The following is a 53302-nucleotide window of genomic DNA, read 5'->3' as shown; positions in this document are numbered from 1 at the left end:
CCTGCACGCTCGGCTCGATGCTCGCGCTGCTGTTCTACCTGCACCTGCGCGGGGACATCACCGGGCTGCCCTTCGACGGGGCGGCCGCCGAACTGCTCGCCGCGGACCAGCCGATCCCGCTCGCCGCCGCTCTCACCCTCCTCGCGATCCTGCCGGTGGCCGCCTCCACGGCCCGGCGCGGCCGGCGCCCTCCGGCCTGCCGTGGGGCGTGGCGCTCCTGGCGGTCGGCCTCGCGGTGGAGACGTACGCGGGGCAGGGCGACGCGGACGGGACGATCCCCCTGCCCGCGCGGTTCGAGGGCAGCCCCGGCGGCGTGCTCGCCGGCTGGATCCTCACGGCCGTCGGCCTCGCAATGGCGGGCCCGGGCATCACCCACTGGTGCGGCCGCCTCCTCCAGGCGGTCCGCCCGGGCGCCGTCCGGCTGCTGGCGGGCCGCATCCTCATGGACGAGGCCCGCCGCATCGGACGCCCGCTCGGCGTGGTGTGCGCGGTCGCCTCGGGCGCGCTGGCGACGGCAACCCTGTACGAGACGGGGACCGGCGACTTCGGTCCGCTGTCGAGCCTGGGGGCGGCGCTGGTGACGGCCTGCACGACGGCGACGCTGCTGACCGCGGCGCTCGAATCGAAGCAGTACCGAACCCGCACCACCGAGGCCCTTCTCCGCCTCGGCGCCCCTCCCACGGTCCTGCGCACCGCGGCGCTGCTGCGCGCGGGAGTCCTGCTGGCGGTGTTCCTGCCCCTGACGTGGCTGGTGGGGGAGCTCGCGGCGGTCCCGCTCCGCTGACCGTCGCGGTGACCGCCCCTCGGGGCGGACGGCCGGGCACACGGGACCGGCGTCCGGTCCGGGCTCCGGGCGGCCGCCTATCGTGGGGCCATGGCCCGCACCCACGACCGCGAGATCCACACCCACCGGGAGTTCGCCGCGGCCGTCGCCCACGGCTCCCTCGTCGGCCACCGGATCCAGTCGCTCGACCTGACCGACGACACCGTCGCGCTGCTGTCCGCCCCGACCACCGGCGCCGTCTTCCTGGGCTGCGCGATGCGCCCGGAGGCCGCCGCCAAGGTCCGCGCCGACGGGGCCCTCGTCTTCCCGCCCGTCCCGGACGTGCCGTTCGACCCGTACCGGGCCGTGCTCTACTCCCCCGAGGAGCTCTTCGCCGGGGTAATGCGGGACGAGGGGTACGCGGCGACCCCCGACGCCCTCGCGTACGCCTGGTTCCAGCGGACGAAGGCCGACGGCGACATCTTCGCGTCGATGCTCCGGGCCATCCACGACGACGCGATCTCCGACGCTCTCGACGAACTCCTCGTCGGGCGCCGGATCGTCGGCGTCATGGGCGGCCACGCCATGGCCCGGGGCACGGACGCGTACGCCGGTGCGGCGCGGCTGGGCCGCTCGCTGGCCCGGACCGGTTTCACCGTGGCGACGGGCGGCGGCCCCGGCGCGATGGAGGCCGCGAATCTCGGTGCGTACACGGCGCCGCTCGCCGACGCCGCCCTCGACGAGGCGCTGGAGCTTCTCGCCAAGGCGCCGTCGTTCACCCCGTCCGTCACCGACTGGGCGCGGGCCGCGTTCGAGGTCCGGGGCCGGTGGCCCGGCGGCGGCGACTCGGTCGGCATCCCGACCTGGTTCTACGGCCACGAGCCTCCCAACGCCTTCGCCGGCCACATCGCGAAGTACTTCGCCAACGCCACCCGCGAGGACGGACTGCTCGCCCGCTGCAACGGCGGCGTCGTCTTCCTGCCCGGCGCCGCCGGGACGGTCCAGGAGATCTTCGACAACACCACCCCGAACTACTACGAGTCCCGCGGCGGGCCGACCCCCATGGTCCTGGTGAACCGCGCCCACTGGACCGACCGCCTGCCGGCGTGGCCCCTGCTGTCGGCCCTGGCGGTGGACCGTCCGATGGCGGCCCGCATCGCGCTGGTGGAGACGGTCGACGAGGCCCCCGAGGCGCTGCGACGGCTGGCGAACACGCCGTAGAGCACCCGGCGGGCCCCGACGGACGGCGCTCGGGCCTCGGCCGGCTACATCCGGCGGACGGCCTGTGCCTCCGCGCGCTCCACCGAGGTCCGGCCGTGGACATGCACGAGCGCCAGATGGAACAGGGCGGGGGCCAGCGGCGCCCAGCGGTGGATCCGGTCGGGCCGCAGCAGGTACCGGGCCACGTCGACGGAGCGGAAGGGGACGTACTCGATCGTCTGGTGCTCCCAGCGGTCGGCGACCCCTCTGCTCAGCCGCGCCTGGAGCTGATCGCCCGTCATGTCGCCCAGCCGCGCGTAGAAGTGGGCGCTCCAGTGGCGCTTGTCGACGTCGAGGACGAAGGCGAGCAGGGAGAGCGTGTACTCGTGCGGCTCCAGGGACAGCTCCTCGCGCATGCCGCGTCGGGCCACGGCGTGCAGATCGGGCGCGTTGCGGCCGGAGGAGTCGATGTGCCGGGAGAGCCCTTCGTTGACGGAGGAGTTCCATACGCCAGGTGCCATACGGACCCGGTTGCTCCGGCGGCTGACGACGAGCAGGTGGTCGGAGGTGACCACGGCGACGTTGACGGCGAAGCTGCACTGCAGGAACGCGGGTGCGGTCAGCGGGTCCTCGGGGTCGAGGTAGCGGGACCTGGGCGTGCTGCCGTCCGGCAGCCGGCGGTCCAGCTGCTGGGCGGCGAGGAAGGTGTAGTAGTCGGTGGGACGCAGCCGCAGATGGACCTCGGACTGCTCGTCGAGGGCGGTTCTGGACACGTCCAGGCTGTCGACGGCGTACCGCGGCCCGTTCCAGACCGGGGTCCGGTCGCCCGCCGCGCCCGCCCGGTTCTCCTCCGCCTCGATCTCGTCGCGCCAGCCCGCCATCTCCTCGGGCAGCGCGACCTCCCCGTCCAGAACCTGGATGTGGATCGATTCGGCGGCGATCGCGCGGTCCCCGTCCCCCTCGACGATCAGGGCGGAGGTGTGCAGCGGGCCGAGGGAGAAGGTCGTCCAGGCCAGGGACTGCCGCTCGCGGAAGGTGATGCTCCGGACGACCCCGGCCGAGCGGCGTCTGATCCTGAACCACACGTCCTGCGTCCACTGCTGGAACAGGGTGGCGAACACGACCCCGAGGATGGCGCCGACCACTCCGTTGCCCACGTCTATTCCGCTCACCCGCAGCAGCGTAGCCACATGATCACTTGTGTGTGAGCGGTGGAGGCAACTTCAAAGGGCGATCCCACGTCTGCCATGCGGAACGAACTTCGCGTACCGGAAGAGGAGCCCCCTCGTGCTCATAGGACTGCTGACCGCCGTCGCCGCCTCGATCTGTTACGGCACGGGCTCCGTCCTGCAGGCCGTCGGGTCCCGGAAGTCGGCACGCCGCGAGGCGGCCGCGGCCGGGCAGACCACCGAGCGGGGCGGACCGAGTCTGTCCTCCACCGCGAAGGCCGCGATGACCTGGCAGTTCGTCGTCGGCACGATTCTGGACTTCGTCGGCTTCGGCCTCGGGGCGCTCGCCGCCCGGATACTTCCGCTCTTCCTCTCCCAGACCGTGATCAGCGCCAACCTCGTCATCACGGCGGTCCTGAGCGTGAAGATGCTCGGGATCCGGCTGACCCGCGCGGAGTGGACCTCGATCGGCGTGGTCTGCTCGGCCCTGGTGCTCCTCGCGAGCGCGGCCGGGCCGGAGGGCAGTGGGCACACCCCGATCGCCACGCACTGGTGGCTGCTCGCGATCTCGCTGCTGCTGATGGTGGGCGGCACCGTTGTCGTACGGCTGCTGGGCGCCCGGGCGGCGATCCTGGCCGGTCTGCTGTCGGGTCTCGGTTTCGGCGCGCTCGGCGTCGGGGTCCGGGTGCTGAACGGCATCGACCCGTTCGACCTCGGCGAGCTGCTCGCGGACCCGGCGCTGTACGCGATCCTCGTGGCCGGGACCGGCGGGATGTATCTGCACACGGTCGCGCTGCAGATCGGGTCGGTCAACGGGGCGACGGCGGCGCTGGTGGTCGGCGAGACCGTGCTCCCCGGCATGATCGGCGTGTGGTGGCTGGGCGACGCGTCCCGTCCGGGCTTCGCCTGGCTCGCGGTGGCCGGTTTCGTCCTGGCGGTCGCCGGTGCGGTGGCGGTGGCGTGGTTCGGTGCGCCGGAGGGCGATCCGGGCGCGCAGACACCGGCGCCGGCGCCGGAACACGAGCCCGTGCGCCTTCCGTAGCGGCCGCGTCCCGCGCACGGCCGAGGGCCCCGCCGTCACTCCACCGTCATCGTCCCGGTCGCCGCGTCAGTCCCGCTCCCCCGCCAGGACCACGACCTCGGTGGACGCGAACGTCACACCCACCTCGTCACCCTCGTCCGGAGCCTGGCCGAGCGTGCACTCGGCCTCCAGGAGCGGGCCTTCGGCGGGCCGGAGGAGGACGGCGACGTGGCTGCCCCGGAACGTGCGGGCCTCCACGGTGCAGGGCAGCCCCTCCCGGGGGGCGCCGAGACGCACTCCGGCCGGGCGGACGAGGATCTTCCGCTCGCCCTGCGCCGACCCCTCGGAAACCGGGATCTTCCCCCAGACGGTGTCCGCGGCGCCGCCGCCGACCGTCGCCGGCACGACGTTGTCGAAGCCGAGGAAGCGCGCCACGAACTCCGACGCCGGCCGCTGCCACACCTCCAGCGGGGTCCCCGACTGGGCGATCCGGCCGTCCCGCATCACCACGACCCGGTCGGCGAGGGCGAACGCCTCGCCCTGGTCGTGGGTGACGGCCAGCACGGTCGTACCCAGACGTCCGAACAGCCGGCGCAGTTCGACCACCAGCCGCTCCCGCAGCCCACGGTCGAGCTGCCCGAGCGGCTCGTCCAGCATCAGCAGCCGGGGCCGCGGGGCGAGCGCCCGGGCCAGCGCCACGCGCTGCTGCTCGCCGCCGGAGAGGGAGGCGACGGCCCGTCGCCCGGCCCCCGGCAGCCCGACGAGGTCGAGCAGCTCCGCCACCCGCGCGGTCTGTTCGGCCCGGCCGACCCCGTGCATCCGCAGGCCGAAGGCGACGTTGCCGCCCACGTCCCGCTGGGGGAAGAGCTGATGGTCCTGGAACATCAGCCCGACCTCCCGTCGGTGCACGGGCACGCCGGTCCGGTCCGCGCCGCCGAGCAGCACCCGGCCGGCGTCCAGCACCTGCAGCCCGGCGACGGCCCGCAGCAGCGTGGACTTGCCGCTGCCGCTCGGCCCGAGCACGCACACGATCTCGTGCTCGGCGACCTCCAGGTCCACCGAGTCCAGGGCGGCGCGCTCACCGAACCGTACGGTCGCGTCCTTGAGCGTCAGCATCAGAACTCCCCTGAGGTCCGGTCGGTGCGGATCCGTTCGAGCAGCAGCAGGGCCACCGCGCACACCACCATCAGAATCGTCGAAAGGGCCATGGCCTGGCCGTAGTTGAGCTCGCCGGGCCGGCCGAGCAGGCGGGCCACGGCGACCGGTAGCGTCGGGTTGTCGGGCCGGGCGATGAAGACGGTCGCGCCGAACTCGCCCAGTGAGACGGCGAAGGCGAACCCGGCCGCGATGAGCAGCGCCCGTCGTACGAGCGGCAGATCGACCTCCCGCCAGGCCCGGAGCGGCGAGGCGCCGAGCACGGCCGCCGCCTCCCGCAGCCGTTCGTCGACCGCCCGGAGCACGGGCAGCATCGTGCGGACGACGAAGGGGACGCCGACCAGTGCCTGGGCCAGCGGGACGAGGATCCAGCTGGCCCGCAGGTCGAGCGGTGGCTCGTCCAGGGTGATGAGGAACCCGAAGCCGACGGTGACGGCGGAGACCCCGAGCGGCAGCATGAGCAGCGCGTCGAAGCCGCGCACCAGCCGCCCGGCCCGCCGGGTGAGGGCCGCGGCGGCCAGTCCGCCGATGCCGACGGCGAGGGCGGTGGCGACGAGGGCGTACCGGAGCGAGTTGCCGATCGTGTCGGCCAGGGGCACGAGGAAGGTACCGGAGGGGTCCACGGACCGCAGCGCCCGGTAGTAGTCGAGGCCGTATCCGTCCTGGGTGGCGAAGGACCGCTCGACGAGCACGCCGAGCGGCAGCACGATCAGCAGCGCGACGGAGACCAGGACGGCCCCGAACAGCGTCCACTGGCCGGCGCCTCGGGGGCGGTGCGCGGTCTGTTCGGGCGCGACGAGTTTCAGCGCGCTCTCGCGCCGGCGCACCGTCCGGGCGTGCACGGCGAGGATCGCGCCGACGGCGACGAACTGCACGAGGGTGAGGACGGCGGCCGTCGTCAGGTCGAAGCGGTCGACCGTCTGCCGGTAGATCTCCGTCTCCAGGGTGGAGTACGTCGGCCCGCCGAGGATCTGGACGACGGCGAAGGACCCGGCGGTGAAGAGGAAGACCATCAGCGCGGCGGCGGCGACGGCCGGGGCGAGCGCCGGCAGGGTCACGGTCCGCCAGGCGGTCCAGCGGGAGGCGCCGAGGACGCGGGCGGCCTCCTCCTGGCGCGGGTCGAGCTGGGCCCACAGTCCGCCGACCGTGCGGACGACGACGGCGTAGTTGAAGAAGACGTGGGCGAGGAGGATCGCCCAGACGGTGGTGTCGAGGCGGACGCCCCACAGGTCGTCGAGGAGCCCGCCGCGGCCGACGAGGGCCAGGAAGGCCGTGCCGACCATGACGGTCGGCATGACGAAGGGGACGGTGACGACGGCGCGCAGCAGCCCCTTGCCGGGGAATGCGAAGCGCGCGAAGACGTACGCGCCGGGGAGTGCGATCAGCAGTGTCAGCGCGGTGGAGGCGAGCGCCTGCCAGAGCGTGAACCAGAGGACGTCGAGGATCTCGGGCCGGCTCAGCGTCTCGGCGAACCGCCCGAACCGCCATGCGCCGTCCGTCCTCAGCCCGCGCTCGACGATCGAGACGACGGGCCAGGCGAAGAAGACGGCGAAGAACGCGACGGGCACGACCATCAGGCCGAGCCGCGCCGCGCCTCCGCGACGGTCCCGCACTACTTCAGGACGAGTGACGACCACTGCTGGATCCACTGGTCACGCTTCTCGGCGATCTTCGCGGGTGCCATGGTCTGCGGCTTGTCGATCACCACACCGTGCTGGGTGAAGAGCGCCGGAAGGGTGGCGTCCTCGGTCACCGGGTTGACGAACATCTGCAGCGGCATGTCGTCCTGGAACTTCTTGGAGATCAGGAAGTCGATCAGCAACTTGCCGCCCTCGGGGTTCTTCGCCCCGTTCAGCAGGCCCGCGAACTCGGTCTGCCGGAAGCAGGTGCCGGTGGAGACGCCCGTGGGGGCCTCCTTCGGCTGCGGCTCGGAGTAGAGGACCTCGACCGGGGGGCTGGAGGCGTACGACACGACCAGCGGCCGGTCCCCCTTGGCCTTCTTGCCGCCGGCGGAGCCGGAGAACTCCTGGTTGTAGGCGAGCTCCCAGCTGTCGACGGTCTTGACGCCGTTGGCCTTGAGCTTCTTCCAGTAGTCCTGCCAGCCGGCGTCGCCGTACCGCGCCGCCGTACCGAGCATGAAGCCGAGGCCCGGGGAGGACCGCTCGGGGTTCTCGACGACGAGCAGGTTCTTGTACTCCGGCTTCGCCAGGTCGTCGAAGCTCTGCGGCGGGGTGAGCTTCTTGTCGGCGAAGTACTTCTTGTCATAGTTGACGCAGATGTCGCCGGAGTCGATCGGGGTGACCCGGTGCTCCTTGTCGACCCGCAGCTCGGCGGGGATCCGGTCCAGGCCCTTCGCCTCGTACGGGACGAAGATCCCGTTGTCGAGGGCGCGGGAGAGCAGGGTGTTGTCGACGCCGAAGAAGACGTCGCCCTGCGGGGAGCCCTTGGTCAGGATCTCCTTGTTGACGGCCTCGCCCGCGTCACCGCTCTTGAGGACGTTCACCTTGAAACCGGTCTTCTGGGTGAACTCCGCCAGGACCTCCTTGGAGGCGTTGAACGAGTCGTGACTGACGAGGGTCACGGACTTGGGCGCACGGCTCTCCGCGCCCTTGTCACTCCCGCCGCAGGCGGCGAGCGTGGTGATGCCGAGCGCGGCGACGAGCGCGCACGCGGCCGTCTTCTGGGTGTTCACTGAATTCCTCCTGGGTGTGACCAGGAAGAGACGCGGCCCTGCCCACCCGAAGGTGGGCAGGGCGCAACAGCTCGAGTAGCGACCGAACTTCCTACCCAGAATGACCTGGGCGAGGTTCAGAGGGTCTGCGGTCCGATGACCGCACTCTCAGCGCTGTGGCGCTCCCCTGTCGGAATATGGAGATGTGTTCGAGCTCAGACTACAAGGTCAGCGCTCGGTGGCCGCCAGCTGTCCACAGGCACCGTCGATCTCCTGACCCCGGGTGTCGCGCACGGTGACGGGGACGCCGTGGGAGGCGATGGCCTCGACGAAGGCCTTCTCGTCCTCGGGGCGGGAGGCGGTCCACTTCGACCCGGGGGTCGGGTTCAGCGGGATCAGGTTCACATGCACCCTCTTCCCCTTGAGCAGCCGTCCGAGGAGGTCACCGCGCCACGCCTGGTCGTTGATGTCCCGGATGAGGGCGTACTCGATGGAGATCCGGCGGCCGGACTTCTCCGCGTACTCCCAGGCGGCGTCGAGGACCTCGCGGACCTTCCACCGGGTGTTGACGGGCACGAGGGTGTCGCGCAGTTCGTCGTCGGGCGCGTGCAGCGAGACGGCGAGACGGCACTTGAAGCCCTCGTCGGCGAAGCGGAGCATCGCGGGCACGAGGCCGACGGTGGAGACGGTGATCCCGCGCTGCGACAGGCCGAGGCCGTCGGGCTCGGGGTCGGTGAGCCGTCGGATGGCCCCGACCACGCGCTTGTAGTTGGCGAGCGGCTCACCCATGCCCATGAAGACGATGTTGCTGAGCCGCGCCGGCCCTCCGGGCACCTCGCCGTCGCGCAGGGCGCGCATGCCGTCGACGATCTGGTGCACGATCTCGGCCGTCGACAGGTTCCGGTCGAGCCCGGCCTGGCCGGTGGCGCAGAACGGGCAGTTCATCCCGCAGCCGGCCTGTGAGGAGATGCACATGGTGACCCGGTCCGGGTAGCGCATGAGCACGGACTCGACGAGCGTGCCGTCGTGCAGCCGCCACAGGGTCTTACGGGTGGTGTCGTCGTCGCACGAGATGTGGCGGACCACCGACATCAGGTCGGGCAGCAGCTCGCCCTGCAGCTTCTCGCGGGAGGCGGCGGGGATGTCGGTCCACTCGGCGGGGTCGTGGGCGTACCGCGCGAAGTAGTGCGTGGACAGCTGCTTGGCGCGGAACGGCTTCTCGCCGATCGCGGCGACGGCCTCCTTGCGCTCGGCGGGCGTGAGGTCGGCAAGGTGCCGCGGCGGCTTCTTGGCTCCGCGGGGCGCGACGAAAGTGAGTTCTCCGGGCTTGGGCATGGTGCTACCAGTGTCGCAGACGCGCGCGCGTGGCCGGGGGGCGAAGACGGCGGGGTGGCGTCGCGGGCCGTTGTGGGCCGTTGTGGGCCGCCCCCGGCCATTGGGGGACGGCCCACGAACGGCCCGCGGACGGCCCGGCGATTCGCCACCGTGACCTGGCTAATCGCTCGGGCCGGCGCACGCGGTCCGCGAGGCGCCGTGGGCGGCGCCGGAGATCCGCGGGGTCGACGATGCCGCGTCGTGAGCGCTGCTCCGGTGACGGATCAGCCCCATGCGGGGGCGGCGAACATGCTGGCCGCGTTGTATCCCGAGTGGGGGTAGGAGGCGCCCCAGCTCACCGCCTCGGGCTGGGTGCGGGGGAAGTCCGCCGCCACCAGCGTCGCCAGATCGAAGTAGGCCTCGCGGGTCCGTGGCTTCATCTGCTCCAGATCGACCTCCGAGCCCGTGGCGAGGTGCTCGTCGAACGGGATCATCACCACGCCCCGGCAGCGGGCGCGGAAGTGGTCCACGACGTCGTTCACCCGGACCATCTTGCTCTTGCCGCGGGCCTCGGAGATCACGGTGATGCTCCGCTGGACGAGGTCGTCGTAGTGGTGCGCGCTGAGCCAGTCCAGGGTCGTGCTGGCGCTGGTGGCACCGTCCACGCTGGGCGTGGCGACCACGATCAGCTGGTCCGCGAAGTCCAGGATGCCCCGCATGGCGCTGTGCAGCAGGCCGGTCCCGGAGTCGGTCAGGATGAGCGGGTAGTGCTGTCCGAGGCAGCCGACCACCTGTCGGTAGTCCTCGTCGTTGAACGCCGTGGAGAGCGCGGGGTCCGCCTCGTTGGCGAGGATCTCCAGTCCGCTCGGGGACTGGGAGGTGAAGCGCCGTACGGCCATGTAGTTGTCGATGTTCGGGATCTCGGCGACGAGGTCGCGGATGGTGGCGCCGGTCTCGCAGCGCACCCGCCGGCTGAGCGTCCCCGCGTCCGGATTGGCGTCGATCGCGACGACCCGGTCCTGGCGCTCGGTGGCGAGCGTCGCTCCCAGTGCGGTCGTGGTGGTCGTCTTGCCCACTCCGCCCTTGAGGCTGATGACGGCGATCTTGTGGCACTGCATCACCGGCGTGCGGAGGATGGCCAGCTTCTGCTGGCGCTCCCGTTCCGCGCTCCTGCCGCCGATGCGCAACCGGCTGAGGCCGCGGCGGTCGCCGGGCCGACTGCGCAGCAGACGGTCGGAGGAGAGCTCGACCGCGGCGCTGCGGCCCAGAGTCCCGCCACGGCCCCCTCGGTCCGCTCCCGCCCAGGGGGGCGGATTCTGGTGAGCCGGCGGGCCGTAGTACGGCGGCATTCCAGGAGCGCCGTACGGCGCCTGCCCCCGCGGGGCGTAGGGGGTGGACAGGGGCTGCAGCTCTGCACCGAGGCCGTGCATCGCGGGCACCGGGGCGTGGTACTCCGCCGGGCCGTGCGGCGGCGGGGTCTCGTCGGCGTACCGCGTGTCGGTCCCGGCTTCCGTCGGAACGGCGCCCTGGGGCTCGTCGGCGGCGCACGAGGCAGCCTGCGCCGGGTCGGGTCCGTCGGAGCCGTTTCGTCTCCTGTCGGGTGCTGGACCGTCGACGGAGGTGTCGCGATCGTTCGTCACGGTGAGTCCTTTCGAAGTGTTGAGGGTTCCGTCGGGCACCGGGTCGGCGGCGTGGCGACGGCGGTGCTCTCCGGCCGGCAGTGGGGTCTGCTTGCCGGGCCCATGACGTGAGGCTTCCGCGCGGCGGAGACCGCCGGAGGAGGCGGGAGCGACCGGCGGTTGCCCTGCGGCGGATCTCCTGACCGGAGGCTCGGACGAGCCGATGACCTGCCGGCGGTCGACACCACGCCCGGGGCGGGGTGCGTGGCCTGCCGCGGGATCGAGCGCGGGAGGCACGCCGTGCGAGGAGGGGAGGGCACGCAGTGCGCGACCGGACCGAGGCAGAACGGCCACCCCCGCGCGGTCCGTCATGGGCTCCACGAGGCGGAGCGGCCCGGGCGACGCGGTGAGAGGGCTCGGCGGGTCCGCGCGGACGAGTGTGCCGTCCTCGGCGAACGTCAGGCCGAAGGATATGAACTGGTCCACGGTCAGGACCTGCTTGTCCCCGCGCCGGACGGGCGGCGGCGGCTGCCAGGGCGGGGCCCCGCCGTCGCCGAGGCCGGCCGACGGCGCGTAGGTGGCGCGGTAGTGCCGAGTGGCTCGGAGGGTGTGCTCGACCTCGGGCGGGACCTCGAGTCGGCTGCGCACGCGAAACTGCCCGGCCTTCAGGTTCTCCGCTCGCTGCAACTGCACCTTCAGCGGACCTACGAACGAATACCGCTGCTGATCGGCGTATTCGCGGAGCTTTTGGACCAGCTCCTCACCGAGCATGAGCAGGCACGCGCTCTGCAGTTCGTGATCGCCGGGGCTGAGCTCGACGATGAAGCCGTTGGGCGCGATGGTGCAGTCGCGGTTCCAGATCCTGGCGTTGATGTCGCACTCACGCCTCAGAGCGCCGATGAACTCCATGGGCTGGACCGCGGATTTGAAGACCTTGGCGAAGGTGCCGTTGACCAATACCTCGAAGCACTGTTCGATCTTGTTCAGCGTCCCCACTGCATCCTCCGGGGTGTCAGATGAGGAAGGGATTGCGGACAGTAGTCATATATCCACAATGGGTGATCACGCGTGGCGTGTCGCGCTGATTCACCGGATCGGTCATCGCGGCGGGCGGTCCGGACGACTCCTGAAGGCCCCCTGAGGGGCCGGCGGTGTCGGCGTGAGCAGCGGTGACCTGGTCTTTTCGCCGGGTGTCTCCTCGCCGCGGCGGGAGTGCCGCCCTTGGGTCCATCCGGCGGACCAGGACCGGGCGAGACATTCGGGCCACGGCTGGGCCGGGCGGGACGTTCCGGGGCGGGCCTGGGCACGGCCCGGCGTTCCGGGCGCGGCCTGGGCCGGGCGGGGCGTCCGGGCGCGGCCTGGACCGGCCAGACGTCCTGGCACCTAGGCCGGCCGCTCACGGTCCGCGGCGCCGCCACGGCCCAGGAGGCCGGTGGGGGCGAGGGCATCCTCGTCGAGGCGGGAGAGGATGTGCCGGGCGCGGTGGGTGACCAGCCGCGGCAGCAGGGGGCGGGCCGCCCCGACGGCGCCGATCCAGGGCGGGAGGCCGATGAGGGGGCGGCGGCGCTCGATGCCGCGCGCCAGCCGCTCGCCGACCCCGTCGAGGGCGTACACCCGGGACATCGGCCAGGGCAGGTGGTGGCGCAGTTCGCGCATCACCCGGTGCTCCTCGGCCCCCCGGATCATCTCGGTGTCGTGCCAGGTGAGCCGTGCCACCCCGACCGCCACCCCGCGGTGGGCGACCTCCGCCCGCAGGGCGTACGCGAAGGCCTCCGCGCCGGCCTTGGACGCGGCGTACGCCGACATCATGGGTGACGGGGCGAAGCCCGCGAGCGAGGAGATCTGCAGGTAGTAGCCGTGGGTCGCCAGCAGCGCGGGCAGGAGGACGCGTGCGGTGACGGCGCTGCCCATCAGGTTGACCTCGACGATCCGCCGCCAGACGGCGGGGTCCATCCGGTCGAACGGGCCGCCGGCGACGATCCCCGCGTTGGCCACGACCACCGACACCGGCCCCAGCCTCGCTCCGATCTCGCGGGCCACGGCCGTCATCCGCCGCTCGTCGGTCACGTCGGCCGGCCAGGGGTGGGCCGCGCCCCCGGCCGCCCGGCAGCCGGCGGCCACCCGGGCGAGTTCGGCCTCCTCGTGGCCCACGACGGCGACCCGCGCTCCGCGGCGGGCGAGGGCCAGGGCGACCTGCTCCCCCACGCCGCGGGCGGCGCCCGTGACGACCGCCGTACGGCCGTGCAGTGGTGAAGCACCGGTCATGGGTCCACGGTAGGCAGAGGGGCGGATGGATCGCGCGGAAGCGGGAATCCGCACGCCTGACGACCCGTAGGACCCGACCTCTCCACCGACCGCACACAGCGCGCACATCTCAATCAGCAGCCAGGGCGCCCCGGAGAACCGGGCGGCCACTCCTGCGAAGCCACTGAAGGCAAGAACCCATAAGCCACACCCGGCCCTCCCGGGCCGACTAACAACTTACGGAGGACCCATGGCCGTACGACACCAGCTGATCCGCCGGAGCCCCGAGGCCGTCTGGGCCGTCCTCGCGGATCCTTCCCGCTACAGCGACTGGGTGGTGGGCACCTCGGACACGCAGCCGCTGGACGACGACTGGCCCCGGGTGGGGGCCCGGCTGCGGTACACGGTCCGGATCGGCCCGTGGTCGGGCAGCGGCGAGACGATCGTGCGCCGCTGCGCGCCGGGCGCCGAGCTGGAGCTGGAGGCCGCCGCCCGCGGCATCGGCACCGCCCGCATCGCGCTCGAGGTGCGCCCGTGGGGCGAGGAGACCCTGGTCATCTGTGACGAGCATCCGCTGCGGGGCCTGGGCGGCCGGTGGCACAACACCCTGTCCGACGCGGCGATCCAGCTGCGGCACCGGGGCATGCTCCCCCGTCTGGCCCAGGTCGTCGAGGACCGGCCCGACGAGGCCCGGACGGGCGGAACTCCGGCGGCCCGGGCGGTGTGACCGGTGCCCGACGCCGTGGTGATCGGAGCCGGTCCCAACGGCCTGGTCGCCGCCAACCTCCTCGCGGACGCCGGGTGGAGCGTCGAGGTGCTGGAGGAACAGCCCGGACCGGGCGGGGCGGTGCGCAGCGACCGGGGCGTCCACCCCGACTACATCAGTGACCTCTTCAGCGCCTTCTACCCCCTGGCCGCCGCCTCCCCCGTGCTCGCCCGCCTCGATCTGGGCCGCCACGGCCTGCGCTGGAGCCACGCCCCCCGGGTTCTGGCGCATCCCCTGCCGGACGGCCGCTGCGCGGTCCTCGCGCGGGACACCGACGTCACCGCGGCGGGACTCGACGCCTTCGCCGCGGGCGACGGACAGGCCTGGCAGGGGATGTGCGCCCTGTGGGAGCGGCTCGGCCCGGACATCCTGCGGTCACTGTTCACCCCCTTCCCGCCCGTCCTGCCGGCGCTGCGTCTGGCCACGCGCCTGCGTCCGTCCGCCGCGCTGCGGCTGGCGAGGAATCTGTCGCTGCCGGTGCGCCGCCTGGGCGAGGAGGAGTTCCGCGGGGAGGGGGGACGTCTGCTGCTGGCGGGCAACGCCCTCCACGCCGACCTGGCCCCCGAGGCGGCGGGCAGCGGAGGCTTCGGCTGGCTGATGTCGATGCTCGGCCAGAGCCACGGATTCCCGGTGCCGGTGGGCGGCGCCGGAGCGCTCACCGACGCCCTGGTACGCCGTCTGGCCGCGCGCGGTGGCGCGGTGCGGTGCGGGGAACGGGTCGTGACGGTGGTCGTACGGAAGGGCAGGGCGGTGGCGGTCCGTACGGTGGGCGGGGAGGAGGTGCCCGCACGCCGGGCGGTCCTCGCCGATGTGTCGGCGCCGGCACTCTACGGCCGACTGGTCGCTCCGGAGCACCTGCCCGACCGGCTGCTGCGCGACATACGGCGCTTCCAGTGGGACTTCGCCACGTTCAAGGTCGACTGGGCGCTCGACTCCCCCGTGCCGTGGACAGCCGATGCCGCGGCCCTCGCCGGCACCGTCCACCTGGCCGACGGAGTGGACGGGCTGACCCGCTTCGCCGCGCAGATCGCCATGGAGTACGTCCCCGAGGAGCCGTTCGCCCTCTTCGGCCAGATGACCACCTCGGATCCCCTGCGGTCACCGGCCGGGACCGAGTCGGCATGGGCGTACACGCACCTGCCCCAGAACATCCGCGGCGACGCGGGACCCGACGGCATCACGGGCGTCTGGGACGCCCGGGAACGGGACGCGATGGCGTACCGCGTCGAAGCGCAGGTGGAGCGGTACGCGCCCGGCTTCCGCGACCGCATCCTGGCCCGGCGGATCCTCGCCCCGCCGACGCTGCAGGCGATGGACGCGAATCTGCGGCATGGTGCCATCAACGGCGGTACGGCCTCGCTGCACCAGCAGCTGGTGTTCCGCCCCACCCCTGGCACCGGCCGCCCGGAGACCCCGGTCAGGGGCCTGTACCTGGCGTCGGCCTCGGCGCACCCGGGCGGCGGGGTGCACGGCGCGCCCGGCGCCAACGCGGCCCGGGCGGCTCTGCGCGGCCGCCTGCTCCGACGGAGATGACCGCAGGCCCCCGGAAGACGACGAAGGGCTCGCCGTCCGAGGACGGCGAGCCCTTCCGTACACCACCGCGGCGGCGGATCAGGTCGTACCGGCGAAGATCCGCGACGGATCAGGTCGTACCGACGAAGATCACGAGCAGCAGCCAGACCACCGGAGCGGTCGGCAGCAGCGAGTCCAGCCGGTCCATGATGCCGCCGTGCCCGGGCAGCAGCGTGCCCATGTCCTTGATGCCGAGATCCCGCTTGATCATCGATTCGCCGAGGTCGCCGAGCGTCGCAGTCGCCGCCACCGCGAGCCCGAGGAGCAGGCCCTGCCACCACGCGCCGCCGTCGATCAGGAACTCCATGCACAGCGCGCCCGCCGCCATCGCGAACGTCACCGCTCCCAGGAGACCCTCGCGGGTCTTCCCGGGGCTGATCCGCGGCGCCAGCTTGTGCTTGCCGAACCGCCAGCCGATCGCGTACGCGCCGGTGTCGCTGACCACGGTCAGCACCAGGAACGTCAGCACCCGCTGCGGACCGTCGTCCGCGGTGAGCATCAGCGCCACGAACGTCGCCAGGAACGGCACGTAGAACGCGGCGAAGACGCCCGCCGTGACGTCCTTCAGATAGCCCTCGGGAGGCTCGGTCATGCGCCACACCAGGACGGCGAGGGCGGTGAGGGCCATGGCGACCCAGGCGCCCTCCGCGCCGCGGACGTATCCGGCGACGACCATCGCGGCGCCGCCCACGGCGAGCGGGACGAGAGGTGCCTTGATGCCCTTGCGTTCCTGGAGACGGGAGGTGAGCTCCCACAGCCCGACCACGACGGCGACCGCTATGACGCCGACGAAGGCGGGCTTCCAGATGAACAGCGACGCGATGATGACGGCGCCGAGCCCGACCCCGACCCCTATGGCCGCACCCAGGTTGCGGCCCGCGCTCTTCTTCTGCGGAGGCTGCGGAGCCTCGGCAGGACGGGACGGGGTGGGCATGGGCTCCTGCGGATGCTCGTTCGGCGTCTCGTCACGGAACAGGGGACCGCTCGACGAAGCGGCCCCCCGGTCGTGATCGTCCTGGTGGTCGCCGGCGGGGACGTCGGGAACGATGGGCATGGGCCGAGTCTGCGCCGCCCGCAGCCCATCGTATGCGGGACCCGCCGGGGCAGGCCCCTGGTCGGGCCCCCAGTAGCCGGAACCGGCCGGGGCCCCCCAGGAAGAGTCGTTCATCAGACCTCGAGCAGCTCGGCTTCCTTGTGCTTGAGCAGCTCGTCCACCTGCGCGACGTACTTCGCGGTGGTGTCGTCGAGCTCCTTCTCGCCGCGACGGCCCTCGTCCTCGCCGACCTCGCCGTCCTTGATCAGCTTGTCGATGGTCTCCTTCGCCTTGCGGCGGACGGAGCGGATCGAGATCTTCGAGTCCTCGGCCTTGCCCTTGGCGACCTTGATGTACTCCCGGCGGCGCTCCTCGGTGAGCTCGGGGAACACCACACGGATGATGTTGCCGTCGTTGCTCGGGTTGACGCCGAGGTCCGAGTCGCGGATCGCCTGCTCGATGTTGCGCAGCGCGCTCTTGTCGAACGGGGTCACCACCGCCATGCGCGGCTCGGGCACCGAGAACGACGCCAGCTGATTGATCGGCGTGATGGCACCGTAGTAGTCGGCCACGATCTTGTTGAACATCGCCGGGTGCGCACGGCCGGTGCGGATCGCGGCGAAGTCCTCCTTGGCGACCACGACGGCCTTCTCCATCTTCTCCTCGGCCTCGAGGAGGGTCTCTTCGATCACCACTTGCTCCTGCGTGTCGTCGCGTCTTGTCCTGCACGGTGTACGACCGGCAGGGCTCTGTCCATCCCCTCGCGGGGAGGTACCCGGTTTCAGGCTCAGGCCCGGGTGCCCTGGTCGCTCACGAGAGTGCCGATCTTCTCACCCTTCACCGCGCGCGCGATATTGCCTTCGGCGAGCAGTTCGAAGACGAGGATCGGAAGGTTGTTGTCCCGGCACAGGGTGATGGCGGTGGCGTCGGCGACCTTGAGGTCGCGGGAGAGCACCTCGCCGTATTCCAGTGCGTCGAACTTGACCGCGTCGGGATTGGTCTTCGGGTCGGAGTCGTAGACCCCGTCCACGCCGTTCTTGCCCATGAGCAGGGCCTCGGCGTCGATCTCCAGGGCCCGCTGGGCGGCCGTGGTGTCGGTGGAGAAGTACGGCATGCCCATACCGGCACCGAAGATGACCACGCGGCCCTTCTCCAGGTGGCGCACGGCGCGCAGCGGGATGTACGGCTCCGCGACCTGGCCCATGGTGATGGCGGTCTGGACTCGGGAGTCGATGCCTTCCTTCTCCAGGAAGTCCTGGAGGGCGAGGCAGTTCATCACGGTGCCGAGCATGCCCATGTAGTCGGAGCGCGCCCGGTCCATGCCGCGCACCTGCAGCTCGGCGCCGCGGAAGAAGTTGCCGCCGCCGATCACGACCGCGATCTCCGCTCCGTCGCGGACGACGGCGGCGATCTCGCGCGCGATTTTGTGCACGACGTCGGGGTCGACGCCGAGTGCGCCGCCGCCGGCGAATGCCTCACCGGACAGCTTCAGCATGAAGCGGCCGGCCTTTTTGCCGTGGATGTCGTCGCCCTGTGCGGCGCCCTGGTTCATGGAGATCTCCTCGTGCACATACGACGAAGGCCATTGCCGATGGGTCCTTGCGGTTTCCCCTACGGCAATGGCCTCCTCGTCAGATCTGCGGTCGTCCTGCGCCGAGCGCGGACAACTGCTTCAGACCCTACCGGGGTCCGGTGTCCGTCGCGTACGGACTCAGATGCCGACCTTGATGCGCGTGAAGCGCTTCAGGGTGACACCGGCCTCGTCCAGGATCTGCTGGACCGACTTCTTGTTGTCGAGCGCGTACGGCTGGCCAAGGAGCGTGGCGTCCTTGAAGAAGCCGTTGACGCGACCCTCGACGATCTTCGGGAGCGCGGCCTCGGGCTTGCCCTCGGCGCGGGTGGTCTCCTCGGCGACGCGACGCTCGGTCTCGACGACCTCGGCCGGAACGTCCTCACGGGTGAGGTACTTCGGCGCGAAGGCGGCGATGTGCTGCGCGACACCCTTGGCGATCGCCGCGATGTCGTCGGTCGCCTTGTCGAACTCGACGAGAACACCGATCTGCGGGGGCAGGTCGGGCATGGTGCGGTGCATGTAGGCCGTGACGTAGCCGTCGGCGTACTGCGCGAAGCGGTCGAGGACGATCTTCTCGCCGAGGTTGGCGTTGGCCTCGTCGACGTACGCCTGGACCGTCTTGCCGGGCTCGATCTCGGACGCGAGCAGCGCCTCGAGGTCGGCCGGGGAGGTGGCGGCGACGTGGGCGGCGAGCGCGTTGGCGACGGCCTGGAACTTGTCACCCTTGGCGACGAAGTCCGTCTCGCACTTCAGCTCGACGAGGACACCGGAGGTGTTGTCGTCGGCGATGACGGAGACGACGGCGCCGTTCTCGGCAGAGCGGCCCTCGCGCTTGGCGACGCCCTTCTGGCCCTTGATGCGCAGGGCCTCGACGGCCTTGTCGACGTTGCCGTCGGCCTCGTCCAGAGCCTTCTTGCAGTCCATCATGCCGGCGCCGGTGAGCTCACGGAGCTTCTTGACGTCAGCGGCGGTGTAGTTCGCCATGAGTCTGAGTTTCTCTCTCGAAGTCTGAAAGATCTACGGGTGGACGGCGGGGGCTTCGTGGGCCCCCGCCGTCGTCATCCGAACCATCCGAAACAGCCTGGCCGGTGAAGGCCGGGCCGTGGATCAGGCCTGCTCGGCCTCGGCGGCCGGAGCCTCGGCCTCAGCGGCCGGGGCCTCGGCGGCGGGCGCCTCGGTCTCGGCGGCGGGCGCCTCAGCGGCGGCCTCGGCCGGCTTCTCGGCCTCGACGGTCTCGTCGGCCTTCTTCTCGCCCTCGAGCAGGTCGCGCTCCCACTCGGCGAGCGGCTCGCCCGCGGCCTTCTCGCCCGGCTTCGAGTCGCCGGTCGCGGCGCCGGAGCGGGCGATGAGACCCTCGGCGACGGCGTCGGCGATCACGCGGGTGAGCAGGGTGACGGAGCGGATCGCGTCGTCGTTGCCCGGGATCTTGTAGTCGACCTCGTCGGGGTCGCAGTTGGTGTCGAGGATCGCGACGACCGGGATGTGGAGCTTGCGCGCCTCACCGACGGCGATGTGCTCCTTCTTGGTGTCGACGATCCAGACGGCGCTCGGCACCTTCTGCATCTCGCGGATACCACCGAGGGTCTTCTCCAGCTTGGCCTTCTCGCGGGAGAGGACCAGGAGCTCCTTCTTGGTGAGACCCGAGGCGGCGACGTCCTCGAAGTCGATCTGCTCGAGCTCCTTGAGGCGCTGCAGACGCTTGTAGACGGTGGAGAAGTTGGTGAGCATGCCACCGAGCCAACGCTGGTTGACGTACGGCATGCCGACACGCGTCGCCTGCTCGGCGATGGCCTCCTGGGCCTGCTTCTTCGTACCGACGAACATGATGGAGCCGCCGTGCGCGACGGTCTCCTTGACGAACTCGTAGGCGCGGTCGATGTACGACAGCGACTGGAGCAGGTCGATGATGTAGATGCCGTTGCGCTCGGTGAAGATGAAGCGCTTCATCTTCGGGTTCCAGCGACGGGTCTGGTGACCGAAGTGGACGCCGCTCTCCAGCAGCTCCCGCATCGTGACGACGGCCATGGCCGTATCTCCTTGGTTTTCTCGGTTATGTCCTGACGCCCCGACGCGCCGTGCCACGAGGGACCGAAAAGGCGCTGCCACGACCTGTGAGGGTGGTGGCGGGGCGTGCGAAGTCGACCCGGTGACCCGGATCGCCATAGGAAGTGTACGGGACCCGGGGGGCACCGGGTGACGGCGCTGTCCACAACCGGCCGGTAGTCCACAGATCTCGACCACCACCCGCACGAACCGGTCGTCCACGGCAGCGTGAGCCCCATGAACCTCACGACTCTGCTGCTCGCCCTCACCCTGGTGTGGCCCGTGGGCCCACCGCGCCCGGACATCCTCCGCGGCTGGGAACCACCCGCCGGGCCGTACGCACCCGGCCACCGCGGTATCGACCTCGCGGCGCCCCCGGGCACCCCGGTCCACGCCACGGCGTCCGGCGTGGTCACCTTCGCGGGCCCCGTGGGCGGCCGGGGCGTCCTCACGATCACCCTGCCGGGGACGGGCAGCCCGCCCCTGCGCACCACCTACTCCCCCGTGACACCCCAGGTCCCGGCCGGCACCGCGGTCACCCGCGGCCAACAGGTCGCCACCGTCCCGCCCCCGGCCGCGCCCCGGCCCGGCACCGACCCGCACTGCGCGAGGTCCTGCCTCCACTGGGGCCTCCTGAGAGGCGACACCTACCTCGACCCGCTGCTCCTCCTCCACCGGGGCCCCTCCCGCCTCCTCCCGGTGACGGGCGTGCCCTAGCGGCGACCCGACGAACGGAGGGCGGGGAGGTGGGGGCGGAGGGTGGGAGGGCGGGGGCGGGGAGGGTGGGGGGGATCAGCCCCGGACGCCCCTGAGCGCCATGGAGACCGCGGCCTCGGCGATCCGGTCCGGCTCCTCCGCCGCTCCGAGCTCGATCCGGCGCACAGCCGCGTCCACGACGCCCTGGACGAGCATCGCGCCGAGGCGGGGCTCGCTCTGGCCGAGTTCGGCGAGGGCGTCGACGATCATGGCGACGAGGCCGCCGTGCGCGGCGCGGATCTTCTCGCGGGCGCCGTCGTCCAGTTCGCTCGCCGAGATGGCGACGACGGCCCGGTGCCGGCGGTCGCCCACCAGCTCCAGCTGCTTGCGGACGTACGCCTCGACCTTGCCCTCGGCGTCGTCAGCCCGGGCCATCGCCGACTCGACCTCCGCCGCCCAGACGGGGAAGTCGACGGCGCACAGCTCCTCGACCACGGCCGCTCGGGAGCGGAAGTACTCGTACACCGAGGAGCGGGCCAGGCCCGTTCGCTCGGCGAGGGCGGGGAAGGTCAGCGCCTCCGTACCGCCTTCGGACAGCAGGGATCGCGCGGCGTCCAGCAGGGCGCCGCGCTGCATCGTCCGGTGCTCGGCCACGGAGGCCGCTCGAATCCTGGGCACGGCTCCACTGTACGACCGGCCTCGCGGCGTCAGCGTCCTACATCGGCCAGCTTGGCCCGCAGCTGGAGGACCGATTTGGTGTGGATCTGGCTGACGCGGCTCTCGGTGACGCCGAGGACGTGGCCGATCTCGGCGAGGGTGAGTCCCTCGTAGTAGTAGAGCGTGACGACGGTCTTCTCGCGTTCGGGGAGTGTGTTGATGGCCCGGGCGAGAAGCCGCCGCAGTTCGCGGCCCTCGGCGACCTCGACCGGGTTGTCGGCGGCGGTGTCCTCCAGGGTGTCCATGAGCGAGAGCCGGTCGCCGCCCTCGCCGCCGACGTGGAGCAGCTCTTCGAGTGCGACGACGTTCGCCAGTGACAACTGGCTGAAAACGGCGTGCAGTTCCTCCAGCGCGATGCCCATCTCGGCGGCGACCTCGCTCTCCGAGGGGGTCCGCCGCAGCTGCGCTTCGAGGGTGGCGTAGGCCCGCTCGACGTTGCGTGCCTTCTGGCGCACGGAGCGGGGGATCCAGTCGAGGGCACGGAGTTCGTCGATCATGGCGCCGCGGATGCGGGTGATGGCGTACGTCTCGAACTTGATCGACCGCTCGACGTCGAATTTCTCGATGGCGTCGATCAGTCCGAAGACGCCGGAGGAGACGAAGTCGGCCTGTTCCACATTGGAGGGCAGTCCCACGCTGACGCGGCCGGCGACGTACTTGACGAGGGGCGAGTAGTGGAGGATCAACTGCTCCCGCAGCCGCTCGTCGCCCGTCGCCTTGTACGACCGCCACAGCTCGTCGAGCGATGTCGGTGCGGGCGGTCGCACGGTGCCCCGGGCTGCTGGGGGCACCGCAGCGCGGTCAGACCCGGAGGTGTGCTGGGGCATGCGTTGCCTTGAGCCGTTCTGCTGTGGAGTGTGTCGGGATACGTGTCCTGCGGGGAGTTCTGGTGAGCGTAGCGTGACTGGACCGTCGCGGTGCGCGAACCTCTGCGGATCGCGCCGGTACGGGTGGGTGCCCTCGGGCACACCTTCGAACCCGTGCCGTGACGCGTGGCCCCTCGGGTGCGGTCGAGAACACTCGATCGTTCATCGGCCTCACCTTTTCACCCGAATGCTGCAGGTCAAGAACCGCCTCGCCGCGCGTTCGACCCATCGGTGGGGGTGTTCGTCAACCGCCAGTGGTCCCCTTGCCGTTCGACGAACCCGAGGGAGTGGAGTTCGTACAGCCGGGCGAGGGTGTCGTCGGGGCTCGTTCCGGCGCGCTGCGCGAGGGTGCGTACGGAGGTGGGGTGGCCGGCGGGCAGGGCTTCGAGGATGTGGGCGGCGGCCGGGTCGAGGAGGTCCCTGGGCAGGACGGGTCCGCGGCGGGGTGGGGCGAGCTGGCCCATGTCGCCGATGAGTTCGACGACTTCCGCGGCGTCGGTGACGAGGGTGGCCTCGCCGCGCAGGAGTTCGTGGACGCCTGCCGAGAGGCCGCTGGTGACGGCGCCGGGGACGCCCATGGTGTGGCGGCCGAGGCGTTGGGCGCCGCGGGCGGTGACGAGAGAGCCGCTGCGGTATTCGGCCTCGATGACGACGGTGCCTCGGGTGAGGGCGGCGATGACGCGGTTGCGGAGGATGAACCGGCTGGGTGTGGGGTGCGTGCCGGGCGGCAGCTCTCCGACGAGGAGGCCTTGTTCCGCGATGCGGCCGATGAGTTCGGTGTGGCCGCGGGGGTAGGGGGTGTCGACGCCGCAGGCGAGGACGGCGACCGTGGCGCCCTGGGCGGCGAGTGCGCCGCGGTGAGCGGCGCCGTCGATGCCGAAGGCGGCGCCGGAGACGACGACCCAGCCGCGTTCGGCGAGTCCGGAGGCGAGGGTGGTGGCCATGTGGGCGCCGTAGGGGGTGCAGGCGCGGGCGCCGACGAGGGCGACGGAGCGCAGGGCCCAGGTGCGCAGGTCGGCCCGGCCGCGGATCCAGAGGCCGATGGGGCGGGCGTCGCCGAGGTCGTCGAGTTGCCGGGGCCATTCGGTGTCGCCGGGTACGACGAGGCGGCCGCCGAGCCGGTCGATGGTGTCGAGGTCGCGCAGGGGGTCGGCGTCCGTGGCACGCCGTCGCCAGCCGTCGACCCGTTTCGCCCCGGTGCCGGGGAACGGTTCGGTGTCCGGGGGGCGCGGGTCGTGGAGGCGTTGGAGGAAGCCGGTGGCTCCGTACCGGCGGAGCCAGCGGCCGGCGTGTTCGTCGCCCGGTTCGACGATGCGGGTCAGTGCGGCGCGGGCGATGCGTTCGTCCTGGGCTGTCATGTCCGCTCCCCCGCTGCTACGGGTACGCCGCGGGTGATGCCGGTGCGCAGTTCGAGGGCGAGGTCGACGTCGTGGGCGTCGGGGCGGTCGTGTCCGGCAAGGTCGGCGATGGTCCAGGCGACGCGGAGGACCCGGTCGAGGCCGCGTGCGGTGAGCAGTCCTCGTTCGATGTCGCGTTCGGCGGCGGCGAGGGCTCCTGGGCCGACGAGGTAGCGGGTGCGCAGTTCGTGTCCGGGGATTTCGCTGTTGACGGTCCAGGGGGTGCCGGTGAGGCGGGCGGCGGTGCGTGCTCGTGCTTCGCGGACGCGGTCGGCGACGGTGGCGGTGGTTTCGCCGCGGCCGCCCTGGCCGAGGAGGTCGGAGCGGGTGACGGGTTCGGCTTCGACGCGCAGGTCGATGCGGTCGAGGAGGGGTCCGGAGAGTCGTGCCTGGTAGCGGCGGATGAGGGAGGCGGGGCATTCGCATCCGGCGCCGTGGAGGGTGTGTCGTCCGCAGGGGCAGGGGTTGGCGGCGAGGGCGAGGAGGAAGCGGGCGGGGAGGCGGACGACTCCGGCGGCGCGGGCGACGACGACGTGTCCTGATTCGAGGGGTTGGCGCAGGGCGTCCAGGGCTTTGCCCGAGAATTCGGGGGCTTCGTCGAGGAAGAGGACGCCGCGGTGGGCGAGGGAGACGGCGCCGGGGCGTGGGAGTCCGTTGCCGCCGCCGACGAGGGATTGCATGGTGGCGGAGTGGTGGGGGGCGCAGTAGGGGGCGCGGCGGACGAGGGGTTCGCCGGGCGGGAGGATGCCGGCGACGGAGTGGACGGCGGTGACTTCGAGGGACTCCTTGCGGGTGAGTGGGGGGAGGATGCCGGGGAGTCGTTCGGCGAGCATGGTCTTTCCGGCTCCGGGTGGTCCGGAGAGGAGGAGGTGGTGGCTGCCGGCGGCGGCGACTTCGAGGGCTCTGCGGGCGCCGTGTTGTCCGGCGACGTCGGCGAGGTCGGGTCCGTCGAGGGGGTCGGCGGCGAGTCCGGTGCCGACGCCGGCTCCGGGGACGAGGAGTCCGGCGAGCATGGCGTCGGGGCGGCCTTCTTCGGCGGGTTCCTCCTGGGGGACGGGTTCGTCGGTGAGGACGGCGATGAGCTGGCGCAGGCTGCGGACGCCGAGGACGGAGATTCCGGGGACGAGGGCGGCCTCGCCGGCGGTCTGTTCGGGGACGACGACCTGTTGGTAGCCGGCTTCGGCGGCGGCGAGGACGGCGGGCAGGACGCCGCGGACGGGCCGTACGCGGCCGTCGAGGCCGAGTTCTCCGATGAGGACGAGGTCGGCGATGACCCTGGGGTCGATCCGTTCGGCGGCGCCGAGGACGGCCGCGGCGACGGCGAGGTCGAATCCGGATCCGCCTTTGGGGACGGAGGCGGGGCTGAGTCCGACGGTGAGTTTCTTCTGGGGCCATTCGGCGTCGGAGTTGACGATGGCTGCCCTGACGCGGTCGCGGCTCTCGCTGAGGCTCTTGTCGGGGAGGCCGACGAGGGTGAAGGCGGCGACTCCGGGTTCGAGGTCGGCCTGGACCTCGACGACGACTCCTTCGACTCCGACGAGGGCGACGGAGCAGGTGCGGGCGAATCCCATCAGGCCACCCCTTGGGCGTGGGTGACGACGGGTGCGCCGCGGCGGGGCAGGAGGATGCCGATCAGGTCGATGCGGACGCCGCCGGGGGGTGGTGGTCCGCCGTGGCGGTCGAGCCAGCAGGCCGCGAGCCGTTTGAGCCGGTCGGCCTTGGTGGGGGTGACGGCGGCCATGGGGTGTTGGAAGGCGCCTTCGCGGCGGGTCTTCACTTCGCAGATGACGAGGGTGTCGCCGTCGCGGGCGACGATGTCGATCTCTCCTGCGCGTCCGCAGCGCCAGTTCCGTGCGAGGACGGTCATCCCGGTCGCGGTGAGCCGGCGGACGGCCAGCCCTTCTCCGTAGGTGCCGAGGGCGTTCTTCGCCAGGGCGGGCTGTCGTGGTGCGTCGTGCTGGGGCTTCGTGGTCATCGGTACCACCTCCGGCACCGACTGTGACGCCTTGCGACGCTCCGCGTCGGGCGCTGTGGACGGATGGGGTGCTGTGGAGAAGCGCCTCACCCGTCCGGGTGGTTTCAGCTGCCGGGAAGCTCCAGGTCGCTCTTGTTGAGCTCTTCGATGTTCACGTCCTTGAAGGTGAGGACGCGTACCTGCTTGACGAACCTCGCCGGCCGGTACATGTCCCAGACCCAGGCGTCGGCCATGGAGACCTCGAAGAAGACCTCGCCCTGGACCGAGTGCACCTGCATCTCGTAGTCGTTGGTGAGGTAGAAGCGCCGCTCGGTTTCGATCACGTATTTGAACAGCCCGACGACGTCGCGGTACTCCCGGTAGAGCTTCAGCTCCATCTCGGTCTCGTACTTCTCGAGGTCCTCGGCGCTCATGGCATGTTCCCCTTCAGCCGTGCGTCCCCCCATTGTGCGCCAGTCGCTCGCACCCCTAGGCGATTTCCGGGGCGAGAACCACCGGTGCACTCGGAGGTCCCTCGTCGAGCAGCCTGTGCAGCAGCTCGGCGAGTCTGGTCGGGTACACCGTCTCACGGGCCGCCGACAGTTCGGCGGAGGTCCACCACCTCAGCCCCGCGACGCTGCGTGCCTCCAGCTCGGTGAGGCCGGCGGGAGCGGTCTCGGTGCGGGTGGTTCGTGCCAGGTAGTACCACTCGTCCTGGTCCCAGCGCCGTCCGTCGAAGGGGAAGGAGCAGATTCGCTGCCAGAGGACCGGGCCGAGTTCTACGTCGGTGATCCCGGTCTCCTCCGCCAGTTCGCGCAGCGCGGCCTGTTCGCGGGTCTCGTCGCCCTCCAGGCCGCCGCCGGGGGTGAACCACCAGGTCTGGTCCGGGTCGTCGGGCTCGTACCCGTGCAGGAGGAGGATGCGGTCGTCGGGGTCGAGGAGGATGACCCGTGCCACGCGCCGTAGCTCGGTCTTCTGGTCCGTCACGCGTTCACCGGCTTCCCGCGGGATCGGGACCGTCCGGTCAGGAGCCGTGCGACCGGTCCTTGGGCGGCTCCCGCCAGGATCAGTACACACCCGGCCACGACGGCGTAGAAGAGGGGCTCCACGGGCCCGGGGCGTGAGGTGCCGCCCGGCAGTGCCGTGAAGCCCGCCGGGCGCTCGACGACGTGGTTGTCGGGCCAGGCGACGGCGTCGACGCGGGCGGTGACCGCGGAGCGGGGGACGGAGCCCTGGCCGGCTTCCTGGAGGTGGACGCGGGAGTCCAGGGAGTTGTGTCGCTCGTCGCCGAGGAGGAAGAGGTTCCCGTCCGGCACGGTGGCGGAGAACTCCTGTCCGGAGGCCGGGGCGCCGGGCCGCAGATACGGTTCCTCGACGGGCTTGCCGTTGAGGGTGAGCCGCCCGTCGGCGTCGCAGCAGGCGACCTTGTCGCCTCCGACGCCGACGACGCGCTTGACCATGGGCACGTCGCCCCAGAGCGGGTCGTTGAAGACGACGATGTCGCCGCGGCGCACCTCGTCGCCGTCGATCCGCTGGGCGAGGACCCGGGAGCCGACGTCGAGGGTGGGGGTCATCGAGTCGCTGGGCACGGTGTAGGGCTGGTAGAGCACGGCTCCCCAGGCGAATCCGCCGAGGAAGAGCACACAGCCGACGGCCACGACCAGCCCCGACAGCACGCTGCCGAGGCGGCCGCGGCCGCCGTCCGTTCGTATGGTTCCGCTCATCCCAGCGCTCCCCACCTCGGAGGTCGGTTCGACGATCTGGGACGGCACCCTACCCGCGCCTTGCTACTGGGCGGTATGCCGAGAGGTGAGCCTCTTCCTTCGCCACAGGACGAGCGGCAGGGCGCCGGCCAGTCCTGCCGCACCCGGGGCGACGGTCATCGCCTGGCTGAGGCCGGGCTGGTCGAAGACGTCCGGGACGGGGAGCGTCGCCCAGCGGGTCACGGGCCAGGCCACCACGATCGCGCGTCCGACGACGCCGTCGTTGGAGACGGTGCCGCCTCCGGCGAGGTTCTGGTGGTAGCGGGAGTCCAGCGAGTTCTGCCGGTTGTCGCCCATCACCCAGATGCTGCCCTCGGGGATGGTGATCGGCCCGAACGGCTTGTCGCCGCAGGGAGTGGAGCCGGGGTAGATGTACGCGGTCTCGTCGAGCGGCTTGCCGTTGAGCACGACTTTGCCGCCCTCCTTGCAGGAGACCGTGTCGCCGCCGACGGCGATGACCCGCTTGATCAGGTCCTTCTCCTCGGCCGACGGCATCAGGCCGATGAAGCTGAGGAACTTCTGCACCACGTTCGGGTCGGGGGTGGGCTCGCCCTCCAGCCAGCCGCCCGGGTCGTGGAAGACGACGACCTCGCCGCGCTCGGGCTCGGAGCCGAACCAGGGGGTCAGCTTGTCCACCAGAACCCGGTCGCCACGCTGCAGTGTGTTCATCATCGAGTCCGAGGGGATCGAGAACGCCTGCACCAGGAAGGTCTTGATCAGCAGCGCGAGCAGCAGCGCGATACCGATCAGCAGTGGCAGTTCCTTCCAGAAGGAGCGGGGCTTCTTCGCGTCCTTGCCGCTCTGCCCGGTCTCGCCCTCGGCGTCCGCGGGGTCGGCGTCCTGCCGGCCGGGGGAGTCATCCCTCATGGCCACCGACGACTCGCCGTGCTGGTCGGGCCTCTCCTCGGGCTCGTCGTGTCCGGATCGTGCGCCGACGGCCACATCCCCCACATCCACTCCTCAGTCCGTGCATATGCCTGCCCCAGAACAGGGACAGGCCCATCACTCCCATAACGAGCGGGAGTTCCGCAGGGGTCGGGAGCCAGGGCAATCCGTTCAGATTCCGCGAGGACACACTATGCGACGCGCCGAGAGCGGACGCAGCGCCCGAACGGCCGTCCGGTACGGACGTGTACGTCTCACGTTCCTCCAGGCGGCGCCAGTGGCCCACGGGCCACCCGATGAAGACGGCGCGGCCCACGACCTCCTCCTCGGAGACCGTTCCCCGGTCCTTCTCGTCGAGGTGGAAGCGGGAGTCGGCGGAGTCCGAGCGGTGGTCGCCCATCACGAAGATCCGGCCCGGGGGCACCTTCACCTCGAACTTGATCTTCGAGGGCTCGTTCCCCGGGTGCAGATACGGTTCGTCGAGGGGGACGCCGTTGACGGTGATCCGTCCCTTCGCGTCGCAGCACCTGACCGTGTCGCCACCGACCGCGACGACCCGCTTGATCAGGTCGCGCTCATCGGCCGAGGGCAGCAGTCCGATGAAGGTCAGGGCCTGCTTGACCTGCTTGACGCCGACGGGATCGTCGGCGGGGGGCGCGGTGTCCTTCTGGAGCCAGTTTCCGGGGTCCTTGAAGACGACGACGTCGCCGCGCTGCGGCTCGGCGCCGAACCAGGGCGTCAGCTTGTCGACCAGGACCCGGTCGTCGATCCGGATCGTCTGCTCCATGGAGCCGGACGGGATGACGAACGCCTGGACGAGGAAGGTCTTCAGGACCAGCGCGATCAGCACGGCGACGGTGATCAGGAGCGGGATCTCCTTGACCGCGGAGCGCTGCCGTCGGCGTTTGACCTTGCGGGCGAGCCTGCGCCGTTCCGCCCGGCCGGGCAGCGGCCGGGCGCCGTCCGTGGGCCGGGAGCCGGTGGGGAGCCGTGTGTCGCCGCGCTGTCCGGCCGGTTTGCCGCGGTTACCCATGGCGCCCCGCCGCGGGAGCGGGTACGGCGTCGAAGGCACCGGTCGCCGGTACGACGGACCAGCGGCCGAAGGGCCAGGCGATCCAGTCGGCCCGTCCGACGACCTGCTCGACGGGCACCATGCCGCCGCCCGGCTGCCCCAGGTGGTCACGGGAGTCGCTGGACTGGCTGCGGTGGTCGCCCATCACCCAGAGGGTGCCCTGCGGTACGACGATGTCGAAAGGCACCTTCGAGGCCGCGTCGCCGAGCAGGACGTACCGCTCCTCGACGGGCACACCGTTGACGGTGAGCCGGCCGTTCCCGTCGCAGCAGACGACGCGGTCGCCTCCCACGCCCACCACGCGCTTCACGAAGTCGGTCTCGGCCGGCTCGGCGAGGCCGAGGGAGGCGGCGGCGCCGCGCAGCAGACCGGTGACCGGGTTCTGCTCGGCGGGCTCCTGGAGAAACGATCCGGTGCCGTCGAAGACGACCACGTCACCGCGGCGCGGCTGATCGCCGAAGCGGTACGCCAGCTTGTTGACGAGGATCCGGTCGCCGACCTGGAGCGTGGGCTCCATGGAGCCGCTGGGGATCAGGAACGGCTGCATCACGAAGTGGCTCAGGAGCAGCAGGAAGACGACGCAGACGCCCCCGACGGCGCCTGTACGGCGCCAGGACCACACGGCGGCGGCTTCGTGCCGGTCGTCCTCGGGCTCCGTCGAAGGGCCCGCGTCAGGGCCGGAAACGCGCGCGGAGCGCGACCGCTCCTCCGTCTCGGAGGAGCGGTCGCGCTCCGTGTGCTGTGCTTCGGTGTCCATCGGGGGCTGAGCCTATCCGGCCGCCCTGTGACTCATGGAGTGGAAGCCCCGCGCGAACGGTGAGCCGAAGCTCAGTTGTCGCGCTTCTCCTTGATCTTGGCAGCCTTGCCGCGCAGCTCACGCAGGTAGTAGAGCTTGGCGCGACGGACGTCACCGCGGCTGACGAGCTCGATCTTCTCGAAGATCGGGCTGTTCACCGGGAAGGTGCGCTCGACGCCGACGGAGAACGAGACCTTGCGGACCGTGAAGGTCTCGCTGACGCCCGAGCCCTGGCGGCGGATGACGACGCCCTTGAACTGCTGGATACGGGAGCGGTTGCCCTCGATGACGCGCACGTGGACGTTCACGGTGTCGCCGGGACGGAAGGCGGGGAGGTCGGTGCGGATCGAACCCGCGGTGACCGAGTCGAGCAGGGAGGCCATGGTGGTCTCTTTCCTCGCTGATGCCACAGGTCATCAGCGGAACGTTCGAAGAGGAGATGGGGCGCGGTCCGCACCGGGCGCGCGTCGTCCCCCTGTGGCAGGGGCGCACGCCGTACGGACAGCAGCCGCCTATTCTTCCATGGCGTCGGGCCTGCGCCAAAATCGGCCGCCGGGCTCCGGGGCCCAGCCCAGCAGGGAGAGCGTCTCCCGGTCCTTCTTGTCGAAGAGGGAGGGGTCGCAGCGTTCGATCAGCTCCGGCCGGTTCTGCGCCGTACGCCGGAAGGCCTCGTCGCGCCGCCAGCGGGCGATCTTCCCGTGGTGTCCGCTGAGGAGTACGTCGGGAATGGCGCGCCCACGCCACTGGGGGGGCTTGGTGTAGACGGGCCCCTCCAGGAGGTTGGCCATGGCCCCCGGCGCGAAGGAGTCGTCGCGGTGGGACTCGGCGTTGCCGAGGACGCCGGGCAGCAGCCGGGCCACCGCCTCGGTGATCACGAGCACGGCGGCCTCGCCGCCGGCCAGGACGTAGTCGCCGATGGAGACCTCGAAGACCGGCATCCGGGTCGCGTACTCGTCCATGACCCGGCGGTCGATGCCCTCGTAGCGGGCGGGGGCGAAGATCAGCCAGGGCCGCTCGGAGAGCTCGACGGCGAGTTCCTGGGTGAAGGGGCGCCCACTGGGGGTGGGGACGACGAGGACGGGGCCGTGTGCGCCCGCTTCGAAGCCGTCGGCGAGGGTCTGGTCGAGGGCCTCGCCCCAGGGCTCGGTCTTCATGACCATGCCGGGGCCGCCGCCGTAAGGGGTGTCGTCGACCGTGTTGTGCCGGTCGTAGGTCCACTCGCGCAGGTCGTGGACGTGGACGTGGAGCTGTCCCCGCGCGCGTGCCTTGCCGACCAGGGAGACGTTCAGCGGTTCCAGGTACTCGGGGAAGATCGTGACGACGTCGAGCCGCATCAGGACGCGTCCTCGCCCTCGGCCGCCTTGGTGTCCTGGATGCCCTTGGCGGCCCCGGTGCCCTTGGCGGCCTCTGCGTCCTCCGTGTCTTCGGCGTCCCGGGCGGAGGCGATCTCGGCGCGGTCGTCGATGAGACCGGGCGGCGGGTCGATGACGGCCCGCTGCTGCTCCAGGTCGATGTCGGTGACGATCTCCTCGACGAACGGGATCATCAGTTCGGTGCCGTCGGGCCGCTCGACGATGAAGAGGTCCTGGGACGGCAGGTGGGAGATCTCGGTGATGCGGCCGACCTCGGTGCCGTCGGTGAGTACGACGTCCAGGTCCATGAGCTGGTGGTCGTAGTACTCGTCGTCCTCGTCCGGCGTCTCGTCGGGGTCGACGTCGGCGATGAGGAGGGTGTTGCGCAGGGCCTCGGCGCCGTTGCGGTCCCGTACGCCCTCGAAGCGGAGCAGCAGCCGGCCGCTGTGCACGCGTCCGGTCTCGATGGTCAGGGGGCCGACGGAGGCCGGGTCGGTGGCCAGGACGGCTCCGGGGCCGAGCCTCAGTTCGGGCTCGTCCGTACGCACCTCGACGGTGACTTCGCCCTTGATGCCGTGGGCGCGGCCGATCCGCGCGACTACCAGCTGCACGACTTACACACTCTCCTGTCGGACGACGACGGGCCGGGGCGGGCGCTATGCCCTCCCCGGCCCGTTGCCGGCGCATCTAAGGTGAAACAGTCAACTTCTTCAGCGGACCTGGTCCACGTCGACGAGGTCGACCCGGATGCCACGGCCGCCGATGGCGCCCACGACGGTACGCAGCGCACGCGCGGTGCGGCCGTTGCGGCCGATCACCTTGCCGAGGTCGTCGGGGTGCACCCGGACCTCCAGCACGCGGCCACGGCGCAGGTTGCGCGAGGCGACCTGCACATCATCGGGGTTGTCGACGATGCCCTTCACGAGGTGCTCGAGAGCCTCCTCGAGCATGCTCAGGCCTCGGTCGACTCGGTGGACGCGGCCTCGGCCTCGTCCGCCTTCTTGTCGGCCTTCTTCGCCTTCGGGGTGATGGCCTCACCCTTGGCGTCGTCGCCCTCGAGCGTCTTGGCGAACACGTCGAACGAAGCGCGCTTGTCTTCCTTCGTCTCCGGCTGCAGCAGCGGCGCCGGGGCCGGCAGGCCCTTGTGCTTCTGCCAGTCGCCGGTGAGCTTCAGGATGGCGAGAACCGGCTCGGTCGGCTGCGCGCCGACGGACAGCCAGTACTGCGCACGCTCCGAGTCGACCTCGATCTTCGACGGGTTGTACGTCGGGTGGTACAGACCGATCTCCTCGATCGCACGACCGTCCCGGCGGGTGCGGGAGTCGGCGACGACGATGCGGTAGTGCGGCTGGCGAATCTTGCCGAGGCGCTTGAGCTTGATCTTGACTGCCACTGGAGTGGTGTCTCCTGGTCTTGACGTGGTTGGGCACATGAGATGCCACGTGGGGTTGCGGTACTCGGGTGCCCGATGGACGCGTCAGCCGGAGGAGAGAGGGGTCCTGTGCGGCTGTCGAGTACAGCTAGCCATTGTGCCACACGCCCGTGGCGCCCCGGACCCGGTGGGGTCCGGGGTCAGCTCGCCGCACCGACCGTTTCGGGGATGCGGAACGGCTTGCCGCAGCCGCCGCAGACGATGGGCGCCTGGGCGAGGACCGAGGGGACGACGCGGACGTTGCGGCCGCAGTCGCAGACGGCCTTCACCCGCACGCCGCCGCCGGAGGAGCCGTGACGGGCGGCCGGCCCCCGGAAGGAGCGCTTGGTGTCCGCGGCCGTCGCGACGGTGTGCGCCCTGAGGGCCCGCTGGAGCCGCTCGATCGTGGGGCGGTACCGCCGCCTCGCCTCGGGGTTGAGCGTGACCAGGGAGAAGCCGCTGCTGGCGTGCGGCTCCTCGGGGTGGTCCAGCCCCATCTCCTCGGCGATCGCGAGGAATCTGCGGTTGTGATAGCGACCGGCGCGCGAGGTGTCACGGACTCCTCGGGCGGCGGCGATGCCGTGGACTGCCTCATGGAGCAGTCGCTCGAAGGAGAGCTCGGCGCCGCAGGCGGACGAGGACTCTCCGATCAGGGACTCGGGCGCGGCAAGATCCGGCAGTTCGGGGTGGTGCCGCTGAATGTCGGCCCACGCCTGTGCCAGCTCTGCGGCGAGAACAGGTGGTGTCGTGCTCACGTCGCGTACAACGAGCCGGGACGCTCGCGGGTTCCATTACGGGGCATCCCAAATATTTTGCACGTACCCGTCAGTTGCCCTTGATGCGTCCTGAGGAGGGCCAGTGCGCCGATGTGCGGAGAAGGCTCGCAGCTCACGGCAAGGTGGTGCGTAGCGGCGCATACGCCCCGGCGCGTAGAAGTGGCGTACGCGCCCGAAAGGTCGTCGCAGGGACAGTACCGGGTCTCGGTGCAAGGCGGCGCACCGGCCCGGTCCGTACGGGATGCGTCCCCGACGTGCGGCTGGGGGCGACCCGAGGCGCGGATGGGGGGCGACCCGAGGTGCGGCCTCCGGCGCGGGCCGGGAGGCGATCGGGGGTGCGGTCGGGGAAGTGGCCGGGACTCGTTCGGCGTGAGCACTGGACGCGGGCACGGATGCGCAGTTCCCTGACATACGGGGGGGGGATGCGGACGCGCACGGACACGGGGGCCGTCGACAGGCTACTGATTGGGGCGCATTCCATGACATCTACGCTCGTCCGGCACGACCCCGCACGCGACTGGGCGGAGATCCAGGAGCGGATGCTCGTGCCGCTCTACGAGGCGGTGTACGACCGTCTCGACGTGGGGCCCCGCACCCGGGTCCTCGGGCTCGGCTGCGGGTCGGGCCTCGCGCTGCTGATGGCGGCCTCGCGGGGCGCGCGGGTGACCGGCGTGGACGGGGACCACGCGCGCGTGGAGCTGGCCAGGGAGCGGCTGCCGGAGGGCGAGGGACACAGCGTCGTGGCGGGCGCGCCGGCGGACGTCGGGGGCTCCGCGCACGACGTGGTCACGGCGTTCCACACCTCGGCGGGACTGGGGCCGGAGCTGGCGGCCGTCACCCGTACGGCCGCATCGGGCACGGCGATCGTGCTCGCCGGCTGGGGGCCGCCGGAGCGGTGCGCGACGGCGTCGGTGCTGCGGGTCGCGGCGCGGCTGACGGGCTGGCGGCCCGCGCCCCGCGACGCGCTGGAGGACGTGATGGCGTACGCCGGTCTGAGGCCGGACGGCTCGGGCCGGGTGTCCTGCCCGTTCGGGTACGCGGACCCGGACAGCGCGGTGCGGGGGCTGCTGTCGACGGGTGACTTCGACGCGGCGATCCGGGCGACGGACGTGTCCCAGGTGGAGAAGGAGATCATGGAGGCGCTGGATCCGTACGTCCGTAGGGACGGCACGGTGTGGATGCCGAACGTCTTCCGCTATCTGATCGCCCGCGTGCCCTGACGGGCGGCGCCCCGGCGCGCACGGCCGGCGCCGGCGCGTAGGGCAGCGTCCCGGCTCGCACGGGCGGTCGTCGCGGCTCGCACGGCGGCGCCGCGGCGGCCAGGGACTTTCCGGACACGCTCCGGGGCCCTAGCTAGGCGTCCTTCGTCAACCGGGTGATGCCCGCGGCGCGGTAGGCCGCGTCCTCCTCCAGGGTCTCGTTCGCGAGCAGGGCCGCGGCCAGTGCGTCGAGCCGATCGCGGTTCTCACCGAGCAGGCGGACGGCGCTCTCGTAGCACTCGTCCACGATCCGGCGCATCTCCTCGGCGACCGTGTCGAGGGTCGCCGGGGCCGCGGAGAGCCCGTAGGCCTGCTGGGCGTCGCTCGGGATGGCCGTGAGGCGGCCGACCCGTTCGCTCATGCCCCAGCGTCCGGCCATGCCGCGGGCGATGTTGGTGACCTGTTCCAGGTCGCTCTCGGAGCCGGTGGTGACGACGCCGAAGACGACCTGTTCGGCGGCCATGCCGCCGAGCGCGCCGATGATCCGGCCGCGCAGGTACTCCTCCGTGTACGCGTACTTGTCGGCGTCCGGCGTCGACAGTGTGACGCCCAGCGCGCGGCCGCGCGGCACGATGGTGATCTTGCGGACCGGGTCGGCGCCGGGCTGGAGCATGCCGAGCAGGGCGTGGCCGCTCTCGTGGTAGGCGGTGCGACGGCGTTCCTCGTCCGGCATGACCAGCGGCCGTTCCGCGCCGAGCTGGACCTTCTCCAGGGCGTCGGAGAGGTCGGACCGGGTCACCGTCTTCTGCTGCCGCTTGACGGCGAGGAGCGCGGCCTCGTTGGCGAGGTTGGCGAGTTCGGCGCCGGTCATGCCGGGGGTCGTGCGGGCCACCTGGGCCAGGTCGACGTCCTGGGCGAGTGGGATGTCGCGGGTGTGGATCCTGAGGATGGCCTCGCGGCCTCCGCGGTCGGGCGGGTTCACGTGCACGATCCGGTCGAAGCGGCCGGGGCGGGTCAGCGCGGGGTCGAGGACGTCGGCGCGGTTGGTGGCGGCGAGGACGATGACGCCCTCGGAGCCGGTGAAGCCGTCCATCTCGGTGAGGATCTGGTTGAGCGTCTGCTCGCGTTCGTCGTGGCCGCCCATACCGGATCCGCCGGCGCGGGCCCGGCCGATGGTGTCGATCTCGTCGATGAAGATGATCGCGGGGGCGACCTTGCGGGCCTCGGCGAACAGCTCCCGTACGCGCGAGGCGCCGACGCCCACGATCATCTCGATGAACTCCGAGGCCGAGGCGGAGAAGAACGGCACACCGGCCTCGCCCGCCACGGCCCGCGCGAGGAGGGTCTTGCCGGTTCCGGGCGGGCCGGCGAGGAGGACGCCGCGGGGCATCTTGGCGCCCATCTCGCGGTAGGCGGCGGGGTTCTTGAGGAAGTCGACGACGTCGTTGAGCTCGCCCTCGACCTCGTCGATGCCGGCCACGTCCTCGAAGGTGGTGCGGGTGGCGCCCGCCTGCAGCTCGACCGGCTTGGGCGGGGCCCTGCGGCCGAGCATGCCGCCCGCGCCGCCCATCCCGGATCTCATCCGGCGGGCGATGAACACCCACAGCAGGACGAGCAGCAGCATGGGCGCGAGGGAGATCAGCAGGTTGGAGAGGAAGCTGCGCTCCTGGACGACGGGTTCGGCGGTGACGGTGACCTTCTGCCGGGTCAGTTCGTCCCAGAGCTTGTCGTCGGCGAAGGCGGGCCGCTGGGTGAGGAACTTGGTGTAGTCGCCTTTGCCGTCGGGGACGGGCTGCTTGTTCTTCAACTGCCCCTGGATGGCGTCGCCCTTGGAGTAGATCTTGGTGACGTTGCCCGCGGTGACCTGTTTGCTGAATTCGGTGTACGAGATCGTGGGTTCGTCGCCCCTGTTGAAGAAGGACAGGACGAGGTTGGCGAGGAGATAGACCACCAGCGCGGTGAGGATGAGGCCGCCCCACCCGCCCGGCATCTTCCGCTTCGACGGCGGGGGCGGCGGGGCCCCTTCCGAGCGCCACGGCTGGTCGGTCCGGTCGCGCGGGGGTACGGGGTTGGCCACGCTGCTCTCCTCAAGCCGACGTCAGCCCCATGATGCGAGAACGGGACGAACCCGGCATCGCGGGGGTGGCACGGGGAGGAAACGGGCGTGGCACGGGGATGAGAAAGGGCCCGGAGCGGTTTCGGACCGCCGGGCCCCTTCTCGTCGAACCGTGGGCGTGTCAGCCCATGAACTTCTTGAACTCGTCGGGCAGCTCGAAGTCCTGCGGGGTCTGGCCCGCCGCCGGGAGCCCGAACGCGCCGCCCTGCTGCGCCTGCTCGCGGCGCGCGGCGGCCGCCTCCTCCTCCGCCTTGCGCTTCATCGGGTTGCCGCTCTTGCGCTTGCCCTTGGCCTGCTTGATCTGCTTCTTCTGGCGGCCGGGGCCGCCGCCCATGCCCGGCATGCCGGGCATGCCCGGCATGCCGCCGCCCTGGGCCATGCGGGACATCATCTTGCGGGCCTCGAAGAACCGCTCGACCAGGCCCTTGACCGCGCTGACCTCCACGCCGGAGCCCTTGGCGATACGGGCGCGGCGCGAGCCGTTGATGAGGGTCGGGTCCTGGCGCTCGGCCGGGGTCATCGACTTGATGATGGCGGCCGTGCGGTCGACGTCCCGCTCGTCGATGTTGTTGATCTGCTCCTTCATCTGCGCCATGCCGGGGAGCATGCCGAGGAGCTTGGAGATGGAGCCCATCTTGCGGACCTGCTCCATCTGGGCGAGGAAGTCGTCGAGCGTGAATTCCTGGCCCTTCTTGGACGCCAGCTTGGAGGCCATCTTGGCGGCCTCTTCCTGGCTGAAGGTCTGCTCGGCCTTCTCGATGAGCGAGAGCATGTCGCCCATGCCGAGGATGCGGGACGCCATGCGGTCCGGGTGGAACGCGTCGAAGTCGTCCAGCTTCTCGCCGTTGGAGGCGAACATGATCTGGCGGCCGGTGACGTGCGCGATGGAGAGCGCGGCACCACCGCGGGCGTCGCCGTCGAGCTTGGAGAGCACGACGCCGTCGAAGCCGACGCCGTCGCGGAAGGCCTCGGCGGTGTTGACCGCGTCCTGACCGATCATGGCGTCGACGACGAAGAGGACCTCGTCGGGGCTGACGGCGTCGCGGATGTCCGCGGCCTGCTGCATCAGCTCCTGGTCGATGCCGAGGCGGCCGGCGGTGTCGACGATGACGAGGTCGTACTGCTTGGTGCGCGCGTACTCGATCGAGTCCTTGGCGACCTGGACCGGGTCACCGACGCCGTTGCCCGGCTGCGGACCGTAGAAAGCCACGCCGGCGCGCTCGGCGACGACGCCGAGCTGGGTGACGGCGTTGGGGCGCTGGAGGTCGCAGGCGACGAGCAGCGGGGAGTGGCCCTGGCTCTTGAGCCAGAGGCCGAGCTTTCCGGCGAGGGTGGTCTTACCGGCGCCCTGGAGACCGGCGAGCATGATCACGGTCGGCGCGGTCTTGGCGAACCGCAGGCGCCGGGTCTCGCCGCCGAGGATGCCGACGAGCTCCTCGTTGACGATCTTGATGACCTGCTGGGCGGGGTTCAGCGCCTGGGAGACCTCGGCGCCGGTGGCCCGCTCCTTTACCTGTCGGATGAACGCCCGGACGACGGGCAGGGCGACGTCCGCCTCGAGGAGAGCGATACGGATCTCGCGCGCGGTGGCGTCGATGTCCGCCTCGGACAGGCGGCCCTTGCCCCGGAGATTCTTGAATGTCGCTGCAAGGCGGTCGGAGAGGGTATCGAACACGGTGGTCGCGGATCCTCGGTGTCGGGGGCGGGCGGACGAATTGCCCTCCAGGGTATCTGGCCGCTCGAAGTGCGTGTCCCCGCCTGCCGAAACCAGCGGACGGGGGGCACGAGACCCCCGCGTGTGTGGGGAGCAGACTTCGGCACCGGCGGCCCGGTCCTTGGCCTGAGGTTCACCTCCCGCTCGCGCGGGGAGCACGCCGTGCTCAACGAGCGGCGCGGATCCACGTCACAGTCCTCACCGCAGCGCGCTCTCCAGGGCCTTCGCCAGGTCGGCCGCCTCCTCGTCGGCGAGGAGGGAGCCGTCGGGGCGGGTCACGTACAGCGTGTCCACGGCGTTCGCGCCCAGCGTGGAGACGTGGGCGCTTCTGACGCGGACGGTCGCGCCCTCCAGGGCGCGGCCGATGCGGTGGAGCAGGCCGGGGGCGTCCTGGGCGCGGACCTCGATGACGGTGGCGAGGCGGGAGTCGGCGGCGGCGACCGTGACGCGGGGCGGTGGGGCGGTGACGCCGCGGCGCCGGGGGTAGGCGGCCTCGCGTTCGGCCAGGCGGGCGGGGATGTCCAGGGTGCCGTCCAGGGCCCTGACGAGGTCGGCACGGAGCCGGGCGGCCTGCGGCAGGGAGCCGTACTCGGCCGCGACGCGCCAGTTCAGGACGAGGACCGCGCCCGGGCCGAGCTCGGTGGGAAGTTCGACGGCGCGCAGGTCCGCGGCCCGTACGGTCAGGCGGTGCAGGGCGAGGACTCCGGCCGCGGCCGGCAGGACGCCGGACTGGTCGGGCAGGGCGATGAGGAGTTCGACGCCGACCGGTTCGGGTTCCTCGGACTCCCCCGGGGTCTCCGGCTGGGTGCGCAGGGCGAGGACGGGCTCGCCGGTCCGCAGCGCCTCGATCGCGAGGCGTTCCTGTTCCGCGTTGGGCGCGGCCGGTTCCGGTTCGGCCGCCGGCTCGCCCGCGAGGACGGCGCCGACCCGTTTCACCAGGTCGGCGACGAGCGAGGCGCGCCAGGAGGACCAGGCGGCGGGTCCGGTGGCCAGCGCGTCGGCCTCGGTGAGGGCGTGCAGCAGTTCGAGGGCGCCCGGTGTTCCGACGGCCGCCGCCACGGCCTGGACGGTCGCGGGGTCGTCCAGGTCGCGCCGGGTCGCGGTCTCGACGAGCAGCAGGTGGTGGCGGACGACGGTGGCGATGACGGCCACGTCGGCGCGGTCGAAGCCGATCCGGACCGCGAGGTCGCGGGCGATGGTCTCGCCGGCCACCGAGTGGTCGCCCGGCCAGCCCTTGCCGATGTCGTGGAGCAGGGCGGCGACGAGCAGCAGGTCGGGCCGGCCGACGCGGCGGGTCAGCGAGGAGGCGCGGACGGCGGTCTCGACGAGGTGGCGGTCGACGGTCCAGGTGTGGACGGGGTTGCGCTGGGGCCGGCAGCGCACCCGCTCCCAGTCGGGCAGGAGCCGGGTGATGAGCCCTTCGGCCTCCAGCGCCTCCCAGACGGGAACGGTGGCCTCCCCCGCGCCGAGCAGGGTGACCAGTTCCTCGCGCGCCTCGGCCGGCCAGGGCACCGGCAGCGGTTTGGCGGCGGCCGCGAGCCGGCGTACGGCGTGCAGGGAGATGGGCAGCCCGGACTGGGCGGCGGCCGCGGCGGCCCGCAGGGGCAGGACGGAGTCGCGTTCCGGCCTGGCGCCGCGGGCGAGGACGACCTCGCCGTCCATCTCGACGACGCCCTCGGCCAGGGGGGTGCGCTCGATCGGCGGTTTCCCGCCGCCGGACCGGCCGCCGAGGAGGGCGCGCAGCCGGGGCCGGGCGGAGCGTGCCTTGAGGACCCGGTTGACCTCGCGCCAGGTGACGTCGGTGGCGTACGAGATGATCCGCGCGGCCTCGTACACCTCGCGCAGCAGGGTGTCGGCGTCGAGGAGGCCCAGTTCCTGGGCGACCGCGTCCTGTTCCTGGAGCGCGAGGCGGTCGGTGGCCCGTCCCGTCGCCAGGTGCAGCGCGTCGCGGGCGTCGAGGAGACGGCGGCGGGCGGCGTCGAGGCCTTCCCTGGGCGCGTCGGCGAGCCAGGAGGCGGCGACGGCGCGCAGGACCTGGGCGTCGCGGAGTCCGCCGCGGGCCTCCTTGAGGTCGGGTTCGAGAAGGAACTGCAGCTCGCCCATGCGTTCGGCCCGGTCGCGGCAGAGCTCGTGGAGTTCGGGGAGCCGCTTGGGCGCCTGGTTGCGCCAGTCGGCGAGGACGGCGGTGCGCAGGCCGGCGACGAGTCCGTGGTCGCCCGCGACGGGCCGGGCGTCGAGGAGTCCGAGCTGGACCTTCAGGTCCTCCCCGGCGGTCTTCCGGGCCTCGGCGGGGGTGCGGACGGAGTGGTCGAGGGCGAGGCCGAGGTCCCATACCGGGTACCAGATGCGGTCGGCGAGGGTGGCGATCTCGCCCGCGTCGGCGGTTCCGTCGTGCAGGAGCAGCAGATCGAGGTCGCTGCGGGGGGAGAGTTCGCCGCGCCCGTAGCCGCCGACGGCGACGAGCGCCACCCCTCGTGGCGGCCGGGCGGCGGCGAACAGGCCGGTCAGCCAGTCGTCGGTGAGCCGGGCCAGTGCGGCACGGCGCGGCGGCCCGGACTGCTCCTTCTCCCCCAGAAGGCGCAGCCGGGCCGCCGCGTAGCCGCTGGGTCCGGAGTCTTCCGCTTGCGTACTCACATCGACGCTCGTCACCCAGCAGCTCCCTATCCGCGTTGCCTACAGTGCGTCCGGACCGCGTTCGCCGGTGCGGACGCGGACGGCGGTCTCGACCGGCACGCTCCACACCTTGCCGTCACCGATCTTGCCGGTTCGGGCGGCCTTGACCACGACGTCGATGAGCTGTTCGGCGTCGTCGTCCTCGACCAGGACCTCGATCCGGATCTTGGGCACCAGGTCGACGGTGTACTCGGCACCGCGGTAGACCTCGGTGTGGCCGCGCTGGCGGCCGTATCCGCTGGCCTCGGTGACCGTGAGCCCCTGGACTCCGAAGGCCTGGAGGGCCTCCTTGATCTCGTCCAGCCGGTGCGGCTTCACGACTGCGGTGATGAGCTTCATGCGTCCACCTTCTTGGTCTCCGTAACTGCGGGGGCGGGCGCGGCGGTGGAGCGCGAGGAGGCGCCGCCGCCGGCTCCGCTGAAGTCGTAGGCGGTCTCGGCGTGCTCGACCTGGTCGATACCGGAGACCTCGTCGTCCTCGCTGACCCGCATGCCCATCGTCTTGTCGATGATCAGCGCGAGGATCGCGGACGCGACAAGAGAGTAGGCGAGGACGGCGAAGACGCCGACGGCCTGCTTGCCGAGCTGGTCGAGGCCGCCGCCGTAGAAGAGGCCCTTGGCGTCGGACTGGACTCCGCCGGTGGCGAAGAAGCCGACCAGGAGGGAGCCGATGACACCGCCGACGAGGTGGACGCCGATGACGTCGAGGGAGTCGTCGTAGCCGAACTTGTACTTCAGGCCGACGGCCATGGCGCAGACGAGGCCGGCGATGGCGCCGACGGCGATCGCGCCGAGCGGGCTGACGGAGCCGCCGGCCGGGGTGATGGCGACCAGACCGGCGACCGCGCCGGAGGCGGCGCCGAGGGTGGTGAAGGAGCCGTGGCGGATCTTCTCGTACGCGAGCCAGGCGAGCATGGCGGCGGCGGTGGCGACCTGGGTGTTGACGAACATCACGGCGCCGACGCCGTCGTCGTTGCCGAGCCAGGAGCCGGCGTTGAAGCCGAACCAGCCGAACCAGAGCAGACCGGCGCCGAGCATGACCAGCGGGAGGCTGTGCGGGCGCATCGGGTCCTTCTTGAAGCCGACGCGCTTGCCGATGACGAGGATCACGCCGAGGGCCGCGGCACCGGCGTTGATGTGGACCGCCGTACCGCCGGCGAAGTCGATGACGCCCATCTCGAAGAGCCAGCCGCCGGAGCCCCAGACCCAGTGGGCGACGGGGAAGTAGACGACGGTGACCCACAGGGCGATGAACAGGGCCCAGGCGGTGAACTTCACGCGGTCGGCGAGGGCGCCGCTGATCAGGGCCGGGGTGAGGATCGCGAACATCAGCTGGAAGACGGCGAAGACGTACACCGGGATGGTGTAGCCGTCCCACAGCTCGGTGACGCCGATGCCGCTGAGGCCGACGTACTGGGAGGACCAGCCGATGATCGATCCGGAGTCGGTGCCGAAGGCGAGGCTGAAGCCGTAGAGCACCCAGAGGATCGTGACGATCCCGAGGCTGATGAAGCTCATCATCAGCATGTTGAGGGTGGACTTGACGCGGACCATGCCTCCGTAGAAGAAGGCGAGGGCCGGGGTCATCAGCATGACCAGGGCGGAGCAGATGAGCATGAACCCGGTGTTGGCAGCGGACAGCTCGGGGGCTGCTGCCAGGGTCGTGATGGCTGGTGCCATCGGCGTCTCCTCGTCGTCGGTACGGCCTGTGCGGAGGCGGGCCGGAGAGCGGCTCGGCCGTGAGGGTTGGCCGGTTATGCGCCAGAGGTTGGCGCAGCGCGGTTTCCGTCGATGCCGCACGATGTTTCGCCGCAGTGACGAAGGGGTGGGACGTGTTACGCGACTGTGAACGGCTGTGTCACGGGAAGGTAACGCGCGTACCCTGCCCGCTGGACGTGGACCGGCCGCGGCAGTCGTCCCTGTGTCCTGGCGGCGGGGGAGCCGAGTCGGGCAGTGGGGGACGTCTGTCGCGGCCGGAGTGTGGCGGGTTCCGCGCGGTCAGACCGCTTCGGCGGTCTCGGGCAGCAGGGCGGTGAGCCGGTCGGTGAGCTGGACGACCTCGGCGACGTCACGGAAATCGCGGGCCGCCGTGTCGACGGTCTTGCGCAGCCGGTTGTTGACCCGCTCGGAGCGGACGCGCTTGGCGACGCCGAGCGCCTTCTCGACGAGGACCGCGGACTGCTCGGGCTCGCGCTTGAGCAGGTGCACGGTGGCCATGCCGATGAGATTGAGTGCGTACGAACGCTGGTGCTCGGCATCGGCCGCGAAGAGCTCGACGGCCCGTTCCATGATGGGCTCGGCGAGGGAGGCGTAGGTCGGGGAGCGTCCGGCGACATAGGCGAGGTCGCGGTAGGAGTGGGAGTTCTCGCCGTTGAGCTCGGCCTCGGAGAAGAAGCGGATCCAGTCGGGCTCGGGCTCGCCGTCGAGGCCGACGTCGGCGAAGGTGTCCTCGGCCATCCGGACGGCGCGCTTGCACTTGCTGGGCTGGCCCATGTTGGCGTAGGCGCGGGCCTCCATCGCATACAGCATCGCCTGGGTGCGCGAGGTGGCGCAGTCGCGGCTGCCGTACTGGGCGAGGTGGATGAGTTCGAGGGCGTCGTCGGGCCGGCCGAGATGGATCATCTGCCGGCTCATGGAGGAGAGGATGTACGAGCCGAGCGGCTTGTCGCCCGCTTCCTTGGCGGCGTGCAGGGCGAGGACGAAGTACTTCTGGGCGGTGGGCTGCAGACCCACGTCGTAGCTCATCCACCCGGCCAGTTCGGCCAGTTCGGCGGCGCAGGTGAAGAGGCGTTGGGCGGTGGCGGCCGGCTGCGGTTCCTGGAGGAGGTCGGTGACCTCGTGGAGCTGGCCGACGACGGCCTTGCGGCGCAGTCCGCCGCCGCACTGGGCGTCCCACTGGCGGAACATCGCCGTGGTGGATTCGAGGAGGTCCAGTTCGCCCGGGGAGAGGCGGCCGGGGCGGCGGGTGTCGAGGACCGGTTCGGGTCGGCCGGGTTCGGCGGCCGGGGTGGGCACGAGCCAGCGCTGCATGGGCTCGATGAGGGCGGGCCCGGCGGCGAGCGACAGGGCGGAGCCGAGGAAGCCGCGGCGGGCGAGCATCAGGTCGCTGCGGGAGAACTCGCTGAGCAGGGTGACGGTCTGGGGGCCCGCCCAGGGCAGGTCGACGCCGGAGACGGACGGAGCCTGGTGGGCGGTGCGCAGGCCGAGGTCCTCGATGGCGACGACCGAGCCGAACCGTTCGGAGAACAGTTCGGAGAGGATCCGGGGGATGGGTTCGCGGGGCTGTTCGCCGTCCAGCCAGCGCCGGACGCGCGAGGTGTCGGTGCTGATGTGGTGCGCGCCCATCTGGCGCGCCCTGCGGTTCACTTGGCGCGCCAGCTCGCCCTTCGACCAGCCGCTGCGCACGAACCACGAGCTCAGCTGCTCGTTGGGGCGCTTGCCGGCAGTCGTACCGTCTGCGCCGTTGCCGCCCACAGGAACGCCCCCATCCACATCAATGCCTTCGTCGCGTGAACCTCTAACAGAATGCCGTGTGTCGCGGCCCCCCGTCCGGAGGTTGCACCCCTTCGAACTGGAAAGCGGGTTGCCTCCGGCATACCCACATGCGCAATGCAGTCCGAGGTTCGTGCACCGAGAGTAATCCTACGATCACCCGTCCCGCGAGGGCGTTTCAAGAATCGCCACCATTCGCCACCCCTTCGAATGAACCCGCCTGCCGCTTCACAGGATTCACTTGACATGCGACGAACCGGAGTCGGCGGAGTGTTGCGCCAGGAGGCGTGCGCGACGGACCGCACCACCGCGCTCGCGACCGCACGCCACCCGTGGCGACGGAACGTGACGGTGGAGCTCCGGGTCGTAACCACCGGCGCGTCCGACCCGTTGGAGGGGGCATGGGCTTCACGATCGGCGGCATTCGTGAGCTGCGGTCCGGCTCACGACGCCGCGTCCGCACCTCGGAGTGCACAGCGGTGGCCGAGTACACAGGGCTGTGGGGCTGGGACGTGGTCCCGGGAGCCCGCGCCGTCTCCGGCCAGTGTTCCTGCGGGGATCGGGGCTGTACGGCTCCGGGGGCGCATCCGCTCTCGTTCGCCGAGGAGGTCCCGGCGGGTGCGGGCCTGGACGACGCGACCAAGGCGTGGGCGCGGTATCCGGGGGCGGCGCTGCTGCTCCCCGTCGGCCGGGCCTTCGACGTGATCGAGGTCGCCGAGCGGGCGGGGCGACGGGCGCTGGTCCGCCTGGAGCGGATGGGGCTGCCGCTGGGTCCGGTGTGCGTGACGCCGACGGGGCGGGCCCGGTTCTTCGTGGCGCCGGGCGCGGCGGCGGAGCTGCCTCGGCTGCTGTACCGGATGGGCTGGGACGACGCCTGCCTCGATCTGCGGGGGCTGGGCGCCGGCGCGTACGTCACGGCCCCGCCGTCGGACCTGGGCGGTCTCGGCCCGGTCCACTGGCTGCGCCCCCCGACCCTGGACACGGCGGGCGCCCCGCCCCAGGCCCGCCTCCTGCTGGGGACCCTGGCCTACATCTCCCACCGCACGCACTTCTAGAGGCGCGGGGCGGTCGCCGACGCCGGTCCGCAGGTCGGCCGGCGTACGACGCGACGGGGGGCGGGGCCGGAGCGTGGGGGGTGTTCGGACGTCAAGCGTCGGAACTCGCGCGGAGCGCGGTGAGACGCAGTCCGAAGACCCCCCACCGGAGGTCCCGGCCCCCGGACCCACCCACGGGTGGACCCGGGTGAGCCGGCCGCCTCAGGCCCCGTCGCCGATCAGGGCGTCGACGAAGGCCGCCGGCTCGAACGGAGCCAGGTCGTCCGGCCCCTCCCCCAGGCCGATCAGCTTGACCGGAACACCCAGCTCGCGCTGGACCGCGATCACGATGCCGCCCTTGGCGGTGCCGTCGAGCTTGGTGAGGACGATGCCGGTGATGTCGACGACCTCGGCGAAGACCCGGGCCTGGACCAGCCCGTTCTGACCGGTGGTGGCGTCGAGGACCAGCAGGATCTCGTCCAGCGGGCCGTGCTTCTCGACGACGCGCTTGACCTTGCCGAGCTCGTCCATGAGCCCGGTCTTGGTGTGCAGCCGGCCCGCGGTGTCGATGAGGACGACGTCGGCGCCCTCCGCGATGCCCTCCTTGACCGCGTCGAAGGCGATCGACGCCGGGTCGCCGCCCTCGGGACCGCGGACGGTCCGCGCGCCGACCCGCTCGCCCCAGGTCTGGAGCTGGTCCGCGGCGGCGGCGCGGAAGGTGTCGGCCGCGCCGAGGACGACCGAACGGCCGTCGGCGACCAGGACCCGGGCCAGCTTGCCGGTGGTGGTGGTCTTGCCGGTGCCGTTGACGCCCACGACCATGACGACGCCGGGGGTGCCCGGGTCGCTCTCGGTCTTCACGGAGCGGTCGAAGTCGGGGCCGAGGAGCGCGATCAGCTCCTCGCGGAGCAGGTTCTTCAGCTCCTCGGGCGTGCGCGTGCCGAGCACCCGCACGCGCTCGCGCAGCCGGTCGACGAGCTCCTGGGTGGGGGCGACGCCGACGTCGGCGGTGAGGAGCGTCTCCTCGATCTCCTCCCAGGTGTCCTCGTCGAGGTGTTCGCGGGACAGGAGGGTCAGCAGACCCTTGCCGAGCGAGTTCTGCGAGCGGGCGAGCCGCGCCCGGAGCCGTACGAGACGGCCCGCGGTCGGCTCCGGTACCTCGATCTCGGGCGCGGGCGGCGCGGCGACGACGGGATCCTCGATCGCGGTCGGCGTCTCGACGGCCTCCTCGGCCGTCGGGAGGTCGACCTCTTCGATGGTCCGGCGTGGTTCTTCCCGCGGGGTCTCCGCCTCGTCGCCGACATGCGGTTCGGCGGGCGGAGCGGTGATGGTGGGCGTGGTGGACGGCGCCTCGGCCGGTGGCAGCTGCTTCTTCCTGCGGCCGCTGATCACGAGCCCGCTGGTCACGGCGACGGCGACGACGGCGATGACGACGGCAAGGATGAGGATTTCGATTCCCATAACCCGTCCAGTATCGGCCACGGGGGCGCTGTGGCGTGGAACTCGGATGTTGCCACAAAGGGCGTTCGTCTCTTTTGGAGCTTTTGTGGGTGAACGTACTCTGGGTGGGTCCCCCACACCCGCGCACGGAGTACGCCCATGCCCCACGCCTCCGAAACCGAAGGCGCCGTCGAGACCCGCGGTCTCGAACCGGTCCCCGACGCCGAGCGGACCGGTCACGTCCGCGAGCTCTTCCCGACCTGGGTCGCGGCGAACATCAGTGTGCTCCTGCTCACCATGGGCGCCGGCCTGATCGTCTTCAACGGCCTGAACTTCTGGCAGGTCCTGGTCGTCGCGACGGCCGCACCGGTCCTCTCGTACGGGATCGTCGGCCTGATATCGATCGCCGGGAAGCGCGGCGGTTCGCCGGGCATGGCCCTGTCCCGGGCCGTCTTCGGGCAGCGCGGGAACCTCTTCCCCGGCTCGCTGATCTGGGTGGCCCGCTGGGGGTGGGAGACCATCAACGCGGTCACCGGCGCGTACGCCGTGCTGACGGTCCTCGACCTGCTCTTCGGCATCCGGTCGAACACCGTGCTGATCGTCGTCACGCTGCTGCTCTTCGTCTCCTGCACGTTCCTGGTGTCGGGGCTCGGCATCAACGCCCTGCGCGTCTGCAGCAAGTGGTCGACGTACCTCTTCGGCGCCTTCTCCGTCCTCGTGCTGGTCTACCTGGTGGCGAACACGGACTGGTCGGCGGTCTTCGAGAAGCCGACCGGTTCGACGGCGATGATGATCGCGGGTATCGGCACCATCGCTGCGGGCGGCATCAGCTGGGTCCCCTCGGGCCCCGACTTCACCCGCTACCTCCCCCGTACGGCCTCCTCGAAGGCGATGGTCGGCTCCACCGTCGGTGGCGCCGGGATCGTCGTGCTGCCGATGGTCCTGATGGGAGCGGTCATGGCGGTGGCGACGCCCGGTCTGGCCTCGGCGCAGGACCCGGTGTCCTTCATCGGCGAGCTGCTGCCGGCCTGGATCTCCGTCCCGTACCTGCTCATCGCGCTGATCGGGATGCTGCTGATCAACTCGATGTCGATGTACTCGGCCGGGTTCACCGCGCAGACGCTCGGCATCAAGGTGCCGCGCGCGGCGGCGGTGAGCGTGAACGCCGTGATCAGCCTGGTCTTCGGCTTCCTGCTGATGGTGGTGGCGACCAGCTTCATCGGCTCGTTCATCTCCTTCCTGACGCTGCTGGCCGTGGCGTTCTCCGCGTGGATCGGCGTCTTCGGCATCGACATGCTGCGGCGCCGGTCGTACGACGCCGAGGCGTTGATGGACACCACGCGGACGAGCGCCTACTGGTACCGCGGCGGTTTCGCCTGGCAGGCCATGACGGCGTGGGCCGTGGCGCTGGTGGTGGGACTGCTCTTCACCAAGGTCGACTGGTTCGCGGGTCCGCTCGCCTCCTCGTGGATCGGGGAGAACGGGCTCGGCTGGGCGGCGACGATCGTCACGGCGGGGGCGCTCTATGCCGTACTGCCGCGGACGCAGGTTCTCGTGGCGGAGCCGGCCCCGGCCGCGCCCGAGACGGTCTCCGTCGACGCGACCTGAGGTCTGACGCGCTTTCCGTCCGACGCGATTCCGTCGCGATGTCCGTCGCGATGTCCGTCCGACGCCGTATCCGTCCGACGCACACCGTTTCCATCTGACGCCACGTCAGATACTGTCCCCCTTCGCCGGCTTCCATGCTCGCCCGCCCGCGGAGGGGGACTTCCCATGCCCTTCACAGTCGTCCGGTTCAACCTCGTCGATCCGCACGCGACCCCGGAGTCCCTCTCGGAGCGCTACCGCGCCGCCCTCGCCATGGCCGCCTACGCCGACGGGCACGGGATCGACACGATCCAGACCGAGGAGCACCACGGGGCCGTGAACAACTGGCTCCCCTCCCCCTTCGCGTTCGCGGGCGCGGTGTTCGGCGCGACGAAGAGGATCGCCGTGACCGTGTCCGCGATCATCGGCCCGCTGCACGACCCGCTGTGCCTCGCCGAGGAGATCGCGGTCCTGGACCTGCTGAGCGGGGGCCGTCTGGTGACGGTGGCGGGGATCGGCTACCGGCCGGAGGAGTACGAGGAGCGCGGAGTCGACTGGGGCCGGCGCGGCAAGCTGCAGGACCTGCTCCTGGAGACCCTGCTGACGGCGTGGTCCGGTGAGCCCTTCACGTATCAGGGCCGTACGGTACGGGTCACCCCGCGGCCCTTCACCCAGCCGCATCCGCTGCTCCTGGTGGGCGGCTCCTCGAAGGCGGCGGCGCGGCGGGCGGCCCGGCTGGGTCTGCCGTTCTTCCCGAGCGCGCACCTGCCGGAGCTGGAGACGTACTACCGGCAGCTGTGCGCGGAGCACGGCACCGAGGGCTGGACGATGATGCCGGCGAAGGAGACCCCGCTGCTGCACCTCTCGGAGGACCCGGACCGGTCCTGGGAGCTGTACGGGGAGCACTTCCTGCACGAGGCGCGGACGTACGCCTCCTGGCAGTCGAAGGACATCCGCTCGGCGGTGCGGTCGACGGCGACGACGGTGGCGGAGCTGCGGGCCGAGGGGGTCTACCGGATCGTCACGCCGGAGGAGTGCGTGGGCCTGGATCCGGAGAGTCTGGTGCTGCATCCGCTGTGCGGCGGGATGCCGGTCGACGAGGGGTGGCGGAGTCTGCGGCTGTTCGCCGAAGACGTACTGCCCCGGCTCGCGGCACAGGGCCGCAAGCCGGGGCAGTTTCGTGGGTGAGGAGAGGGGCAGCGGGGATTAGCCCATCTCCTCCAACGCCTTGCCCTTGGTCTCCTTGACGTACTTGAGCACGAAGGGGACGGAGAGCACGGCGAAGACCGTGTAGATCACGTACGTACCGGAGAGGTTCCAGTCCGCCAGGGACGGGAAGCTCGCGGTGATGGCCCAGTTGGCGATCCACTGCGCGGAGGCGGCGACGCCCAGGGCGGCGGCGCGGATCCGGTTGGGGAACATCTCGCCGAGGAAGACCCAGACCACGACGCCCCAGGAGAGGGCGAAGAAGAGCACGAAGACGTGGGCGGCGACGAGCGCCACGACGCCCTCGGTGCCGGGGAGCTTGCCGTCGACGAGGTCGGCGGAGAACGCCCAGGCCTCGAAGGCGAGGGCGACGGCCATGCCGATGGAGCCGACGAGCGCCAGCGGCTTGCGGCCCACCCGGTCGACCAGGACCATCGCGATCACCGTGCCGACGATGTTGATGATCGACGTGGTGAACGAGTAGAAGAAGGAACTCGACGGGTTGATGCCGACCGACTGCCAGAGCGTCGAGGAGTAGTAGAAGGCGACGTTGATGCCGACGAGCTGCTGGAAGACCGAGAGTCCGATGCCGACCCAGACGATGGGGAGCAGCTTGAAGCGGCGTCCGGCGACCATCAGGTCCTTGAAGGTGGACTTGTGCTCGCGGCGCATGGCCTGGTCGATCTCGGCGACGCGGTGGTCGAGGTCGATGCTGTGGCCCTCGACCTCGGCGAGGACCTCCTTGGCCTTGTCGACCTTGCCGACGGAGATCAGGAAGCGGGGGGACTCCGGGATGGCGAAGGAGAGCAGACCGTAGAGCAGGGCGGGGACGACCATCACGCCGAGCATCCACTGCCAGGCTTCGAGGCCGGCGATCTCGCCGCGCTGGTCGCCGTCGGCGAGCTGCAGGATGCCGTAGTTGACCAGCTGGGAGATGGCGATGCCGATGACGATGGCGGCCTGCTGGAAGGAGCCGAGGCGGCCCCGGTAGGCGGCGGGTGCGACCTCGGCGATGTACGCCGGGCCGATCACGGAGGCCATGCCGATGGCGAAGCCGCCGATGATCCGCCAGAAGGCCAGGTCCCACAGGGCGAAGGGCAGGGCCGAGCCGACGGCGCTGATGGTGAACAGCACGGCGGCGATCTGCATGCAGCGGATACGGCCGATCTTGTCGGCCATCCGGCCCGCGGTCGCGGCACCGATGGCGCAGCCGATCAGGGCGATGGCGATCACCTGGGCCAGCGTGCCCGAGCCGATGTCGTACCGGTGCCGGATCGCTTCGACGGCGCCGTTGATGACGGAGCTGTCGTACCCGAAGAGGAAACCGCCCATCGCGGCGGACGCCGTGATGAAGATGACGTGGCCGAGGTGGTCCGGGTGGGCGGCTCGGCCTTCGGAAGGCGGCGGCGTGGGCGCCTGCGCGGTGCTGGTCACATGGACTCCTGGAGGCTCCGGCAGCGTCGCCGGGGCGTGGGGGGCGAGCCCTTCCAGTGGCGCACAACTTCACGCCGCCCACCACTTGAAGGTAAAAGCAACGTTGCAGAGACTATTCCTTCAAGTTTCGAAGTCAAGAGGTGACCTCCGATGAAGTTGAGGCTGCGGCGTGTCGCCTTGCGTTCAAGTCTTTAATGGGTAGGGCTACCGGAGCCGCTGGCTGATGACCTTCGATACCCCGTCGCCCTGCATGGAAACGCCGTACAGCGCGTCCGCGACCTCCATCGTCCGCTTCTGGTGCGTGATGACGATGAGCTGCGAGGACTCCTGCAGCTCGCGCATGATCCGGATCAACCGCTGGAGGTTGGTGTCGTCGAGGGCCGCCTCCACCTCGTCCATCACGTAGAACGGGCTGGGGCGGGCCTTGAAGATGGAGACCAGCAGCGCGACGGCGGTCAGCGAGCGTTCGCCGCCGGAGAGCAGCGAGAGCCGCTTGACCTTCTTGCCCGGCGGGCGGGCCTCCACATCGACGCCGGTGGTGAGCATGTTGTCGGGGTCGGTCAGGACGAGCCGCCCCTCGCCGCCCGGGAAGAGGCGCGAGAAGACGCCCTCGAACTCACGGGCGGTGTCCCGGTACGCCTCGGTGAATACCTGCTCGACGCGTACGTCGACCTCCTTCACCACCTGGAGAAGGTCCGCCCTGGTCTTCTTCAGGTCCTCCAGCTGCTCGGAGAGGAACTTGTGGCGTTCCTCCAGCGCCGCGAACTCCTCGAGGGCGAGCGGATTCACCTTTCCGAGCTGCTGATACGCCCGTTCGGCGGCCTTGAGCCGCTTCTCCTGCTCGGCGCGGACGAAGGGGCGCGGCTGGTTCCGGGGGTGCTCCGGGTCCTCGGGAAGCTCTTCGCCCTCCGCGGGCGGTGACGGCGGTACGAGCTGATGGGGGCCGTACTCGGAGACCAGGCCGGCCGGCTCGACCCCGAGCTCCTCCAAGGCCTTGGTCTCCAGCTGCTCGATCCGCAGGCGCTTCTCCGCGCCGAGGACCTCGCCGCGGTGGACGGAGTCGGTGAGCTTGTCGAGCTCGGCCTTCAGCTCGCGACCTCGGTTACGGGCCGCTGCCAGTCCCTGCTCACGGGCGCTCTTGGCGGCCTCGGCGAGAGCGCGCTCCTGTTCCGCGCGGACGAGGGACACCTCGATGTGGGCCAGGAGCCCGCGCGCGCCGGCGGCGACGGCGCCGGCGACCTCGGCCTCGTGGCGCATCCGGGCGCGGCGCTGTTCGGCACGCGCGCGTGCCTCGCGCTCGGCGCGGGCCCCGCGGTCGAGGGAGTCGGCCCGGCCGGCGAGACCCTTGACGCGCTCCTCGTGGGTACGGAGCTGCAGCCGGGCCTCCATCTCGGTCTGGCGGGCGTTGGCGCCGTCGGCGGCGAGCCGGTCGCGGGCGGAGGTGTCGGGCTCCTCCTCGGCCGGTGTCTCCTCGGCCACGAGGAGCCGCTCGGTCAGCTCCTCGGCCTCGTACAGCGCCTTCTCCAGGGCTTCCTGGGCGCGGGCGGCGGCCGCGGCGGTCCGCTCGGCCTCGCCCGCGG

47 protein-coding genes, 1 pseudogene and 1 riboswitch are annotated in these 53302 nt (G+C 71.4%); of the genes and pseudogenes, 10 read left to right on the top strand and 38 right to left on the bottom strand.

The window, feature by feature from the left end:
- Positions 1-784, top strand: a pseudogene (locus J7E93_RS07075) (hypothetical protein); the annotation flags it as partial.
- A gap of 90 nt (positions 785-874) precedes the next feature.
- Entirely contained in the window at positions 875-1984 is a 1110-nt protein-coding gene (locus J7E93_RS07070) for an LOG family protein (protein WP_215066508.1), read from the top strand.
- A 44-nt stretch (positions 1985-2028) separates the two neighbouring features.
- Here the strand turns inward: J7E93_RS07070 and J7E93_RS07065 are convergent, their stop codons facing one another.
- The gene (locus J7E93_RS07065) at positions 2029-3135 is read right to left on the bottom strand and encodes a hypothetical protein (protein WP_215066506.1); all 1107 of its coding nucleotides are present in this window, start codon (positions 3133-3135) and stop codon (positions 2029-2031) included.
- Positions 3136-3250: 115 nt separating this feature from the next.
- Here J7E93_RS07065 and J7E93_RS07060 point away from each other — a divergent pair, with 115 nt between their 5' ends.
- Complete coding sequence (locus tag J7E93_RS07060; RefSeq protein ID WP_215066504.1) at positions 3251-4174, top strand: hypothetical protein; 924 nt, start codon at positions 3251-3253, stop codon at positions 4172-4174.
- Positions 4175-4240: 66 nt separating this feature from the next.
- Here the strand turns inward: J7E93_RS07060 and J7E93_RS07055 are convergent, their stop codons facing one another.
- The 6 genes from J7E93_RS07055 to J7E93_RS07030 form a co-directional block, all read right to left on the bottom strand.
- Entirely contained in the window at positions 4241-5269 is a 1029-nt protein-coding gene (locus J7E93_RS07055) for an ABC transporter ATP-binding protein (protein WP_215066502.1), read from the bottom strand.
- The gene (locus J7E93_RS07050; RefSeq protein WP_215066516.1) at positions 5269-6882 is read right to left on the bottom strand and encodes an iron ABC transporter permease; all 1614 of its coding nucleotides are present in this window, start codon (positions 6880-6882) and stop codon (positions 5269-5271) included. Before J7E93_RS07050 ends, J7E93_RS07055 begins: the two co-directional genes overlap by 1 nt.
- 38 nt (positions 6883-6920) lie before the next feature.
- Positions 6921-8000, bottom strand: a complete 1080-nt coding sequence (locus J7E93_RS07045; RefSeq protein WP_215066500.1) for a thiamine ABC transporter substrate binding subunit — start codon at positions 7998-8000, stop codon at positions 6921-6923.
- 70 nt (positions 8001-8070) lie between these two features.
- A riboswitch (TPP riboswitch) is annotated at positions 8071-8178 on the bottom strand.
- A gap of 29 nt (positions 8179-8207) precedes the next feature.
- On the bottom strand, positions 8208-9314 hold the full coding sequence (rlmN, locus tag J7E93_RS07040; protein ID WP_215066498.1) for a 23S rRNA (adenine(2503)-C(2))-methyltransferase RlmN: 1107 nt from the start codon (positions 9312-9314) through the stop codon (positions 8208-8210).
- 263 nt (positions 9315-9577) lie between these two features.
- Positions 9578-11908 (bottom strand): FhaA domain-containing protein, encoded by a 2331-nt coding sequence (locus J7E93_RS07035; RefSeq protein ID WP_215066496.1) that lies wholly within the window; start codon positions 11906-11908, stop codon positions 9578-9580.
- 387 nt (positions 11909-12295) lie between these two features.
- Positions 12296-13177, bottom strand: coding sequence for an SDR family oxidoreductase (locus J7E93_RS07030; protein WP_215066494.1), 882 nt, complete (start codon positions 13175-13177; stop codon positions 12296-12298).
- Positions 13178-13406: 229 nt separating this feature from the next.
- Between J7E93_RS07030 and J7E93_RS07025 the strand changes: the two genes are divergently transcribed.
- Together J7E93_RS07025 and J7E93_RS07020 are read left to right on the top strand one after the other, a co-directional pair.
- Complete coding sequence (locus J7E93_RS07025; RefSeq protein WP_215066492.1) at positions 13407-13883, top strand: SRPBCC family protein; 477 nt, start codon at positions 13407-13409, stop codon at positions 13881-13883.
- A gap of 3 nt (positions 13884-13886) precedes the next feature.
- Complete coding sequence (locus J7E93_RS07020) at positions 13887-15455, top strand: NAD(P)/FAD-dependent oxidoreductase (protein ID WP_215066491.1); 1569 nt, start codon at positions 13887-13889, stop codon at positions 15453-15455.
- 109 nt (positions 15456-15564) lie between these two features.
- Here the strand turns inward: J7E93_RS07020 and J7E93_RS07015 are convergent, their stop codons facing one another.
- The 5 genes from J7E93_RS07015 to rpsB form a co-directional block, all read right to left on the bottom strand.
- Positions 15565-16662: a phosphatidate cytidylyltransferase gene (locus J7E93_RS07015; RefSeq protein WP_215066489.1), complete on the bottom strand. Its 1098-nt coding sequence runs from the start codon at positions 16660-16662 to the stop codon at positions 15565-15567.
- Entirely contained in the window at positions 16662-17219 is a 558-nt protein-coding gene (gene frr / locus J7E93_RS07010; RefSeq protein ID WP_215066487.1) for a ribosome recycling factor, read from the bottom strand. Before frr ends, J7E93_RS07015 begins: the two co-directional genes overlap by 1 nt.
- A 95-nt stretch (positions 17220-17314) precedes the next feature.
- Positions 17315-18079, bottom strand: coding sequence for a UMP kinase (pyrH, locus tag J7E93_RS07005; protein WP_215066485.1), 765 nt, complete (start codon positions 18077-18079; stop codon positions 17315-17317).
- Positions 18080-18238: 159 nt separating this feature from the next.
- Positions 18239-19084: a translation elongation factor Ts gene (gene tsf / locus J7E93_RS07000; protein ID WP_215066483.1), complete on the bottom strand. Its 846-nt coding sequence runs from the start codon at positions 19082-19084 to the stop codon at positions 18239-18241.
- Between the two features lie 123 nt (positions 19085-19207).
- Positions 19208-20125: a 30S ribosomal protein S2 gene (gene rpsB, locus J7E93_RS06995; RefSeq protein WP_215066481.1), complete on the bottom strand. Its 918-nt coding sequence runs from the start codon at positions 20123-20125 to the stop codon at positions 19208-19210.
- A gap of 255 nt (positions 20126-20380) precedes the next feature.
- On the opposite strand from rpsB, the gene J7E93_RS06990 reads away from it, so the two are divergent.
- The gene (locus tag J7E93_RS06990; RefSeq protein ID WP_215066479.1) at positions 20381-20860 is read left to right on the top strand and encodes a murein hydrolase activator EnvC; all 480 of its coding nucleotides are present in this window, start codon (positions 20381-20383) and stop codon (positions 20858-20860) included.
- Between the two features lie 75 nt (positions 20861-20935).
- Here the strand turns inward: J7E93_RS06990 and J7E93_RS06985 are convergent, their stop codons facing one another.
- The 17 genes from J7E93_RS06985 to J7E93_RS06905 all read right to left on the bottom strand — a co-directional run bounded on the left by J7E93_RS06985 (position 20936) and on the right by J7E93_RS06905 (position 33807).
- Entirely contained in the window at positions 20936-21493 is a 558-nt protein-coding gene (locus J7E93_RS06985; RefSeq protein WP_215066515.1) for a TetR/AcrR family transcriptional regulator, read from the bottom strand.
- A gap of 53 nt (positions 21494-21546) precedes the next feature.
- A complete protein-coding gene (gene whiG / locus J7E93_RS06980; protein WP_215066477.1) occupies positions 21547-22383 on the bottom strand; it encodes an RNA polymerase sigma factor WhiG in 837 nt (278 codons plus the stop codon).
- Positions 22384-22619: 236 nt separating this feature from the next.
- Positions 22620-23780 carry a DNA-processing protein DprA gene (gene dprA, locus J7E93_RS06975; RefSeq protein ID WP_215066475.1) on the bottom strand — a complete coding sequence of 387 codons (1161 nt, stop codon included), beginning with the start codon at positions 23778-23780 and terminating at the stop codon, positions 22620-22622.
- Complete coding sequence (locus tag J7E93_RS06970; RefSeq protein ID WP_215066469.1) at positions 23777-25390, bottom strand: YifB family Mg chelatase-like AAA ATPase; 1614 nt, start codon at positions 25388-25390, stop codon at positions 23777-23779. The genes dprA and J7E93_RS06970 overlap by 4 nt, the downstream gene beginning before the upstream one ends.
- A complete protein-coding gene (locus J7E93_RS06965) occupies positions 25390-25794 on the bottom strand; it encodes a YraN family protein (protein WP_215066467.1) in 405 nt (134 codons plus the stop codon). Before J7E93_RS06965 ends, J7E93_RS06970 begins: the two co-directional genes overlap by 1 nt.
- A 104-nt stretch (positions 25795-25898) precedes the next feature.
- Positions 25899-26207 (bottom strand): DUF2469 domain-containing protein, encoded by a 309-nt coding sequence (locus J7E93_RS06960; protein WP_005311352.1) that lies wholly within the window; start codon positions 26205-26207, stop codon positions 25899-25901.
- Between the two features lie 55 nt (positions 26208-26262).
- Positions 26263-26760: an NUDIX hydrolase gene (locus tag J7E93_RS06955; RefSeq protein ID WP_215066465.1), complete on the bottom strand. Its 498-nt coding sequence runs from the start codon at positions 26758-26760 to the stop codon at positions 26263-26265.
- The gene (gene lepB, locus J7E93_RS06950) at positions 26757-27497 is read right to left on the bottom strand and encodes a signal peptidase I (RefSeq protein ID WP_215066464.1); all 741 of its coding nucleotides are present in this window, start codon (positions 27495-27497) and stop codon (positions 26757-26759) included. Before lepB (J7E93_RS06950) ends, J7E93_RS06955 begins: the two co-directional genes overlap by 4 nt.
- 63 nt (positions 27498-27560) lie before the next feature.
- Positions 27561-28478 carry a signal peptidase I gene (gene lepB, locus J7E93_RS06945; RefSeq protein WP_215066513.1) on the bottom strand — a complete coding sequence of 306 codons (918 nt, stop codon included), beginning with the start codon at positions 28476-28478 and terminating at the stop codon, positions 27561-27563.
- Entirely contained in the window at positions 28393-29454 is a 1062-nt protein-coding gene (gene lepB / locus J7E93_RS06940) for a signal peptidase I (RefSeq protein WP_215066462.1), read from the bottom strand. Before lepB (J7E93_RS06940) ends, lepB (J7E93_RS06945) begins: the two co-directional genes overlap by 86 nt.
- A complete protein-coding gene (gene lepB / locus J7E93_RS06935; protein WP_215066460.1) occupies positions 29447-30250 on the bottom strand; it encodes a signal peptidase I in 804 nt (267 codons plus the stop codon). The genes lepB (J7E93_RS06940) and lepB (J7E93_RS06935) overlap by 8 nt, the downstream gene beginning before the upstream one ends.
- A gap of 71 nt (positions 30251-30321) precedes the next feature.
- Complete coding sequence (rplS, locus tag J7E93_RS06930) at positions 30322-30672, bottom strand: 50S ribosomal protein L19 (RefSeq protein ID WP_215066458.1); 351 nt, start codon at positions 30670-30672, stop codon at positions 30322-30324.
- 129 nt (positions 30673-30801) lie between these two features.
- A complete protein-coding gene (gene trmD / locus J7E93_RS06925; RefSeq protein ID WP_215066456.1) occupies positions 30802-31623 on the bottom strand; it encodes a tRNA (guanosine(37)-N1)-methyltransferase TrmD in 822 nt (273 codons plus the stop codon).
- Entirely contained in the window at positions 31623-32252 is a 630-nt protein-coding gene (gene rimM / locus J7E93_RS06920) for a ribosome maturation factor RimM (protein ID WP_215066454.1), read from the bottom strand. The genes trmD and rimM overlap by 1 nt, the downstream gene beginning before the upstream one ends.
- Before the next feature lie 99 nt (positions 32253-32351).
- Positions 32352-32591 carry an RNA-binding protein gene (locus tag J7E93_RS06915; RefSeq protein WP_005311361.1) on the bottom strand — a complete coding sequence of 80 codons (240 nt, stop codon included), beginning with the start codon at positions 32589-32591 and terminating at the stop codon, positions 32352-32354.
- 2 nt (positions 32592-32593) lie between these two features.
- On the bottom strand, positions 32594-33034 hold the full coding sequence (rpsP, locus tag J7E93_RS06910; RefSeq protein WP_215066452.1) for a 30S ribosomal protein S16: 441 nt from the start codon (positions 33032-33034) through the stop codon (positions 32594-32596).
- Positions 33035-33213: 179 nt separating this feature from the next.
- Positions 33214-33807 (bottom strand): hypothetical protein, encoded by a 594-nt coding sequence (locus J7E93_RS06905; RefSeq protein ID WP_215066450.1) that lies wholly within the window; start codon positions 33805-33807, stop codon positions 33214-33216.
- 500 nt (positions 33808-34307) lie between these two features.
- Here J7E93_RS06905 and J7E93_RS06900 point away from each other — a divergent pair, with 500 nt between their 5' ends.
- A complete protein-coding gene (locus J7E93_RS06900; RefSeq protein WP_215066448.1) occupies positions 34308-35048 on the top strand; it encodes a class I SAM-dependent methyltransferase in 741 nt (246 codons plus the stop codon).
- 133 nt (positions 35049-35181) lie between these two features.
- On the opposite strand, the gene ftsH is transcribed toward J7E93_RS06900, so the two are convergent.
- From ftsH to J7E93_RS06870, 6 genes are all read right to left on the bottom strand, one after another.
- Positions 35182-37104 carry an ATP-dependent zinc metalloprotease FtsH gene (gene ftsH, locus J7E93_RS06895; protein WP_215066446.1) on the bottom strand — a complete coding sequence of 641 codons (1923 nt, stop codon included), beginning with the start codon at positions 37102-37104 and terminating at the stop codon, positions 35182-35184.
- Between the two features lie 160 nt (positions 37105-37264).
- Complete coding sequence (ffh, locus tag J7E93_RS06890; RefSeq protein WP_215066444.1) at positions 37265-38818, bottom strand: signal recognition particle protein; 1554 nt, start codon at positions 38816-38818, stop codon at positions 37265-37267.
- A gap of 237 nt (positions 38819-39055) precedes the next feature.
- Entirely contained in the window at positions 39056-41506 is a 2451-nt protein-coding gene (locus J7E93_RS06885; protein ID WP_215066442.1) for a [protein-PII] uridylyltransferase, read from the bottom strand.
- 24 nt (positions 41507-41530) lie between these two features.
- Positions 41531-41869 carry a P-II family nitrogen regulator gene (locus tag J7E93_RS06880; protein WP_101390346.1) on the bottom strand — a complete coding sequence of 113 codons (339 nt, stop codon included), beginning with the start codon at positions 41867-41869 and terminating at the stop codon, positions 41531-41533.
- A complete protein-coding gene (locus J7E93_RS06875; RefSeq protein WP_215066440.1) occupies positions 41866-43209 on the bottom strand; it encodes an ammonium transporter in 1344 nt (447 codons plus the stop codon). The genes J7E93_RS06880 and J7E93_RS06875 overlap by 4 nt, the downstream gene beginning before the upstream one ends.
- A gap of 318 nt (positions 43210-43527) precedes the next feature.
- Complete coding sequence (locus J7E93_RS06870) at positions 43528-45003, bottom strand: hypothetical protein (RefSeq protein WP_215066438.1); 1476 nt, start codon at positions 45001-45003, stop codon at positions 43528-43530.
- A 419-nt stretch (positions 45004-45422) separates the two neighbouring features.
- On the opposite strand from J7E93_RS06870, the gene J7E93_RS06865 reads away from it, so the two are divergent.
- The gene (locus J7E93_RS06865; protein ID WP_215066436.1) at positions 45423-46076 is read left to right on the top strand and encodes a bifunctional DNA primase/polymerase; all 654 of its coding nucleotides are present in this window, start codon (positions 45423-45425) and stop codon (positions 46074-46076) included.
- 201 nt (positions 46077-46277) lie between these two features.
- Here the strand turns inward: J7E93_RS06865 and ftsY are convergent, their stop codons facing one another.
- On the bottom strand, positions 46278-47510 hold the full coding sequence (gene ftsY, locus J7E93_RS06860; protein WP_215066511.1) for a signal recognition particle-docking protein FtsY: 1233 nt from the start codon (positions 47508-47510) through the stop codon (positions 46278-46280).
- A gap of 144 nt (positions 47511-47654) precedes the next feature.
- Here ftsY and J7E93_RS06855 point away from each other — a divergent pair, with 144 nt between their 5' ends.
- On the top strand, positions 47655-49103 hold the full coding sequence (locus tag J7E93_RS06855; RefSeq protein ID WP_215066434.1) for a cytosine permease: 1449 nt from the start codon (positions 47655-47657) through the stop codon (positions 49101-49103).
- 165 nt (positions 49104-49268) lie between these two features.
- Positions 49269-50270: an LLM class flavin-dependent oxidoreductase gene (locus tag J7E93_RS06850; RefSeq protein WP_215066432.1), complete on the top strand. Its 1002-nt coding sequence runs from the start codon at positions 49269-49271 to the stop codon at positions 50268-50270.
- 18 nt (positions 50271-50288) lie between these two features.
- Here the strand turns inward: J7E93_RS06850 and J7E93_RS06845 are convergent, their stop codons facing one another.
- On the bottom strand, positions 50289-51722 hold the full coding sequence (locus J7E93_RS06845; protein ID WP_215066430.1) for a sugar porter family MFS transporter: 1434 nt from the start codon (positions 51720-51722) through the stop codon (positions 50289-50291).
- Positions 51723-51926: 204 nt separating this feature from the next.
- Positions 51927-53302, bottom strand: a 1376-nt coding sequence (locus tag J7E93_RS06840; protein ID WP_215066428.1) for an AAA family ATPase, incomplete at its 5' end; no start/stop codon positions are given.

The sequence above is a fragment of the Streptomyces sp. ISL-36 genome (assembly GCF_018614205.1).
Taxonomy (GTDB): Bacteria; Actinomycetota; Actinomycetes; order Streptomycetales; family Streptomycetaceae; genus Streptomyces.
The sequence above is the reverse complement of the archived record's forward strand: the minus strand, read 5'-3'. Positions and strand labels throughout refer to the sequence as shown.

Coding starts and splice junctions, on each gene's coding strand:
- lepB (WP_215066460.1), bottom strand. CDS start 30,250: ATGGACACCGAAGCACAGCACACGGAGCGCGACCGCTCCTCCGAGACG.
- rlmN (WP_215066498.1), bottom strand. CDS start 9,314: ATGCCCAAGCCCGGAGAACTCACTTTCGTCGCGCCCCGCGGAGCCAAG.
- dprA (WP_215066475.1), bottom strand. CDS start 23,780: ATGACAGCCCAGGACGAACGCATCGCCCGCGCCGCACTGACCCGCATC.
- whiG (WP_215066477.1), bottom strand. CDS start 22,383: ATGCCCCAGCACACCTCCGGGTCTGACCGCGCTGCGGTGCCCCCAGCA.
- rplS (WP_215066458.1), bottom strand. CDS start 30,672: ATGGCCTCCCTGCTCGACTCGGTCACCGCGGGTTCGATCCGCACCGAC.
- J7E93_RS07030 (WP_215066494.1), bottom strand. CDS start 13,177: ATGACCGGTGCTTCACCACTGCACGGCCGTACGGCGGTCGTCACGGGC.
- J7E93_RS06915 (WP_005311361.1), bottom strand. CDS start 32,591: ATGCTCGAGGAGGCTCTCGAGCACCTCGTGAAGGGCATCGTCGACAAC.
- tsf (WP_215066483.1), bottom strand. CDS start 19,084: ATGGCGAACTACACCGCCGCTGACGTCAAGAAGCTCCGTGAGCTCACC.
- trmD (WP_215066456.1), bottom strand. CDS start 31,623: ATGCGGCTCGACGTCGTCACGATCTTCCCCGAGTACCTGGAACCGCTG.
- J7E93_RS06960 (WP_005311352.1), bottom strand. CDS start 26,207: ATGAGCGCCGAGGACCTCGAGAAGTACGAGACCGAGATGGAGCTGAAG.
- lepB (WP_215066464.1), bottom strand. CDS start 27,497: ATGAGCGGAACCATACGAACGGACGGCGGCCGCGGCCGCCTCGGCAGC.
- J7E93_RS06900 (WP_215066448.1), top strand. CDS start 34,308: ATGACATCTACGCTCGTCCGGCACGACCCCGCACGCGACTGGGCGGAG.
- J7E93_RS06855 (WP_215066434.1), top strand. CDS start 47,655: ATGCCCCACGCCTCCGAAACCGAAGGCGCCGTCGAGACCCGCGGTCTC.
- J7E93_RS06880 (WP_101390346.1), bottom strand. CDS start 41,869: ATGAAGCTCATCACCGCAGTCGTGAAGCCGCACCGGCTGGACGAGATC.
- rpsB (WP_215066481.1), bottom strand. CDS start 20,125: ATGGCCGTCGTCACGATGCGGGAGCTGCTGGAGAGCGGCGTCCACTTC.
- lepB (WP_215066462.1), bottom strand. CDS start 29,454: ATGGGTAACCGCGGCAAACCGGCCGGACAGCGCGGCGACACACGGCTC.
- J7E93_RS06850 (WP_215066432.1), top strand. CDS start 49,269: ATGCCCTTCACAGTCGTCCGGTTCAACCTCGTCGATCCGCACGCGACC.
- J7E93_RS06965 (WP_215066467.1), bottom strand. CDS start 25,794: ATGACCACGAAGCCCCAGCACGACGCACCACGACAGCCCGCCCTGGCG.
- J7E93_RS07015 (WP_215066489.1), bottom strand. CDS start 16,662: ATGAACGACTCTTCCTGGGGGGCCCCGGCCGGTTCCGGCTACTGGGGG.
- J7E93_RS07070 (WP_215066508.1), top strand. CDS start 875: ATGGCCCGCACCCACGACCGCGAGATCCACACCCACCGGGAGTTCGCC.
- J7E93_RS07025 (WP_215066492.1), top strand. CDS start 13,407: ATGGCCGTACGACACCAGCTGATCCGCCGGAGCCCCGAGGCCGTCTGG.
- J7E93_RS07050 (WP_215066516.1), bottom strand. CDS start 6,882: ATGGTCGTGCCCGTCGCGTTCTTCGCCGTCTTCTTCGCCTGGCCCGTC.
- J7E93_RS06875 (WP_215066440.1), bottom strand. CDS start 43,209: ATGGCACCAGCCATCACGACCCTGGCAGCAGCCCCCGAGCTGTCCGCT.
- J7E93_RS06865 (WP_215066436.1), top strand. CDS start 45,423: ATGGGCTTCACGATCGGCGGCATTCGTGAGCTGCGGTCCGGCTCACGA.
- J7E93_RS06970 (WP_215066469.1), bottom strand. CDS start 25,390: ATGGGATTCGCCCGCACCTGCTCCGTCGCCCTCGTCGGAGTCGAAGGA.
- pyrH (WP_215066485.1), bottom strand. CDS start 18,079: ATGAACCAGGGCGCCGCACAGGGCGACGACATCCACGGCAAAAAGGCC.
- J7E93_RS06990 (WP_215066479.1), top strand. CDS start 20,381: ATGAACCTCACGACTCTGCTGCTCGCCCTCACCCTGGTGTGGCCCGTG.
- J7E93_RS07055 (WP_215066502.1), bottom strand. CDS start 5,269: ATGCTGACGCTCAAGGACGCGACCGTACGGTTCGGTGAGCGCGCCGCC.